This window comes from Kistimonas asteriae, assembly GCF_018263925.1.
GTDB lineage: Bacteria > Pseudomonadota > Gammaproteobacteria > Pseudomonadales > Endozoicomonadaceae > Kistimonas > Kistimonas asteriae.
On record NZ_JAEVHF010000004.1, the window covers coordinates 1 to 57,671 of the forward strand.

General features: G+C 52.3%; 41 protein-coding genes (1 of these 41 running past the window's edge). 27 read left to right on the forward strand and 14 right to left on the reverse strand.

What is annotated here, in order from left to right; all coding sequences use genetic code 11:
• The first annotated feature begins 410 nt into the window (after nucleotides 1–410).
• Nucleotides 411–1,394: an integron integrase gene (locus KHS78_RS05915; protein WP_211826102.1), complete on the forward strand. Its 984-nt coding sequence runs from the start codon at nucleotides 411–413 to the stop codon at nucleotides 1,392–1,394.
• Nucleotides 1,395–1,716: 322 nt separating this feature from the next.
• Here the strand turns inward: KHS78_RS05915 and KHS78_RS05920 are convergent, their stop codons facing one another.
• The gene (locus tag KHS78_RS05920) at nucleotides 1,717–2,355 is read right to left on the reverse strand and encodes a YqiA/YcfP family alpha/beta fold hydrolase (RefSeq protein WP_211826103.1); all 639 of its coding nucleotides are present in this window, start codon (nucleotides 2,353–2,355) and stop codon (nucleotides 1,717–1,719) included.
• Nucleotides 2,356–2,568: 213 nt separating this feature from the next.
• Here KHS78_RS05920 and KHS78_RS05925 point away from each other — a divergent pair, with 213 nt between their 5' ends.
• A complete protein-coding gene (locus tag KHS78_RS05925; protein WP_211826104.1) occupies nucleotides 2,569–2,976 on the forward strand; it encodes a hypothetical protein in 408 nt (135 codons plus the stop codon).
• Here the strand turns inward: KHS78_RS05925 and KHS78_RS05930 are convergent.
• Both KHS78_RS05930 and KHS78_RS05935 read right to left on the reverse strand, forming a co-directional pair.
• A complete protein-coding gene (locus tag KHS78_RS05930; RefSeq protein ID WP_211826105.1) occupies nucleotides 2,958–3,557 on the reverse strand; it encodes an LOG family protein in 600 nt (199 codons plus the stop codon). The genes KHS78_RS05925 and KHS78_RS05930 overlap by 19 nt on opposite strands.
• 115 nt (nucleotides 3,558–3,672) lie before the next feature.
• A complete protein-coding gene (locus KHS78_RS05935; RefSeq protein ID WP_211826106.1) occupies nucleotides 3,673–4,161 on the reverse strand; it encodes a DUF3592 domain-containing protein in 489 nt (162 codons plus the stop codon).
• 88 nt (nucleotides 4,162–4,249) lie between these two features.
• Between KHS78_RS05935 and KHS78_RS05940 the strand changes: the two genes are divergently transcribed.
• Nucleotides 4,250–4,681 (forward strand): hypothetical protein, encoded by a 432-nt coding sequence (locus KHS78_RS05940; RefSeq protein ID WP_211826108.1) that lies wholly within the window; start codon nucleotides 4,250–4,252, stop codon nucleotides 4,679–4,681.
• 273 nt (nucleotides 4,682–4,954) lie between these two features.
• On the opposite strand, the gene KHS78_RS05945 is transcribed toward KHS78_RS05940, so the two are convergent.
• The 3 genes from KHS78_RS05945 to gpmM form a co-directional block, all read right to left on the reverse strand.
• The gene (locus KHS78_RS05945) at nucleotides 4,955–6,421 is read right to left on the reverse strand and encodes a S41 family peptidase (protein WP_281417003.1); all 1,467 of its coding nucleotides are present in this window, start codon (nucleotides 6,419–6,421) and stop codon (nucleotides 4,955–4,957) included.
• Nucleotides 6,422–6,626: 205 nt separating this feature from the next.
• A complete protein-coding gene (locus KHS78_RS05950) occupies nucleotides 6,627–7,772 on the reverse strand; it encodes a murein hydrolase activator EnvC family protein (RefSeq protein WP_211826110.1) in 1,146 nt (381 codons plus the stop codon).
• Between the two features lie 121 nt (nucleotides 7,773–7,893).
• Nucleotides 7,894–9,441: a 2,3-bisphosphoglycerate-independent phosphoglycerate mutase gene (gene gpmM, locus KHS78_RS05955; protein WP_211826112.1), complete on the reverse strand. Its 1,548-nt coding sequence runs from the start codon at nucleotides 9,439–9,441 to the stop codon at nucleotides 7,894–7,896.
• 182 nt (nucleotides 9,442–9,623) lie between these two features.
• Here gpmM and KHS78_RS05960 point away from each other — a divergent pair, with 182 nt between their 5' ends.
• From KHS78_RS05960 to secB, 4 genes are all read left to right on the forward strand, one after another.
• A complete protein-coding gene (locus tag KHS78_RS05960; protein ID WP_211826114.1) occupies nucleotides 9,624–10,355 on the forward strand; it encodes a class I SAM-dependent methyltransferase in 732 nt (243 codons plus the stop codon).
• Between the two features lie 99 nt (nucleotides 10,356–10,454).
• Complete coding sequence (locus KHS78_RS05965) at nucleotides 10,455–10,871, forward strand: rhodanese-like domain-containing protein (protein ID WP_211826116.1); 417 nt, start codon at nucleotides 10,455–10,457, stop codon at nucleotides 10,869–10,871.
• Between the two features lie 26 nt (nucleotides 10,872–10,897).
• Nucleotides 10,898–11,152, forward strand: a complete 255-nt coding sequence (gene grxC / locus KHS78_RS05970; protein ID WP_211826118.1) for a glutaredoxin 3 — start codon at nucleotides 10,898–10,900, stop codon at nucleotides 11,150–11,152.
• Nucleotides 11,153–11,237: 85 nt separating this feature from the next.
• Nucleotides 11,238–11,732 (forward strand): protein-export chaperone SecB, encoded by a 495-nt coding sequence (secB, locus tag KHS78_RS05975; RefSeq protein WP_211826126.1) that lies wholly within the window; start codon nucleotides 11,238–11,240, stop codon nucleotides 11,730–11,732.
• A gap of 61 nt (nucleotides 11,733–11,793) precedes the next feature.
• On the opposite strand, the gene trmL is transcribed toward secB, so the two are convergent.
• Together trmL and KHS78_RS05985 are read right to left on the reverse strand one after the other, a co-directional pair.
• Nucleotides 11,794–12,258 (reverse strand): tRNA (uridine(34)/cytosine(34)/5-carboxymethylaminomethyluridine(34)-2'-O)-methyltransferase TrmL, encoded by a 465-nt coding sequence (trmL, locus tag KHS78_RS05980; RefSeq protein WP_211826142.1) that lies wholly within the window; start codon nucleotides 12,256–12,258, stop codon nucleotides 11,794–11,796.
• A gap of 209 nt (nucleotides 12,259–12,467) precedes the next feature.
• Nucleotides 12,468–13,418 carry a hypothetical protein gene (locus KHS78_RS05985; RefSeq protein ID WP_211826143.1) on the reverse strand — a complete coding sequence of 317 codons (951 nt, stop codon included), beginning with the start codon at nucleotides 13,416–13,418 and terminating at the stop codon, nucleotides 12,468–12,470.
• A 664-nt stretch (nucleotides 13,419–14,082) separates the two neighbouring features.
• Here KHS78_RS05985 and KHS78_RS05990 point away from each other — a divergent pair.
• The 11 genes from KHS78_RS05990 (at nucleotide 14,083) to KHS78_RS06040 (ending at nucleotide 38,860) form a co-directional block, all read left to right on the forward strand.
• On the forward strand, nucleotides 14,083–15,051 hold the full coding sequence (locus tag KHS78_RS05990) for a hypothetical protein (protein ID WP_211826144.1): 969 nt from the start codon (nucleotides 14,083–14,085) through the stop codon (nucleotides 15,049–15,051).
• A 324-nt stretch (nucleotides 15,052–15,375) separates the two neighbouring features.
• The gene (locus KHS78_RS05995) at nucleotides 15,376–15,939 is read left to right on the forward strand and encodes a hypothetical protein (RefSeq protein ID WP_211826145.1); all 564 of its coding nucleotides are present in this window, start codon (nucleotides 15,376–15,378) and stop codon (nucleotides 15,937–15,939) included.
• A gap of 251 nt (nucleotides 15,940–16,190) precedes the next feature.
• Nucleotides 16,191–18,611, forward strand: coding sequence for a TcfC E-set like domain-containing protein (locus KHS78_RS06000; RefSeq protein ID WP_211826146.1), 2,421 nt, complete (start codon nucleotides 16,191–16,193; stop codon nucleotides 18,609–18,611).
• A gap of 168 nt (nucleotides 18,612–18,779) precedes the next feature.
• Nucleotides 18,780–19,679: a hypothetical protein gene (locus KHS78_RS06005; protein ID WP_211826147.1), complete on the forward strand. Its 900-nt coding sequence runs from the start codon at nucleotides 18,780–18,782 to the stop codon at nucleotides 19,677–19,679.
• A 286-nt stretch (nucleotides 19,680–19,965) separates the two neighbouring features.
• Nucleotides 19,966–20,454: a DUF11 domain-containing protein gene (locus KHS78_RS06010; RefSeq protein WP_211826148.1), complete on the forward strand. Its 489-nt coding sequence runs from the start codon at nucleotides 19,966–19,968 to the stop codon at nucleotides 20,452–20,454.
• A 367-nt stretch (nucleotides 20,455–20,821) separates the two neighbouring features.
• Nucleotides 20,822–23,509, forward strand: coding sequence for a DUF11 domain-containing protein (locus KHS78_RS06015; protein WP_211826150.1), 2,688 nt, complete (start codon nucleotides 20,822–20,824; stop codon nucleotides 23,507–23,509).
• 144 nt (nucleotides 23,510–23,653) lie between these two features.
• Entirely contained in the window at nucleotides 23,654–29,743 is a 6,090-nt protein-coding gene (locus KHS78_RS06020) for an SdrD B-like domain-containing protein (protein WP_211826152.1), read from the forward strand.
• Nucleotides 29,740–30,264, forward strand: a complete 525-nt coding sequence (locus KHS78_RS06025; RefSeq protein WP_211826154.1) for an OmpA family protein — start codon at nucleotides 29,740–29,742, stop codon at nucleotides 30,262–30,264. Before KHS78_RS06020 ends, KHS78_RS06025 begins: the two co-directional genes overlap by 4 nt.
• Entirely contained in the window at nucleotides 30,261–32,855 is a 2,595-nt protein-coding gene (locus tag KHS78_RS06030) for a COG1470 family protein (RefSeq protein ID WP_211826155.1), read from the forward strand. Before KHS78_RS06025 ends, KHS78_RS06030 begins: the two co-directional genes overlap by 4 nt.
• A gap of 30 nt (nucleotides 32,856–32,885) precedes the next feature.
• Nucleotides 32,886–37,208 (forward strand): SdrD B-like domain-containing protein, encoded by a 4,323-nt coding sequence (locus tag KHS78_RS06035; protein WP_211826156.1) that lies wholly within the window; start codon nucleotides 32,886–32,888, stop codon nucleotides 37,206–37,208.
• A 146-nt stretch (nucleotides 37,209–37,354) separates the two neighbouring features.
• On the forward strand, nucleotides 37,355–38,860 hold the full coding sequence (locus KHS78_RS06040; protein WP_211826157.1) for a hypothetical protein: 1,506 nt from the start codon (nucleotides 37,355–37,357) through the stop codon (nucleotides 38,858–38,860).
• Between the two features lie 91 nt (nucleotides 38,861–38,951).
• On the opposite strand, the gene KHS78_RS06045 is transcribed toward KHS78_RS06040, so the two are convergent.
• Entirely contained in the window at nucleotides 38,952–39,164 is a 213-nt protein-coding gene (locus tag KHS78_RS06045) for a hypothetical protein (RefSeq protein ID WP_211826158.1), read from the reverse strand.
• A 219-nt stretch (nucleotides 39,165–39,383) separates the two neighbouring features.
• Between KHS78_RS06045 and KHS78_RS06050 the strand changes: the two genes are divergently transcribed.
• Nucleotides 39,384–42,317: a hypothetical protein gene (locus KHS78_RS06050; RefSeq protein WP_211826159.1), complete on the forward strand. Its 2,934-nt coding sequence runs from the start codon at nucleotides 39,384–39,386 to the stop codon at nucleotides 42,315–42,317.
• Nucleotides 42,318–42,353: 36 nt separating this feature from the next.
• On the opposite strand, the gene KHS78_RS06055 is transcribed toward KHS78_RS06050, so the two are convergent.
• Nucleotides 42,354–45,155, reverse strand: coding sequence for a M16 family metallopeptidase (locus KHS78_RS06055; RefSeq protein ID WP_211826160.1), 2,802 nt, complete (start codon nucleotides 45,153–45,155; stop codon nucleotides 42,354–42,356).
• Between the two features lie 378 nt (nucleotides 45,156–45,533).
• Between KHS78_RS06055 and KHS78_RS06060 the strand changes: the two genes are divergently transcribed.
• The 4 genes from KHS78_RS06060 (at nucleotide 45,534) to KHS78_RS06075 (ending at nucleotide 49,468) form a co-directional block, all read left to right on the forward strand.
• Complete coding sequence (locus KHS78_RS06060; RefSeq protein ID WP_211826161.1) at nucleotides 45,534–47,375, forward strand: hypothetical protein; 1,842 nt, start codon at nucleotides 45,534–45,536, stop codon at nucleotides 47,373–47,375.
• A gap of 169 nt (nucleotides 47,376–47,544) precedes the next feature.
• The gene (locus tag KHS78_RS06065) at nucleotides 47,545–48,393 is read left to right on the forward strand and encodes a CvfB family protein (RefSeq protein ID WP_211826163.1); all 849 of its coding nucleotides are present in this window, start codon (nucleotides 47,545–47,547) and stop codon (nucleotides 48,391–48,393) included.
• Between the two features lie 181 nt (nucleotides 48,394–48,574).
• Nucleotides 48,575–48,922, forward strand: coding sequence for a hypothetical protein (locus tag KHS78_RS06070; protein ID WP_211826165.1), 348 nt, complete (start codon nucleotides 48,575–48,577; stop codon nucleotides 48,920–48,922).
• 102 nt (nucleotides 48,923–49,024) lie between these two features.
• Nucleotides 49,025–49,468 (forward strand): arsenate-mycothiol transferase ArsC, encoded by a 444-nt coding sequence (locus tag KHS78_RS06075; RefSeq protein ID WP_211826167.1) that lies wholly within the window; start codon nucleotides 49,025–49,027, stop codon nucleotides 49,466–49,468.
• A gap of 207 nt (nucleotides 49,469–49,675) precedes the next feature.
• Here KHS78_RS06075 and KHS78_RS06080 read toward each other — a convergent pair whose 3' ends face one another.
• Nucleotides 49,676–51,163 carry a C69 family dipeptidase gene (locus tag KHS78_RS06080; RefSeq protein ID WP_211826172.1) on the reverse strand — a complete coding sequence of 496 codons (1,488 nt, stop codon included), beginning with the start codon at nucleotides 51,161–51,163 and terminating at the stop codon, nucleotides 49,676–49,678.
• A gap of 324 nt (nucleotides 51,164–51,487) precedes the next feature.
• Between KHS78_RS06080 and KHS78_RS06085 the strand changes: the two genes are divergently transcribed.
• A complete protein-coding gene (locus tag KHS78_RS06085) occupies nucleotides 51,488–52,255 on the forward strand; it encodes a thiopurine S-methyltransferase (RefSeq protein ID WP_211826174.1) in 768 nt (255 codons plus the stop codon).
• On the opposite strand, the gene KHS78_RS06090 is transcribed toward KHS78_RS06085, so the two are convergent.
• Complete coding sequence (locus KHS78_RS06090) at nucleotides 52,247–52,900, reverse strand: HAD family hydrolase (RefSeq protein WP_211826176.1); 654 nt, start codon at nucleotides 52,898–52,900, stop codon at nucleotides 52,247–52,249. The two genes, KHS78_RS06085 and KHS78_RS06090, sit on opposite strands and share 9 nt — an antisense overlap.
• A 79-nt stretch (nucleotides 52,901–52,979) precedes the next feature.
• Between KHS78_RS06090 and KHS78_RS06095 the strand changes: the two genes are divergently transcribed.
• Together KHS78_RS06095 and KHS78_RS06100 are read left to right on the forward strand one after the other, a co-directional pair.
• Complete coding sequence (locus KHS78_RS06095; RefSeq protein WP_211826178.1) at nucleotides 52,980–53,657, forward strand: GNAT family N-acetyltransferase; 678 nt, start codon at nucleotides 52,980–52,982, stop codon at nucleotides 53,655–53,657.
• A 95-nt stretch (nucleotides 53,658–53,752) separates the two neighbouring features.
• Nucleotides 53,753–54,073 carry a phasin family protein gene (locus KHS78_RS06100; protein ID WP_211826180.1) on the forward strand — a complete coding sequence of 107 codons (321 nt, stop codon included), beginning with the start codon at nucleotides 53,753–53,755 and terminating at the stop codon, nucleotides 54,071–54,073.
• Between the two features lie 75 nt (nucleotides 54,074–54,148).
• On the opposite strand, the gene KHS78_RS06105 is transcribed toward KHS78_RS06100, so the two are convergent.
• Together KHS78_RS06105 and KHS78_RS06110 are read right to left on the reverse strand one after the other, a co-directional pair.
• On the reverse strand, nucleotides 54,149–55,177 hold the full coding sequence (locus KHS78_RS06105; RefSeq protein WP_211826182.1) for a DUF2804 domain-containing protein: 1,029 nt from the start codon (nucleotides 55,175–55,177) through the stop codon (nucleotides 54,149–54,151).
• An 80-nt stretch (nucleotides 55,178–55,257) separates the two neighbouring features.
• A complete protein-coding gene (locus tag KHS78_RS06110) occupies nucleotides 55,258–56,280 on the reverse strand; it encodes a phospholipase C/P1 nuclease family protein (RefSeq protein WP_211826184.1) in 1,023 nt (340 codons plus the stop codon).
• Between the two features lie 339 nt (nucleotides 56,281–56,619).
• Here KHS78_RS06110 and KHS78_RS06115 point away from each other — a divergent pair, with 339 nt between their 5' ends.
• Nucleotides 56,620–57,671 carry the 5' portion of a wax ester/triacylglycerol synthase family O-acyltransferase gene (locus KHS78_RS06115; RefSeq protein ID WP_211826192.1) on the forward strand. Its footprint extends 649 nt past the window's final position, so the window shows 1,052 of its 1,701 coding nt (coding positions 1–1,052); it begins with the start codon at nucleotides 56,620–56,622; its stop codon lies off the right edge, out of view.

Consider the following 57,671-nt stretch of genomic DNA (forward strand, 5'->3'; position numbering starts at 1 on the left):
ATTACTGTAACTAATGAAGGAGTCTTCCAACCACTTGGGAAAGAAAACGTTAGTGATTGTGTCCTTTTTCAATATGGCATGATCCTAATTTTCACTTTTATCATTAGAGTTGCTTTGAGCATGTAACAGAGGTTTATACGAACCGAGTTCGCATAACATACTGTCTATTTATCATATGTCTTTTATAAAAAGGCTTAATTATCAATAAGTTGTGCTGGCTTCAGGCAAATGGTCAATTTATCAAACAGTTCGCCTTTTCTCATTATTTATCAAGTTCGCATAAGTCATAGCTTTTCCATAAAACTGGTTTTTAATAAATAAAATCAATGTGTTAGAAGAGTCTTGAAAATCATGCATAGGCGAACTAGTTTTTCTGTGCGTCATCAAATAAATACTCAAATGTGGATGTTATGCGGCTACAAGAGCAGTTCAGGCTTGCTATGCGAACCAAAAATTATTCCTTACAAACAGAGCGCGCCTATTGGAGTTGGGTTCGTCATTACATTCGTTTCAATGGGATGCGTCATCCTGCATCGATAGGTAGTGCGGAAATTTCACGTTTTTTAACGTATCTGGTAATGAAGCGGCATGTGGCTGTTAATACACAGCAACAGGCATTAAGCGCCCTGGTCTTTTTGTATAAGAAAGTCTTGAATCGTGAAGACCTTGTTATTGACGACTGGTTACCTGCCAAGCGTCGTAAGCGTTTACCGGTGGTTTTTTCCCGGCACGAAGCGGTCAGTGTCATTGCGCATCTGCAGGGAACGCCGTTGCTTGCTGCTCTTCTGATGTATGGAGCTGGCTTGCGATTGATTGAAACGCTGCGTCTGCGGGTTAAGGATGTCGATTTCGAACGCCATGAAATCACTGTCCGTGAAGGCAAGGGCGGAAAAGACCGAATCACCCTGTTGCCCCAAAAGTCGATTCCTCTGTTACAGGCGCATATTGAACGTTCACGTATTCTGCATGAGGAGGCTTTGGCGTCAGGTGTCGAGTTTGTCCATTTGCCGGGAGCCCTGGCGCGCAAATACCCGAATGCCGGAAAAACACTGGCATGGCAGTATCTATTTGCCAGTCACCAGTTGAGTGTTGATCCGTTGTCGGGGAATCGCGGTCGTCACCATATCCAGGCGCGGAGCATTCAGAAAGCCGTCAGGCAGGCGATTCAAAAGGCCGGCATTCATAAACACGCCAGTTGTCATACGTTCCGTCACAGTTTTGCCACCCATCTGCTGGAAGGCGGTTACGATATTCGCACCGTTCAGGAATTACTTGGCCACGCCAATGTGAATACAACGATGATTTACACACATGTCCTTAACAAGGGAGGGCGGGGCGTCCATAGTCCCGTAGATGCGTTTCAAACGCCAGGCACGCTACCGCCCGAAGGTTAACCCGGCACTAATACGCCGTGGGGGGGAGCAGGGGCCTCAATAGCTCTTTATTGTACTTATGTTCAGCTTTTGCCGGCCTATCTAAGCATATTTAAAAAAGTGGTTCTATGGTTCCGCTTAAATTAATGGATATATGTCGTGTATTGGCGCTTTTTCCAGTTTTTTTAACTGTTTGAAGCGTGGGCGTTCTGTTACTCAAATACTTTCAGGTAAGCGCAGGAACCGTCAGGGCGGCGCAGGGTATGACCCCTGTAAGATGATGGAATGCTACTGCACACTCCATCAATGACAGTTTGAACGAAAGGAAGTAGCTAAGCGCAGGCTATCCGGAAAGACTGACCGCTGCCACATAGTGTGCGCTGAGAAATTGCAGGATAACGGGAATGGTGCTTTCAAAACCGTCATAGGCGTGGCTACCGCCTTCATCGATCCGTGCCGGGCATTCGGCATAACGGGCGACGGCTTGCTCATAATCCAGCGTTTCATCGCCGGTCTGCACCAGCAGCAGGATGTTGTCGGGGCGGCTGAGTGTCTCGATCTCCAGGTGGCGCAGCTGCTCCACATGCTCCTGGGTCAGCTCATACTCGTCGTCGGAATAATAGTTTTTCTGGGGGCCAAGGTAATCTTCAAACAGGTCGTAGGGACGCACGGCCGGGTTGATCAACACCAGTTTCACCGGGCAGTCCGGGCAGTGGTCGAGAATGCTTTCCATCAGCCAGGTTCCGTAATAGCCCCCCAGTGAGCTGCCGATGATATGCACCGGCCGGCAAATACTGGCTTCGAGCGCCCGTTGCAGTAGCATCCGCGCAGCTTCCCCGGGCCAAACCGGCATCTCCGGAATCCAGAGTTCGCAGGGCAGATCATGGGTCTGGACATAGTTCAGGAAGGTCTGGGCCTTGTGCGAAGCCGGGGAGCTGTTAAAACCGTGGATGTAGATAATCAGGGGCTTTGCGGGTGCCATGCCGTTCCTGCCGTGGTCAAAACCCTGAGGCTATGCGATACCGCCACCAATAACAACCCGGCCTGTCAAAACCCCGTTATGTAACCGTGGATTGATATACCAAATGGTTCAAAAAAGCCGGCTTTGACGCAGCTAAACTTTTTTATGTTGAAGCGTGAGAAGTTGTCATCCTGAGGCCTCTCATACCAAAAATCGCTAAGCCGGGAGGCAGTTATGGCCAACAGTGTCATACACCGGCATGCGGTGATTTCCAGAATCTCCGATGCCAAGATTGTTGCAGAAATGGATATCGATTGCCGTGTCGTCAAAGGGGTAGGTGGCGACTATGTGTTTGTTGATGTCGAGGTGGATCATAAAAGTATTCACATGAACGGGGAAACCCACCACAAGCAGTTCTCCATGCGCAAGGATGTCTACTACAACCTCCCACAGCATATTCATACCATTCTCAAGGAAGAGGACCTGGATGATCCTGAATTCTCCAGCCCCATGGAAGACAGCGGCCATGCCTGTCCGATGGTATTCGACATGCTGACCGCTATCCGTGATGCCCTGGGGGATGGTTCGACACGGGTGGATCTTGATCGTTACCTGAACGAATCTCAGTTTGTCACGAAGTAAATGCTGTCATCGACAGGCTTATGGGCGCTATGCTCAAGCCTGTCGAGTAATTCTCCGGGTGTTTCCGCTACCTGCAGCAGGGTCAGATTTTGACTCGCCAAAAGCCCCTGTTGTTCCGCATGTTGCAGAAAGATGATCAGCTGGTCGTAGTAATGGTCCGTGTTCAATAAACCGCAGGGCGCCTGATAACGGCGAAGCTGTGCCAGTGTCAGCGCTTCAAACAGTTCGTCCAGCGTACCGAAGCCGCCCGGCAGCGCCACCACCGCAGATGACAGTTCCAGCATTTTGGCTTTCCGCTCATTCATGGTGTCGGCGACATGTAAAGTAGTCAGGCCTGTATGGGCGACTTCGTGATTCATCAGGTGTTGGGTCGTTACACCAATCACCTCACCGCCATTGGCCAATACCCGGTCCGCCAGCTTGCCCATCAGGCCCACTTTGCTGCCGCCGTAAACCAAGGTGATACCCCGTTCGACCATGCGGTCTGCCAGTTCCAGCGCCTGTTCGGTAAATAGTGGGTTGCGGCCGGGGTTGGCACCGCAATAAACGCATAAGGTCTTTAAAGGTGAAGGTGTTGTCATCGAAATAATCGTGCCTGTGCTTTGAGATTTTGAGGCAAGGGTATCAGATGCGATTGGTCGACTGCAGTGTTAAGGGGCGAAAGCTCATACGGGCTCCCGTTCATTGGTTGGTTGACTATCGTAAGCGCCAGGCAAAGAAGAAGCACAGGCCGGGAATTAGCAGAAATGTCAGGTCAATCCAGGGAAACTCTCCGGGTTTTAGTACGGATTGTTTGGGATGATCTGGATGATGGTAAACCGTGACCAGGGTGCCGAGTGGATAAGCCGCGCGTATAGCGTCAGCATCACTTCGGACGCCATTGTGGACTTTGTTGTAGCCGAACCGTATCCAGTGATTTTGGTATTGTGTGTTCTTCACAGTGTACTGGTAGGTGATTTTAGCGTAGGGAAATCCTTTCCGGTATCCGGTCGGAACCACTTCTTCGACATCGATCACCTGCCCTTGTGCGGTGGGCCATTTTGGACTGGTCATGGCGTTATATAAATCAGAAAAGAAAAGGGTATACGCTGTCACGACGCCGATGATGAAAAAGACAATCCCAGGCAGGCCTGCCAAAACTGATGCGAGTTTATCTATCGATTTTTCCTGTTCGTGTGAGTCCATTCTGTGTTCCTGTTCCTGTTCCTGTTCCTGTTCCTGTTCCTGTTCCTGAATGGCTATTGGGTTAATCCTCACCCATACGAGCACCGCAATGAGGGCACTGCGTAAGATCAAGGGGAATCCGCTGGTGATTACCGCCGCTGGATTCCATCGGCAGGTGCCGGCAGGCCGGGCAGCGCGCCCATTGGTGATAACCATACATCAGGCAGAAAACACCCATGAACAGAATGAAAAAGCCAACAGAGAAAAACGCAATCTTCGTGATGAAAAAGGCAGCGAACAGACCGCCTCCTACCAGAAAAACCAGGGCGCATACCTTAAAATGACGGTGTATCCGAACCATGTTCGCCTGATACACGTCGCTGACATCCTGGTCCTGATGGTGCAGGGGGTGATGCTCCGTGCCTGTCATGAAAGTCAGCAGGGCATGGAAGAAGATGATTCCCCCGATGGCAAAGGGAATACCGATGAGGTAACTGGCCATATCCGGCCGGCTCTCATTCCACAGGAAGGTTTCCAGTAACAGTTGGACTGCGAAACCGACTGCGATAATCAACCAGCCAGTGAAAGCTTGTTGTTGTACTTTTTTCCTGTTGTAGGGTTTGCCCATATTTCCCCCCGGTTGCCGCTTTTTTCAGTGTTTTTATAGAGGCCGCCTACGCCTTGTTATCACTCGCACATAGTCACAGCGTTTGGCGTGTTTGCTGAGGTGCTTCTTATGATTTGAAAGGCTGAAATAAAAACGACGGATAATAGTTGTTATCCGTCGTCAATCTATTCAATGAACACGCCTCCCTCAGGGCTGATGGGCTTGCGTTTGCTCCGTCGTATCTGCTGATGCCTGTGCTGAAGGGGTAATCAGTGTGGCGTCACTTTGATCGGCCTTCAGTCGGCTGATATGCATGCCCTTCAGAATATTGAGCGCCTGGCTGAGCTGGTAATCTCGCTCGTCGAGGGGCTTTTCTGATTTGGCGTCCGCCTTATTTCCCTTGGTCTGCTTGCCTTTCTTGTCGTTACCGTTTTCCAGGTGGCCCTGGAGATCGGCTTCGCGGTAGCCGGCATTATCGGAACGGTTGTGGGTCACCTGCGCCAGATCCACCTGGATATCCGGCTTGATGCCTTCCGCCTGGATGGAGCGACCACTGGGGGTGTAGTAGAGGGCGGTGGTCAGCTTCAGGCCGCGTTCCTCGTCCGTACTCAGTGGCAGCACGGTTTGCACGGAACCCTTGCCGAAGGAGCGGGTGCCCAGCAGCACGGCACGGTGATGATCCTGCAGGGCGCCGGCCACGATCTCTGAGGCCGAGGCGGAACCGCTGTTAATCAAAACGACCAGGGGGACGCCGTTGGAAGGATCGTCCGGGTTCGCGCTATAGCTCATGTCGGTATTGCCCATCCGACCCTGGGTGTAGACGATCAGCCCGTCAGACAGGAACGCGTCAGCGACTTCCACGGCGGCCTGCAGCACACCGCCAGGGTTGTTACGGAGGTCAAGCACCAGGCCTTTCAGCGGTTTGTCGTCCTGTTCGTCTTTCAGCTTGTCGATAGCCTTGAGCACTTCCTTGCCGCTGTCCATCTGGAACTGGCTGAGGCGAATGTAGCCATAGCCGGGCTCCAGCACGCGCTGGCGGACACTGAGCACCTTGATGATGTCGCGCACTACGGTCAGTTCCAGCGGCTTGTTGCCGCCTTCCCGGATAATGGTCAGCTTGATCGCTTCACCGGGCTTGCCACGCATCTGTTCGATCGCGTCTTTCAGGGACATGCCCTTAACGGCCTTGTCATCCAGTTTGATGATCAGGTCGCCGGCTTCAACACCGGCGCGCTCGGCGGGGGTGTCATCAATGGGGGTCACGACCCTGATCAGGCCGTCTTCGAGGCTGACTTCAATCCCGAGGCCGCCGAACTCGCCGGAGGTGCTTTCCTCAAGGTTCTTGAAATCACTGGGTTCCAGGTAGGTTGAGTGAGGATCCAGCCCTTCCAGCATGCCCTTGATGGCGTGATCCAGCAGGGTTTTGTCGTCAATGTCTTCGACATAGGCGGTCTTGATGCGGTGCATGACCTCGGTGAAGATACGCAGCTCATCCAGTGGCAGCCGGCCTTTGGTTTCCGGAGTCTGGTCCGTTTCAACCGCGGTAGCGGGTGCAGTGTCCTGGGCGGGTGGCGCCGGTTCGTCAGCCAGAAGATTGGCAGAGTGGGCGCTGACCATCAGGGCCAGCACAAGACTGCCTGTTCTCAGGGCGGGCATTAGGCGTCTGGCTGTCATCGAAAGCTCCTGCTTACTTTATTGTTACCCTGGAAGCGTGGTCGCCCGGGCTGGGTGGCATCTGTCATGGCCGATTCTCTGGGGTGAAACAGCGGTTTTCCGTCGTTTGTAACCGCTGTTTTCACGCTGCGAGCAATCGGCAATAAAAAAAGTATAGCGTTATCAGGAAACGGGACTAGTCCGTCGAAATAATCTGTCGTCTGGCTTAGCGAACCAGCCACTGTGATGGGTTGATGGGCTTGCCATTTTTGCGAAGCTCAAAATACAGGCCCATGTCGTTGTTACCGCCGGTGGCGCCGGTTTCCGCGATGTCGTCACCGGCAGATACCCAGTCGCCGACATTGCGCAATAATGCCTGGTTATGGGCGTACAGTGTCATGTAGTTATTGCCGTGGTTCAGGATCACCAGCAGGCCAAACCCCTTGAGCCAGTCGGCAAAGATTACCTGCCCGTGCCAGGGCGCCTTCACGGTGGTGGCCTGCGCGACTTCGATAAACAGCCCGTTCCAGGGGATGGTGCTGTCTGCCCGGTGCTGGCCAAACCGGTGTTTGACGCGCCCCTTGACTGGCCAGGGCAGCTTACCACGGGCCTCGGTGAAGGGGCGGTCGAAGCTGGCCGAGGCTTCCATGTCGAGAATGGCCGCGATCAGCTGTTCCAGTTCCTTTTGCTGTTGTGCCAGCTTGTTCAGTCGCTGGCCCTTGCCGCTCTCTTCCCGTTTCAGTTTGGCCAGTAACTGTTGGCGTTCCCGGTTGCTGCTGGTCAGGCGATCGCGACGGCTGGCCAGTTGGTTGTGGTTGTCTTCCAGTCGTTGATTCGCCGTGGCGAGTGAGTCTTCAGTCGTTGCCAGCCGGCCAATGGTGTTGCGCAGGTCATCAACTACTGCCTGCTGGGCGTCAGAATAGTAGCGCTGATACGTCAGAAGTCGGGTAACGGCGCTCGGGTCTTCCTGGTTCAGGAGCAGCTTGAGCGGCGAATCCTGTCCGGACACATAAGCAGAACGCAGTGAGACCGTCAGCGCCTGGAGCCCGGCCTCTTTTTCCTTCATTAACCCCTGGCGCTGGCTACTGAACTTTTTTAGTTCGGCGCGCCCCTCCCGGAGACGCTGTTCAAGGGCGCGGATCTCCCGGTGCAGGTTACCAATGGCTTTTTCATTGGTCTGCAGGGAACGTTCCAGCGATGAGCGTTCCTTCCGGATACCCTTGAGGGTTTTTTCCAGTTTCTTGATGTCGGCCTTCACCGCTTCCAGCTGCCGGGACTTGTCCTCGGCCGGTGCCTCAGCACGTGCTGGCAGGGTAATGGAGAGGCTGCATAGCGCCAGGGCCAGCATGACCGGGATTGTCAGTTTTTTCATGGATTCAACAGCGGCTGTAACAGAAGTCAATTATGCCTGATCAATCGACCGGCTCAAGGGACAGTCCCTGTAGAGTATCGAGAAGGAAGCAAATGGGGGCGGCGTAGCGCCCCCGGGGCTGTCAGGCAAGCTGGGCCAGGTTATGGCCGGTCATCTCTGCGGGTTGTTTATCGTCCATCAGGGCCAGCAGGGTGGGCGCCAGGTCGGACAGGACGCCGCCATCGGCCAGGGTCAGGTTGCGGGGGCCGACATAAATCAGCGGCACGCGCTCGCAGGTGTGGGCAGTATGGGCCTGGCCGGTAGAAGGATCGGCCATCTGCTCGGCATTGCCGTGATCGGCGGTGATCAGGCACTGACCGCCACAATGTTCCAGGGCTTCGACAACGCGCCCGACGCAGCTGTCCACACATTGAACCGCTTTGACGGCCGCATCAAAGATACCGGTATGGCCGACCATATCACCATTGGCGTAGTTGCAGATGATCAGGTCGTAGGCACCGCTGCTGATCGCGTCGACCAGCTTGTCAGTGACTTCCGGCGCACTCATTTCCGGTTTCAGGTCATAAGTGGCGACATTCGGTGACGGCACCAGTGTGCGGGTTTCACCCTCGTAGGGTTCTTCCCGTCCGCCGCTGAAGAAGAAAGTGACATGGGCATACTTTTCAGTCTCGGCGATTCGCAGTTGGGTTTTGCCCAGGCTGGCCATGTATTCCCCCAGGGTGTTCCTCAGGGTTTCCGGCGGGAAGGCGCAGGGCGTATTAATGCTCGCCGCGTACTGGGTCAGCATGATGAAGCCGGCCAGTGCCGGATGCTGTTCGCGCACAAAGCCGTCGAAGGATTCATCCACAAAGGCGCGGGTGATTTCCCGGGCACGGTCGGCGCGGAAGTTCATGAATACAACGGCGTCGCCATCCGAGATAACTGCAGGCTCTGCCCCTGCGGGAACAATGGCCGTTGCTTTGACGAACTCATCGTTCTCATCCCGCTCGTAGGCAGCCTGCAGGCCGGCGACCGCCGTATCTGCCGTATGTACGGCTTTGCCAGCGGTCAGCAGGTCATAGGCACAGAGGACGCGATCCCAGCGGTTGTCCCGATCCATGGCGTAGTAGCGGCCGATCAGGCTAGCGACACGGCCAACACCCAGGCGTTTCAGTTGTTCGTCCGCTTTAATCAGTGACGCCTCGGCGCTTCGGGGCGGCGTGTCACGGCCATCAAGGAAGGCATGCAGGTAGACCGCTTTCGCGCCGCGTTTGGCCGCCATGTCGACCATGGCGAAGATCTGATCTTCATGGGAGTGAACGCCGCCAGGGGACAGCAGGCCCATAATATGCACGGCCTTGTTATTGCTGACAGCGCGGTCAACAACGTCGGCCAATACTGGATTTTGGGCAAACTCACCGTCTTTGATGGCCTTGTCGATCCGGGTCAGGTCCTGGTAGACGACGCGACCGGCGCCCAGGTTCATGTGACCGACCTCGCTGTTGCCCATCTGCCCGTCCGGCAGGCCGACATCGCCGCCGGAGCCGGACACCAAAGTATGCGGGCAGGTCTGGCGCAGACGATCCAGCACCGGGGTGTGGGCGGCCAGGATGGCGTTGGATTCTGTGTCTTCCCGATGGCCCCAGCCGTCGAGGATGATCAGGGCAGTGGTCTTTCGCTTGGCGGTCATGTCAATAGGTATCCGGTAGAGCAAAATTGCGGGCGATTTTAACGGTTAATCGTGCAATTTGTCATGGCACATTCAGTCAGTGTGGCACGCCATAGCGTTGAGCCGACTGTTTTCAGTGTGAAAGGCCGGCGTTGACTATCCTTCTACGGTCGAATCCGTTGTATGTTCAGCAGGAGTGGTGATTGAACAGCGCAATCAGCCCGGAAGATGATCAGGCTATTCGTTTTTTCAGGACGTGCCAGGCGCTTTATGCGCTGCTGGTTCGCCAGAATATGATGTTCCATCAGGATTTCATTTCGCGGCTACGGCCGCTTCTGGCAGGCAGGCTTACGCATCATCCTTGTGATTTTCTGGACTTGGGGTGTGGTGATGCATCCATGGCGCTTCAGCTGGCGAAGGGACACAAGATTGGGGCGTATACTGGCGTTGACCTGTGTGAAGGCATGCTAAGCAGTGCACAGGATAATCTGAATGTAGAGGAGTGTACCGTTTCCTTGCAATGCATGGATTTGCTTCAGGGATTACAGCGATATGACGATCGTGCGGATATCATTCTGGCCAGTTTTTCGGTGCATCACCTGTCTGAACAGGACAAGCAGCGTTTCCTTATATTGGGTCGCCAACGTCTGGTTGATAACGGGTGCCTGGTGCTGGTGGATCACTTTTTGAAACCTGGTCAGGATCTGCAAGGCTTCATCCATGATGTAATGGTGCACTATTCAGGGTTCGAGGGTTTTACCCGGGAGATGGCCGATCTGGTGCACGAACATGTTTCTACATCCGACTTTCCTGTCACCATTGAACAGTACCGGATCTGGGGGAAGGCCACAGGCTGGAAAACGACAGTCGTGCACGATTGTGGCAATTGGGCGGCGTTATTGTTGGAGCCGGTCGAGGAGGCTCTGGCTGAGTAGGTAATACACCGAATATGGCAGGCCATCAGAGCAGATGAAAAAGTTTCTCTAGCCTGTATACTTGCGGCTTTCTTGATGAGTACGTGAATAAAAGTTTCCATGGAACAATTCATTGAATTTGCTGTTAACCACCCGGTGCTGGTAGGCCTGTTTGTCGTCCTGCTGGTGTTGCTGATGATTACTGAGATGCGCAAGGGCGGCCAGACCATCACCACCCAGGAACTGACCCAACTGATCAACCGGGACGATGCTCTGGTGCTGGATGTCCGTGAAAAGAAGGATTTCACCAAAGGGCATATCGTTGATGCCGTCAACATTCCTGCCGCCAAGCTGAAAGAGCGCCTGTCTGAACTGGACAAGTACAAGGAACGGCCGGTCGTGGTCGTCGATACCATGGGCCAGCATGCCGGTGCTGCAGGCAAGCAGCTGATGGATGCAGGCTTCACCAATGTCAAACGTCTTAAAGGCGGCCTGGGCACCTGGCAGGGCGAAAATCTGCCGCTGGTCAAGGCCTGATAACACGTTGGTCATAAAAGAAAACCATGCAAGACGTCATCATATACAGTTCTGATTACTGTCCATTCTGTCAGCGGGCGCTGGCGTTGCTGGACAGCAAAGGGTTGAGCTATCAGACGATCAGCGTGGATGGTCAGCTGGCAGTCAGGCAGGCAATGGCCGAACGGGCCGGGCGCACCTCGGTGCCGCAGATCTGGATCGGCGACACCCATGTGGGGGGCTGTGATGACCTGTATGCCCTCGACGCTGCCAGCAAGCTGGATGACCTGCTGGCCGCCTAGCTGCCACCAACGCAACGAGGTGGCCTGCCCAGACAGGCAAGCCCACGTTTAAACAGAGAACCGGTTTTACAAGAAGGAAACCATCATGGCCGACAATCAGCGAAGCCAGGAACAGCAGCAAAGCCAGGAACAGCAGCCGCAATTTGCCCTGCAGCGCATTTACATCAAGGACCTTTCCTTTGAGTCGCCCAAGTCACCGAAGATGTTCAAGTCTCAGTGGCAGCCGGAAGTGAAGCTGGATCTCAACACCACCAATACAGCGCTGGAAGAAGAAGGTCTGTATGAAGTTGTGCTGTCGCTGACCGTGACCGTCACCAACGGTGAAGAGACTGCCTTTATGGTGGAAGTGGAGCAGGCGGGTATCTTCCTGATCCGTAACCTGGATGCCGCGCAGCTGCATCACACCCTGGGTGCGTTCTGCCCGAACGTCCTGTTCCCCTATGCCCGTGAAACCGTGGACAACATGGTCAACCGTGGCAGCTTCCCGGCCCTGATGCTGGCGCCGGTCAACTTTGACGCGCTCTATGCTCAGGCCATGCAACAGGCCCAGCAGGAAGCAGCGGCTGAGTCCGTTCAGTAAGACGTATGAACACAGGCGGTACAGATGCCGCCTGTGTATTTCTCACCTATACCTTCCTTGATTACATCCCGCCTTTAAATCCCAGCTGTCGCCAGGATTCATACAATACGACCGCGACGGTATTGGACAGGTTCATGCTGCGGCTGTCAGCCTGCATCGGTAAACGCAAGACCTGCTCTTTGGGGAGTGATTCCCTGAGATCGACCGGTAATCCCCGGGTTTCCGGGCCAAACAGCAGGGCGTCGCCCGGCTGGAATTCCGGTGTTGTATAACCGGTGGTGCCCTTGGTGCTGAGGGCATAGACCTTGCCGGGTTTTACCGCTTCACAAAAATCCTCATAACTGTCGTGCAGTTGCAGGGCGGCAAACTCATGGTAATCCAGTCCCGCGCGGCGCATGCGCTTATCATCCAGTGCGAATCCCAAGGGGCGGATCAGGTGCAGGCTGAACCCGGTGTTGGCGCACAGCCGGATAATGTTGCCAGTATTGGGGGGGATTTCCGGCTGGTAGAGAACAACGTGGAGCATAGTGAAGTACTGTCACAAGTTAAAAGTTGGATAGTCCATAGTGTAATGGCATCACTGGCATGAGATGAATAACGTCTTCTGGAGATAATGCTGATGGGGGGAAGTAAGGCTGAATATGGATGGGTAATAATTGGGCTGCAGTAAATAAAGTGACACTATTTTGCATCTCGATGTACAACACAATCTGACGGCATTTGACAGAATATCAGTCAGTTTGGCATGACGATGAGGGTCATAGTGTCCGAGTAAATGCCGGCAGGGAGGCTGTTTGCCTGAGCTTGGTTCACCCGTATTTCCAGAAACATATTGGTATTCCCAGAAGGGTTATTGCTGGCAGGTGGGCAGTTCCCTCGCCAGTGTCCACGGGATTTGGTGTCTCCTTGTAAGTAGCTGACCGGTTGTCGGCCGATGCGGCCAACACGCATTTGGTATTCGACTGACTGTGATGTGCCGCTGAGCCTGAACGCACTGCCGGTGGAAACCCCTGTCCCTTCAGCCTGGATCTTGAATTTGCCATTGCCTGAGCGATACACGCAGAATTCATGGGTTGCCAGATAATTGCCACTGCTGACAGGGCTGTTTTGCGTCATCGTTATATCACTGAGACCACTGATTTGCAGCAGGTCAGGCACATTGAGCTGCATCGTTAAGCTTACATCACGCTCGTGGCCAGAATCACCACTGCCGGTGTTGGATGATTCGATAGCCTGATCAATCCGAAAGACCAGTGTGCCACTGTGCTGGCCGGATTGGGTCAGCGTACCACTGCTCAGCAGTGCGTCGAGGTCTGCACTGATAAGCAACTCAAAGTTAACGCAGGATTCGCAGTAATCCGGACTGAGGTTGGTTTGTCTGCCGGCGCCCTGAAAGGGGCAGCTGGCAGCACCGCTGCCACACGTGCGGTTGTCTGGGAAGGTCAGAGTGGTACCGGTATGAAGCTGGCGAACCTTTACGGTCAGTGGGATTTCTGATGTGCCGTTGGAGAGTGTCACGCTATTGCTGCGCAGGGTGAAACGCGTCGCCCGGTTGCAGTAATAATCACCGCAGGATCGAATCTGGAAGGGGATGGTGCCTGTTAGTTGACCATCACTGGGCCAGCTGGCGGTATAGGTTGATAAGTCGTTTCGTTTGGCGCTGTTTTCACAGACGGATAAGGCCATGTCGCGCGTGCGTGGCGAGGCCGCCGGTGAGGAGAGAGGATCACAGGTAAGGGCCGTGGCTTCTGTCGTAACGATTAGCAATAGAACTATGAACGACAAAAGACGTATTAGACTCGGTGTGTATGTTGCCATAAGTGGCGTTTTTGGCTCTTTAATAGGTTCGGATTGCCGGACACACAAGCAATACATGGCCATGAGCCTGCATGAGTGACGTATCACCGTCAAATATATACGGCTACTGTTCTATTTATGTCTCCAGAGAGGATTCAATCATCGCATTAAACGTGACGGGGATCGATCAAAGCTATCGATCACGCTTCGCTTGTAATACGAGTGGTTCGGCCATTAGGCAGAGTGCTGTCATAAAATGTGAAGTGGTTGACAATTTACTGGCAAAAAACTGACACTCAGGGTCATAGCGGGAAATGCTGTTTTGTGCTTTGGCTTGATGGGGGCCAGCATGAAAGTACCGGAATGGCAGCTATGAGCCCATGTGGCACGTGAATAAAAGGAGATTGGTGGCTAACTAACGACACTGGCTTAATATATGCTTTGTAGTACTACGACAACAATAAAAAACATTCAGCGAAAACACTTCGGTTGCGTGATGATCTGGTATCGGTTGACAGAGAAAAGGTGTCAGGCACTGGCAAGGCTGATGGTTATGTCTGTGAGTCTTGGTCTGTATTCAGGCTTTGCCTGTGCCGCCCTTGACTGTGACAGTATCAGCAATGGTTACCGCTGCACTGATGTTGTCGGCCTGGAAAATCAGGATATTGTGATTCAGAACGAGGATGTTGTCGGGACGGGAAGCGTCGTTTTTGGGGAACAGGAATACTGTATTTTGTCGTATACCACGTCATCACTTACGAGCAATCCCAGCGAATGGAGCCGCTTGATGTTTGATGTACAGGTGGATGGCGATAGCAGTAATGGCGAATTTGTTCTGCAAAATGGTGGTAGTGCACTGCCGGTCAATTTCCAGTGGCGCGGTGGTGCGCCGGTCAGTGGTGGGTCTGTCTGGGAATCACCGGGGCCGAATAACCTGACCTCTGATCAGCAGGGTGCGTTGTCTTGTAATGATGACCCTTATTCGCAGGCATGGTTGCGGTTTGAAGTGTCTTCGGATGATCTGCAAAGTGCGAATCCGGGGACGTATACCGGTTCATTCAATGTGGATATTGGGCAGGATTCAGCAGGCTATCATGGCAATGTAAATTTTACGGTGCGCTTGCCCCGCCTGATCAAAATCAGTGGCCTGGACGATATGGTGTTGACTGAGCGGAATGCCAACAATAACCGTTACCGTCAGGAGGAGCCTTTCTGTGTCTTTGTCACAGGTGGGGGAGATTACCGCATTCGCGCCAGTGGCGGACCGGGGCAAAACGATCCATTTCGACTGACGCAGCCCGGTGATGCCATTCAATACCGTGTTCGTTTATCCAGCAATGGAAACAATAACATCACCGTTGATCCAGGCGACTGGGTGAATGCGAATAATGGCAGTAGCAGTTTGAATTGTAACGGGGGCACGAATACCAAGGTTCGCATTGTCGTTTTGGATAGCTGGATCGCGAATAAGCCAGCTGGTGTGTATGTCGGCACGCTTTATCTCACTGTCGAGCCCGGATAAGCAGGGCTCACACTCTGCTGAGCGTATGAGCATGCTGCGTTTCTGTATCGGCTGATGAATGAGTGGCAGGCACATCATTTCCGCTGAGAAGATATATAGCGCATCGTACTTTAATTAGTACTGTTGTGCGTTGCACGCCAATAAAGACTACATTCAGTTGTACGGTAGCTCTAGTATGTCGCTTTTTGTGAAGTTCTGTGTCAATAAATGGTAATTTGAATATTGTGATGTGTATCACAAAATGGAAGAATGGGTTGTAAGGGAAAACACATAAGTTGATCGGGTCTGTCCGTATAAAAACCATTGAGTGAAGAGGGTGAAACAATGAGACAAGGGTTGAAGACGTTAGCTGTGGCGTTAGCGCTGGGTGCTGCATCAAGTGGTGCAATGGCTGCTGATGATGGTGACTTAGGGGCAACATCAACCGGCGATTTTGATATCAAACTGGTTCATGCCAGTGGTGTACGAATCTGGGGGTTAGAAGATTTTTTCTTTGATACCGATGGCGCTACGACACAGCAGCAGGCAGATATCAATCTGTGCATATTCACGAATGATGCAACATCATCAACCGATGGTCAGTATGACATTATTGCAACAGGCAGTGATACACAATTGACCAACGGTGCTAGTGACACTTTGGATTACACGGTTGAATTCAGTGATACGAAGGATAATACCGGAAACGACTATCAGACTCTGATCAGCGGTGGATCAATCAGTGCCCTAGCCGGCGGATTGAATGCTGGAACATTGGTGAGTCAGCCTGATCCCAGTAATACAGCTTGTATCGGTGAAAATGCAAATATCCGGGTAACGATTGATCCTACTGGTGCCCCTAGTGGTACTTACGTAGCGAATGTTAATTTGCTTGTCAGTCCAAACTAATAGTCTGTGAATTGTCATGTTCTTGAACAAGTGGTCGGTCAATGATCGACCACTTGATTCATTAAAAAATCAATAATGCGGATTTATTGATTCACAAAGAAGAAGTTACATTGTGGTAACGGGTATTTATTTTAATTATGAAAAATGTGCAGAGAACAAGGCTTGTTGATGGAGGTGTATACCTGCCATTATGCTTGCTGTCTGCTTTGTACATGTCCCCCGTTATTGCTAAACAACCTGTTTTCCTGGCCATGAATGAAGCTCCTGCCGGCTTCGAAGATCTGGCCAAGCCTCAGCGTTCATTGATCGATATTTACTACGGCAATCGCTATCTGACTTCCCAGATCGCGACGTTCAGCCCGCAGATGATACGCCTGTCTGATCCAACGGCAGTAGTGCGATTGATCGGCAATATCAATGATCCTTCGCTGATTGAAGCCACCCTGACTGGCGAGCTAGAAACCCACAGCGGCGACGTTTGTCCAACACGTGATGCCAAAAACTGCGGCTTGCTCGATCCCACCGTTGCAGGCGTTATCTTTGATGAAAACCGCTTCCGTCTGGATATATTCGTTAACCGTCGTTTCTTGCTGACACGGGATGCGGAGGTGCGTAAATATCTGCCGCCGTCTGATGCTGGTTTGTCTCTGCTGCAAAACGTCAGCGGTGCATGGTCCGGTTCCGATGCCGCAGACAGTGACGATGACTACACGCTCAGCGGCCTGAGCCAGTTCGCGTATCGTGAAAACAGCGTCTATTTCAACTGGGATTACACCAAAAACCAGGACTTTCAGGTCAATGACCTCTACGGACGCCGTAACTTTGAAGGGACTGAGTACAATGCCGGGATCGTTGGCAGCAGCGCCTTTGGTCTCAGTTTCACCTCTGACCGTACCTTGTTAGGTACGCGGATCGCTTCGTCAGATAACACCCGCGAAGATACGGATTACACCGGTGGCACACCGCTGGACGTGTTTCTGCCGACCCGGGGACGCGTCGAAATCCGCCGGGACGATCGCCTGATCACTTCCTATTTCTTTGAGGCCGGTAGCCAGCAGCTGGATACGTCGGCCTTTCCTTCCGGTGCCTACGATATCGAGATACGTATTCTGGATGAGGGCGGTAATGTGATCAGCCAGGAAACCCGTTTCTTTGCCAAGCAGTTCCAGCTCCCGCCGGAAGGGGAGTGGCAGTATTTTGCAGAAACCGGGCGCGTACTGGATCGTAGCAGTGGCAGTACGCTGCCGACCTCCACAGAGCAATGGTTAACCCGTGCCGGCGTCAGTCGTCGTCTTGCCGATACCCTGGCGGGTACTGTCGCCATGGCGGCGACCAATGATGACAGTCTGGTGGAACTGGGGCTTTTCAATCTCGGCTACCTGTACGAACTCTCGCCCTCCGTGATGCTGGCGAATAACGGCGATTATGGTTTTAACCTGATTACCCGGCTGCGTTATGGGCAGGTTTCCACCAATGCCAGTTATCGTCGTCTCTGGAAAGATGACGATACGGCGACAACCACTGACGATGAGACGGATCGTCCTTCCCTGCTGGGGAGTGGATTTGAACAGAGCAATGTCTCTGTCAGCTTCCCTTTTATCACCGGAACGATGAGCTACCGCTACAGCGACAGCCGGCAGGATGATGGCGACACCACGCGAACCCATGCCGTGGATTACCGGGTCAATATGTTCCGCACTTCGGATTACGATATTGATATGAGCATGGGGCTCAGCCGTTCCGGTGATACGGATGTTGCTCTGATGAGTTTTGAATTCCGTCTGCGTGATGACCGCTGGACTTGGCGTGCCACGCCGCGGGCGGAATACCGCGATACTGCCGGTGACCGTGATCGCACGGAAAACCTGCGCCTTGCGGCCAGCTGGGATGATCGGGAGCTGTTTGACAGCACGGTGCGTGCTGATGTCGGTGCAGAAGCCGGCTCCGGTGACGAACGTTATGACGCCCGTGTGCAGGTCGGCAACAGCTGGGGCCGCGGCGACCTGAACTTGAACCATGTCAGTGGCAAGACCGACTCTACCACCTCCTATTCCGCCAGCTTCAGCACCAGTTTCCTGACCGATGGTGATAATCTTGCCGTGGGCGGGGAGCGTCAGGCCGAGAGTGCGCTGGTTGTTAATGTAGACGGCAATGAAGGGGATATCTTCGATGTGAAGATAGACGGTCAGCGTCGCGGTTATGCTGTCGTTGGAAGACCTTCGGTGATTCCACTGTCGCCTTATCGGCAGTACCGGATCAGCTTAAGTCCGAGTGCGTCCACCCTGTACGATTTTGATGAGCGTGAGCGGACCGTAACTCTGTATCCGGGCAACGTTGTATCAATGGATTACGAAGCCATTGCCCTGAAACTGTTGTTTGGACGCCTGTTGTTTGGCGGTGAGCCTTTGACCGATGTCCGTATCAATGGTGGGCTGTATCCAGCCCAGTCCGATGACATGGGGCTGTTCCAGCTGGAAAGCCGGGCGGACACCGGCAACATCAATGTTGAGCTGGATAACGGCTGGCTTTGCAGCGTACCTGTTCCGACGCCTGACAGTGGTTATGTTCAACAAATGGGTTCCATTGATCTGGCGGATGCGGATTGTGCACCGGTGCTGGAAGGGCAGATGGCCATTAGCAAGAATGTGGTGGAGCCTGCAGTGGCGCAGTAGGTCTTGGCTGCGTGGTTTTATCTTTCCAGATTGCCAAATGATTTCCGTCAACGGCATGGTGTTTTGATGATTTGTCATGTATATGTCGCCGCCGCAAGTGAATAACACCAAGCACTGATTGTGTTGTTGATCACCCTTATCGTTCCTCTTGCATGATGTCAGAGTTGTATGCGTATCTTCCTGTGCCTGTTGCTGACGGTTTTCTCCCTACCGGGAATGGCCTGGTTTAATATCGGTGAGTCGGTCTACACCTTTGATCTGGGAACCTGGGATGAAGGTGATCTGGAGGGTGTGATTCCCTTCAGTCTCCAGTCTTGTTATGGCTGGGGATCCTGCTGGTGGCCGTACAGTGGTGAAGATTATTACCTGCGAGCCTCGGATTTTGGCTTTACCCGTGATACTGGCGATGTTAACCCGAATCTTAAACTGGTCAGTGTCCTGTTTTCTCAGGGCAGCAATAAGGTGGCAGACCTTGCTGATGGTAATGATCACGGGAGTTTTGATCCCGGCAGTCGATACCCGGTTGATGCCGAATTCCGGATTAAAGTGGATGCAATGGCGTTGGATAGTGCTTTGCCCGGTACCTACAGCGCAAAAATGAATTTGAGAGGGTGGGAATCCAATCTGATATCCAGTGAAGATACAGCCCGGTTTGATGTTGATCTGAAAATCCCGTCCAGGGTCAGGATCTCCGGCCTTGAGGATATTGCACTGTCCAGCGATGGAGGAAAGGATGTCGACAGTGGTTATCGCCCATTCTGTGTTTTCAGTCAGGGAGGAAGTATGTTCAGGCTTCGCGCCTGGGGAGAAGGGGGAAACTTTTCTCTCAGCGGTCCGGACACTGCATCCATCGCTTATGACGTCCATATACGTGCGACAAGTGCCCCGAAAAAAAAGCAAGTGATTGTCCCCAATCAGGCTTATGAAGTCTGGAATGGCGCGTTGAGTCGAACCTGTCTTGATGGCGATAACATGGAGGTGAAGGTTGTCGTTAAGAAACGTGAACAAACCGGCAAGCCGGCGGGTGTATATACCGATAAGGTGACCATCGAAATAGAGGCCATGTGAGTGAGTGTCATTCTGGAGCGTTGAGCCGCTCCCTTTTGGTTTCACTGCAAGCGTGCTGCGCAGGGGCGTCTTAGATGTAGACGGCTTCGTTTCTTTTTGTAGCACTTTCTGAACGAAAGTGGTCTGTTATTTGTGAAGGCTATCTTTTGTAAAGGCTCTCATTGTAATAATTCAACTTTTATTGAGGCTATTGCGGTTATTGACGATAGGCTCGCGGAATGTGGCGGGATAGGATGCTGCCTATTAATGTAAATAACCGTCAATAAAGAGTAAGTGGGGCAGAGTGATGACTAAGATAACTGAGAGGATAAAAGCTGTTCTTCTGACAGCGCTCTTAACGGCTGCAGCCACGGCCAATGCAGATGCACTGGAAAGCCACATGAGTGCGTGGCTGGTCAAGCAGCAAGAGAATAATGAAGTCCTCAAGCCAGCGGGTGAAGCCGGGCCGGGGGATGTTATTGAATACCGGATGACCTACAAAAATACACAGGCGTCCCCACTATCCGCTTTAACCATCTCTGTCCCGGTGCCGGATAATACGGCCTATGTCGCTGCGTCTGCAGCAACACCGGTAAAAAGCCAGTTTGAAGCCAGCATTGATGGCGGCAAAACCTGGGAGCATGAACCCATCAAGCGGTTAAGAAAAACCGCAGAGGGCAAGCTGTGGATGACGGATATTCCGGTCTCGGAATACACAAACATCCGCTGGCTGGCAGAGAACCCCATCCAGCCTGCAGAGCAACAGGCATTCACGTACCGGGTTCAGGTGAAATAACCCATTTTTACACCCTGAATCTGAGTGAATCAGCCTCTCTGTTAAGGAACCATTCAGCTTACATCGATTTAATGACGGCGTAGACGACCGGTTTGCGCCTGGTGGGGCTGTTTGCCTGATACATGATGAATGTTTTTCTGTACCTGCCTTTTTAAAGTGCGGGTGGCTGCTTATACGCTGAAAGACCGCCGGTGGATTGCCGTCATGACAGGTCAGTCGTTACATACTGCGCCTTGCGTGGGATGACATGTCGTAGAAACGATCAGCGTAATGACATTTTTATAAACAACCGATGATCTGATCTTTCGAGAGGATAGAAAACCTGATGTACCACTCTCTTCAACGACGATGGCTCCAGTTTTGGGCCATGGCTCTGCTGTTACTGGGGGCAGCGGCTGCCCAGGCAGCGATAACACCGGCCGGTACGGTGATTAAAAACCTGGCAACGGTCACCTATACCGATAGTCTGGGAAATGCCTATTCGGCGCAGTCCAATGAGTCAGTGGTAACAGTGGCTGAAGTTTATGATCCCGTGCTTGAAAAAGACCAGTCTAAAGAAGCTGCGCCAGGGCAGACGGTTTACTTTCCTCACCAGCTGATTAACAAGGGTAATACCAGAGAAACGTTTACTGCGCTGAGGGCAGTGCTTTCTGGCAATACTGCGAAAACCTTTAAGGTTTATCATGATATCAATGGTAATGGCCAGCCGGATGCTGGGGAGCCTGAGATTACTGAACTCATCGTGGAGGCTGGATCTGTTGGCAATATTGTTGTTGCTGTACAGGTCTCTGCAAGTACGCAAACAGGTACATCCTTCACCGTTGATGTTACTGCTCAACCTACAAAGGGGAATGCCTTGAGTAATAGGGATACTGTGACAGTATCCAACGGCCCTGTTCTTGTTGCGACGAAAAGTGAAATAAAGCATACACCAGCGAAAATCGACGACAAAGGCGCTAAAGTCGATGGTACGGTTGAGTATTCCGTTACTGTAAAAAACAATGGTACAACAGCAAAGAACGCAGAAATTTATGACTTTCTGCCAACATTGCTGGATTCTAGTTCTGTTCAGCAGATGGGCAGTGATTCACGTTTGACCGATTTTGACGGTGACAAAGTTGCTGATGAAGCAAGCCTTCCTGCCTCTGTGAGTCTGCCAGATTATGTTGCAAAGGATAAAGCAGTATTTGCCAAAATTCCTACGTTGAAAGCCGGTGAAACCGTTACCCTGAAATTCCGTGCAACCTATAAGTACGATGATGCAGACCCTTTCTCTGCCGATGATGTGCTACGTAACAAGGCTTACGTGTTTTATGGAAAAGACGGCGATCTGGGTAAGACCCCTACGCCAAAAGATCCGAATAATGTTCTTGTAGAAACTAACGAAGTCACCACAAAACTGCCGGCTTTCTTTGATTTTGAAGCTCATGGTAGAGACAGCAATTGGGCAGCAAAAACCGATACGGTTAGCGAAGCCATATCCGGTAGTGTGGCAGTATTTAAGGTAAAAATTACGAACAAAGGGAATGGTGAAGACGCATTCACCCTTGACGTGCCTGATACTGGTAGCTTCCCTGCCAAAACGACCTTCTCGTTCTGGGATCAGACCGGGACGATATCTTTGAACAAGGTGACCCCGACGATCGCTAAAGGTGGTGAATACATCGTCACCATTAAAGCGAACCTGCCTGAAGGCGGCAAAGCCGATAAATCAGAAGCCAAGCTGAAGCTGACCTCAAAGGGTGACAATAAAAAAACCGATGAAGTGGCACTGATCCTTACCAAGATCAAAGATTCTACTGGCTCGGTTGATTTGGCCTACAGAAATACGCAGGATCAAGGTCCCGACCGGGATGCTTATACCTCTGCCGTTGTTGTGGAACCTGCGCCGAGTAAAAACTATCAGAAGGTGAAGCCTGACAGCACGGTTGAGTATGAGTTCACGTTGTATAACGAGTCACCTGAGTTTCGTTCTTATAATCTGAAAGCTCTGGGTAGCGTAACCGGATCACATGGTAGCTACGGCGAAGGTTCATCGTTGCCAAAAGGTTGGACTGTCGTTTTTGCTGATGAAAACGGAACGACGCTTTCATCAACTCAGCCTGTACCTGCCGGCAGTTCTATCAATTTGACTGCCCGGTTGACTGTAGCAGCTGATGCCCCAGCTGTGGTTAAGCAACCATTTGCCGTTTTGGCGGAAGGACAGAAAGGTGGTAACGATGCCCTGAAGTTCTTTGCCACGGTCGAACGGATCGGTGAACTGACTCTGACCCCGAACGGAGCCAACCAGATTGAACCCGGTGGTGCTGTTTTTTATAGCCATGAGTTGCGTAACCTGAGCAATGATCCGATCCAAGGTGACATTACCCTGACAGGTGAAGGGCTGGATGCTGGTTGGAGTTATCAGTTCTTCGTAGCTGACGAGAAGGGACAGATACAAGGTTCAGGCCTGCAGACAATGACGATTGACGGTTCATTGTTGACCCAAAAAGATGCTGTATATCGAATTAAGGTCAAAGTCATGGCGCCCGCGAATGCCAGACCTGGAGTGACCAAAGTTCTTACGTTGAACGCCGAATATCAGCTTGGAACTGAGTCGGTTAAGCGTACTGCCACAGCAACAGATTCTACGACTGTCATTAAAGGTCAGATCCGTCTGTACAAGAAAGTGAAGGTTCTTTCTGGCAAAAACAAAACGGAAGAAGCCATTAAGCAGGAGGCTGAGGGTCTGAGTGCCAATGTATTTGCGACGAATAGCACTGAGAAAGTGATTCCCAATCAAGATTATGTTGTCTGGCAGATTATTGCCCGCAACGAAGGTGATGCGGATGCAAATCAGGTGACTATCCGTGATGCGGCTCCAGAGTTCACAACACTTGTTGCTGGGTCAGCGGAAGTTGTGACTGATCAAATGGGTGTCGTTGCTGAAGAGAATACAACGTCTGGAGATGTTGTGTTCAACATCGGAGAAGGTGCGACCCAGGGTAAGGATAGTAATGGCATCCTGAAACCCGGTGAGTTCGTCGAGGTGCGTTTCACCGTCAAAGTGAACTGATTTCCAGTTTATAAACCCCGTCTTCCGCTGCTCTTCGGAGCAGCGGCAGGCTCTCTCTGTCCTTTGAAAACCGTCACAAGACGGCAGAGGCCAGAGAAAGCCTGAAAGAACCTTGTGTATTAACGCTGTTGCACCGGAAACCTGATGCTGTTGAAGCCGTACAGAATCACCCTTTTGCTGATGATGGCCATGCTCTGTCTAGTGACAGCGCGTGCCGCCTGCGCGCTGGCGCCAGCAGGAGCGGTGATTCTCAATCAGGCCGAAGCTGCTTATTTTGATACCGAGTTGGGCCAACCGGTTAAAGTGCTCTCTAACCAGTCGTCTGTCCGGGTCGCTGCTGTTTACGTCCCGGTGTTGTCCCAGGATCAGCAGGTACAAACAGCCCCGGGTGCGACTGTGTCGTTTATTCACCATGTGTTTAACCGGGGAAATATTGCCGATAGTTATCGCCTGGGCGTGACAGCCTGTGTGACAGGCAGCGCATCCTGTGATGTTGCGGGGCGGATCACCATCCTGGGAGTATTTCCCTATGACGAACGTCTCCCGACACCCGAGGAAAGCCCTATTCACACGACCGGCATGATGAAGCCGGGCGAAAGCCGGGCTCTGATTGTTATGGCCAGGGTATCGGCCACGGTCGCAGCTAACGACAGTTTTACACTGTCAGTATCTGCCCAGTCTGAAGGCAGTGAGCATAAGGTCAGTACCAATAATGACCGGATTACCGCTGGTCGGCAGTCTGTCCTGATTCGAAAGAACAGCCTATTGTCTATTACCGATCCCCGTTATACCGATATTGGTGATATTCACTATGACCTCTCCCTGACCAATAACGGCGATATCGCGTTACCCGAGCGCACGCTGGTGGTGGATGGTCAGGAGCAGCAGGGAATCCTGCTGGAAGACCGCATCCCGGCCAATACCCGTTTGTCGCGGGTGGACGATGATTATGCACCGCGTCAGGCGCATCCGGTTGTTCGACTGCCGAACGGGCGCTGGGTCCGTTACGATAGCCCGGATTATGATCCGGCAGACATCACACGTGTTGGACTCTTACTGCCTGCCAGTGACTTTCAGCCCGGTATGTCTGCCAGGCTGGGTTTCAATGTCATTATCAATAAGATAAAAGTGGCGACCGTCATTCGTAACCGGGCCGGTATTGATATGGAGGGTGATGGACGATATGACTTTGAGAGTAATGAAACCGCTGACAAGGTCCGTCCTGGCTACCATGTGAATGGGGGAGATCCACGTGTGACGTTCATGGAGCCCCGTGACCGTCATGTAGACCCAACCTTCGATAGCCCCCTCAAGTCGTCAACACACTATTTATTACCGGATCATATCGAAGGTGGGGCACATGTTCATGAAGATGTTTTTGTCACTATTGATGCACCGCATCTGAATACCACGACAGAAGAGGCCGAAACGGTGGAAGTGCTGGTGGCTTCCGGTAAAACCGGTGACCGGGTTCGGGTCATGCTGCGTGAAACGGGGATGAATAGCGGTGAGTTTCGCAGTGTCTCCCCCCTGAGGCTTAGCACGAATGAATCCGGCAGTAACCAGCTGTGTACCACGCCAGGTAACCTGCCGGACTATTCCCAGCCTGCTACGGTCTGTCGTTTGAAATCTATCTCAGGGGATCGCATCAAGGTTTCCTATCTCGATGCCGAACACCATAAAACCTATAGCAGTGAGGCGAATGTCAGTACCATTGGCCTGGTGTTTGACAGTGGTACGTTGTTTCCTGTCGCGGGTGCCAAAGTCTCTTTCTACGATATTCATGATAAGCCCGCAGTGGATCCGGTCAGCGATACCCCTTTTCCTGCCAAAGTGACGGATGATGAAGGGCATTATCTCTACCCGCGCATGCAGGAAGGTCAGTATTACATTCGTGTTGAGCCGCCGCAGGGGTACCATTTTCCGTCCCACAGCCGTCCGGAAGATTATACCGGGTTGCGTGTCATGCAGGCGTCGTATGGCAAATATGGCTGGTCGGGCGTTAATCGAGCCAAGAAAGAAACTCTGCGAAGGTATTCAACGTTTGCGCCTGAGGAGCAGATGGAGGGTACGTTTGCTTATAGCAGCCAGAGTCCATTGGTCAGTTTTGATGTACCGCTGGATCTGATGCAGCCGGAGACGGTTGGCAGGGATCTGATTCTGGAAAAGGCCGCCCTGCAGAATACGGTCGCTCCGGGCGAGATGGTCGGCTACAAGCTGACGATTACCAACAACTCAAAACAATCACTGTATAACCTGCGTATTCATGACCGGCTTCCCTACGGCTTCAAGTATGCCCGTGGCAGTGTCCGTATCAACGGGCAACAGGCGGCGGAACCGGAAGGCGCACCAGGTCCCGAGCTGACGTTTATTTTAAACCAGAGCAAGCTCAGGGAGTTGGCACAACAGCAGAAATGGGAGATTACCTACGTCCTTAAGGCTGGCGCAGGTGCCATTGATGGCGATGGTATCAATACCGCCTGGAGTGAAGGTCGCAATATGGCCGGGTTGCCGGTCAAGTCCAATGACGCCCGCGCGCAAGTCACGGTGCAGATGGATGGCGTGCTGTCTGACAAGGCGATCCTGTTCGGTAAGCTGTATGTGGATGGCAACGGCAATGGCATCCAGGATGAGGGTGAGTGGCCCATCGGCGGTGTCAGGTTGTACATGGAAGATGGCACCTGGGTGATCACGGATGAAAACGGCCAATATAGCCTGATGGGGCTGAAGCCGGGTACCCATGTCCTCAAGGTAGATCCCGTGACTCTGCCGGACGGACTGGTGCTCAAACCACTAGATAACCGTAACGGTGCAGACGGCAATAGCCGTTTTGTGGATCTTGCACCGGGCGATTTCCACCGTGCAGATTTTGCCGCCCAGTGCCCTGAAAAGGATGCCGAAGCGATTTTTGCCCAGATCAAGGCCCGCAACGCCTCCATCAATGGAGACTGGCTGCTGGACGAAGCGGCGCAATATAGCCGCAGCAGCCACAACGCCGAGCAGGCGGACAACATCGGCGATTTGTCGAACGGTGTCGTCAGGGGACCTCAGAAGACCGACAGTGAGAATAATCCTTCAGCCACTGCCCAATCGGTATCTACTGCCGGAAAGGCGCCTGATGCTGTAGAGCCATTGGCGAAAATGCCACTGGCGAAAGAGGTCGTCTCGTCCATTACCCGTCAGCAGGCGGTGGATGGCACGTGGCTCTGGCCAGAGAGTGCACAGGCAGATGGTCGTTTCATGGTGGTGGTCCGTGCGGGTGTCACGCCAACGTTGTACGTCAATGATCAACCTGTCGCTACGGATCGCCTGGGCGAGCAGCTGATGAATAACCGTGAACAGGCCCAGCTGTTGGCCTGGTACGGCGTGCCCATGAAAGAAGGGGAGAATCATCTGGAAGTCCGTGCAACGGATTTCTTTGGCAATGAGCGGGTACTGGCGAAAGGCACCTTCAACAATGCCGGTCTGGCTGAGCGCCTGGTGCTGGAGCCGGCGCGGGATACACTGCCGGCGGATGAGGGTAGAAGCCTGTTGCCGGTCAAGGTGCGGCTGCTGGACCGCAACGGTTTGCCAGCCCGTGGGGTCTATTTCGTGACCCTGGACAGTAGCGCTGGCCAATGGCAGGAAGCCGATGTTCAGGATCAGGAACCTGGTCACCAGATCCGCATTGAACAGGGCGAGGCACTGGTACATCTGCGTTCCGGTTCGACAGCCGGCCCCGTCAAATTGCGTGCAACAACCAATGACTTGAAAGCAGAAGCAGAATTTACCCAGATCGCCGCGCCGCGTCCGCTGGTCGCCGTTGGTCTGGTGGATATCTCCGCCAGTAAGGGGAAAGTCGATAGCAAAGGGCGTACGCCTTCAGAGATTGATGGCATCACGGATGGCTTTGATACCGGCAAGCGCACGGCATTTTTTGTCAAAGGTGAAGTGGCAAAGGAAACTCAGCTGACCTTGTCGTACGACAGTGATAAAGACAAGGACCAGGAACTGTTCCGTGATGTGGATCCGGACGATTACTATCCCATCACCGGTGATGCCAGCCAGAAAGGCTATGAGGCCCAGAGCCGCAGCAAGCTGTATGCGAAGCTGGAAAAGGGCCGCAGCAGTATCATGTGGGGCGACTACCAGACGGACAGCAATGCCCCGGAGCAGGACCTTGCCCGTATCCAGCGCACCCTGACCGGCATTAACGCCATTTATGATGATGGCATCACCCGCCTGCAGGGCTTCGGTGCTCGCCCTGAGGATATGCACCGCAGTGAGATCATCATGCCGGATGGTACGGCCATGAACTACCGCCTGCAGGGTGCGCCGATTGTGCGTAACAGTGACGTGGTGGTGCTGGAAGTCTGGGGCCGTGATAACCCGGGCCTGATGCTCAGCACTGAAACCCTGGGCCGGGGACGGGACTATACCCTGGATGAGTTCAGCGGCTACCTGAAGTTCAGTGAGCCCATGCACAGTCAGGATGATCAGGGGAATCCTCAGCGTATCCGTGTCAGCTATGACGTTGAGGGTGACGGTACCGCCTACACGGTAGCCGGTGTTCGTGCCGAGCAGAAGCTGAATGATCAGGTGCGTGTGGGTGTCAGCCATACCCGTGATGAACACAAGACAGAAGGCAAAAACATCAGTGGCGCCTGGGTGGAGTATAAACCTACCGAAAAAACGACGGTGACTGTCTCCGGTGCAACCCTGGACAAGACAGGAAAGCCTGAAACCACGGGCACAACGGATCAGACGACTACGCCAGATCATGGCAATGCCTACCGGGTCAAAGTTAACCAGCAGTGGACGTCTAATGGTGAGACAGAACTGACCTGGGCGAGGGCAGATGCTGGCTATGACAATTCTGCCGGTGGTGTTTCCAGTGGTCGTGAGGAAAGTCGGCTTGAACACAAGCAGCGGTTAAACGAGACCTTGGATCTAAGAGCGGAAGCGGAAAACAGTCGCAGCCTCGACAGCAATGCGAATAGCAGTGGCAGTGGTGAAGGGAACAGTGTCGGTATCAGTCTCGACAAACGCCTGCCGGGTGCCTGGACCCTGACCGGCGGCAGCCGTTATATCAGCCAGAAAGGGGATGAAGACGAACGGTATGCCACTGGCTTGGTCGGTGTCGGCAAACAATATCAGCTGTTGGGCAAGAATGCCTCCACCAAGCTGGAATATGAGCACGCCCTGACCAATTCACGTTGGCGCACGGTCATGGAAAGTGACTGGCAGGTACACGAGAAAGTCAGCCTGTATGGACGTTATGAACGGGATGAAAACCTGAGCCCCGTCAGCAATGGTGAAGACCGCAACAGCTTTGCCCTGGGGGTGAAGAGTGACTGGCTGCCCAATACCCGCACCTATTCAGAATACCGTATGCGTGGTGCAACGGACGGCGGCAACCTGGAATGGGTCAATGGCGCTGATACCCGTCTGGAAGTGGAAAAAGGGCTTTCGCTGACGCCCAGTGTTGAGTGGATCCAGACCGTTCACGAGAAGAACAAGGATAACCGTAATGACGGCCTGGCGCTCTCTCTGGGAATACAAGACAAGCGACGCAAGAATCAGCGGGCCACCGGCCGGGTGGAATACCGCCATGGTGAGCAGCAGAACTATTATGGTCTGGATGCTGCCGTTGCCCGCCGCCTTGATCTGGACTGGAGCGGTCTGGTGCGGGAAGAGTTTCGTCTGGAACTGCCCCGTGACGGCGGCAGCCGTACCCTCCGGCATGCCATGACCCTGGGCCTGGCCCGTCGTCCCCGACAGGATAATCGTCAGCATGGCCTTTACCTCTACCAGTGGAAAGAAGAGCGCGGTGAAAACCCGGCGGATGACCGGACGGTACACCTGATTTCCACGCACCAGAACCGTCAGATTAATCGTGATCTGGTCTGGTCTGGCCGGATCGGCAGCAAGTGGGTGAAAACGTCGCTGGATGACTACCAGTACAGCAGTCAGACCTGGGTCGCGGATACACGCCTGACCTGGGATATTGACCGCCGCTGGGATATGGATCTCCGTGCCGGTGTGCTTGCGGTGGACGGTATGACCAGCAGGCGCTGGTCAGCAGGTATCGGTGTGCACTACCTGGTTGTCCGTAACCTGCGCGTGGGTGCTTACTACAACGTTGTCGGCTTTACCGATGATGATCTCGACAGCGAAAAATATAATGCCAAAGGGCTTCACCTGAGCCTGCAGTTCAAGTTCGATGAATCCCTGTTTGACTGGTTTGCCTCATGAAACATGCCCTGAACATCCTTACTGCGATTGCTGTCAGCCTGATTGTTTCAGGTTGTGTCACCACCGATGAACTCTATGCCCGCTATGACTCGCATCTTTGTGCGGTCACAACGCAGCAAGCACCGGGCATGCAGTGGTACCCGGTGGTTCAGTTTGCCTTTGACAGCATTGAGCTGGATGTCGGTGAAAGGGAGCGGCTGATGTCGAATACCGCGTTGCTCAGGCAGCACCCGGATTATCGGGTTGTGGTGCGCGGCTTTACCGATGCGAAGGGCGCCAGCCGTTATAACCTGAAACTGTCTAAACGGCGGGTCATGGCTGTGGCAGAAGTGCTTCAAAAGCAGGGGGTTTCTTCCACACGAATAAAGGCAGACTGGGCAGGCGAAACCTTACCCTTATCACGGGGTAATGGGACAGATCGAGCGCTTGATCGGCGGGTAGAACTTCTGCTGGTGGACGAAACGGGCAAACCCGTGAGTCAGCGCATTGTGATGAATGCCCCGGCAGGAGATGCCGTATGAGGCAACGAGTGCGCAAAGGGTTTGGCCGAACGGGGCTGGTGGCCATGCTCCTGTGGGTAGCTGTCGCTGCCTTCATCCTGTCACTGGCCATGGTCGCAGAAGCCGCGACGCCAGCTGGCACATTGCTCCGAAGTCAGGCCAGTGCATCATTTCTGGATGAAAACGGCAGTCGCTATCAAGTGTCGTCTAATGAAGTCACGACGCTGATAAAACCCGTCACCGGCGTTACCCTGGATCCCGGTGATCAGAAGCGGTATGCCGCAGGTGGCAAGGATGTGGTCTTTCCCCATGTGCTCACCAATACCGGCAATGTTTCGGTGCCGGTCCGTCTGACAGCAAGTGGCGCGCTGGCGAATTTACGGGTTATCAGGGATCAGAACCACAGTGGTCAACCAAAGGGGCAGCCTGAAGTCACTGCGCCTGTTTTCCTTAAGCCGGGAGAGTCCATTGACTTGCTGCTGGTGGGGGGCACATATGGGCGGCAGGGTAATAAGGCCCGTTTTGCGGCCAATCTTCTGGCAGTTGCTGATGAGCAACAGTGTCGCTTACAGCCTGACGATCGGAGACGCTGCTGGGACAGGAATACCGACACGGTTGAGTATGACAAGCAAAAAGCCTATGAAGTCACTAAAACCATGTCAGAGAAAAGCGTCAATGTGGGCGAAACATTCAAAGTTCAGTTGCATTTCGAACGCATGAGTGATCATGGAACCAGCGTCCTCATATTAAAAGATCGATTGCCGTTGGGCATTGATTACCGAGGCGGCAGCAAACTGTGCAATGAGGATGGCGACAGATGCTGGCCATGGGAGCCTGACAACGTCAAGACAGACAATGGACAAACGGAAGTTACCTTTGTGACCCCCAAGCATAAGGATGACGATGAGGGGTATGTTGAATTTCTGGTGGAGGCGAATGCATCTGCGGTAGGAGAGACGGTATTTAATACCGCTGGATTTCGAGCCTGCAATGGTAATGGCAGACAGTGCACTGATTGGCAATCGACTAACCGGGTGCCCGTCACCGTTGCAGGTCCCGGGGTGAGTATCAATGGCAGCCAATACCATTCAGCCAAAGACCTGGGCGAACCGGTCACCATAGCTTCTGCATCAGCAGGTGATACTGTTGAATTTCTTGATTATCTCTGGAATACGGGGACAGTGCGGCAGAGCTATACCGTGACGCCGGTGGCATCCGGCAATACGTTCCCGGCAGGTAGTACCTATTGCCTGAGCACAACAGAAGAGTGTTCGCGATTCTCCAGCAGCCCGACACTGGATGTGAAGGATTTGGAGCCTGGAGCATTCCGTGAAATCAGGTTCAAAGTGAAGTTGCCCAATGCGGTGACAGTGCAAAAAGATGGCTACTTTATCTCGCTGACAGCCAGTCTCCGTTCCAGCCAGCTTGGCCGGGAGGTTGCTGATACCGTGCTGAACTGGCTGACGCAGATAACAGAGTCAGCGTCGTCTGTTGATCTGACTTATGAACGACCGGTTCAGGGAGACTCCAGTGTTCCCGGCAAGGGGCCGGGGCCTGAAAGTGAGCCGGTGAAAACCCTCACGGGGCAACCAGGGAAAAGCGTCACATTCGATGCACTCTTTGTGAATAACACCGGTGGCGCGTTAGACACCTATAATCTGCAACTGGTCTCTGCCGGTGGTTCCAGCCTGCCGGAAGGTTTTACGGCTCAGTTCGTTAATATGGGCAACCTCCCTACTGCGAATACCGGGTCTGTCAAAGCGGGGGAACATGTGCCGTTAAAGCTGGTAGTCAGTTTGCCTGCCGCTGCGACGGATGGGAGTCATGATTTTCATGTGGTGGCAGTTTCTCCCGTAACCGGTGTGAAGGATCACCTTGCTGTGCGTATCACAATCAGTGATGACGCGGGGCTGGTGCTTGAACCCAACGGCGAGGGGCAGGTCTCGCCCGGCAGCTTTATCACGTTTGCACACCGTTTGACGAATAACAGCAACAGCGCGGTGGATAACCTGTCGCTGGCGTTGTCTGATTTACTGAAAAGTCAGGGCTGGCAGTCAGTCTTATATCGTGATCTGGATGGCGACGGTGCACTGTCTGGCAGTGATACAATGATCAATAGCCCGGTCTCTCTGGCAGGGAATGAGACATTGCATCTGCTGGTGAAAGTGTTTGCACCGGCGAATGCATCCATGGGGATTCGCAATGTGACCACGTTGACCGTCATCGGTGATGATGGTCAGCAGTTGTCAGTGACGGATACCTCGATCGTCAACACTACAAATGTTGTCATTATCAAAGAACAGGCGTCGTGGGATTGTCAGGCGGCAGTGCCTGCTCAGTTCAGTAAAAATGCCTTTCCGGCGCGTCCCGGCACCTGCGTAGTGTATCGCCTAACAGCCAGTAATGAGGGCGTGGAAGCGGTACAGAATGTAGTGATCCATGATGCGGCGCCCAACTTCACCGAATTCTATCCGCATGGTGGTTTGCCGAAGACGACCGGTCGGCAGGTGGTGCAACCCAATGTCAGTGGCACATTAATCAATGCGCACTGGCCTGACGGTTTGCAGCCTGGTGAATCCGTTTCCCTGATTTTCGCGATCCAGATCCAGTAACCGGCTGTGCCAAGGCAGTGTAAGGCAGTCATGACCGATTTTTTGCAGCGCTTGTTCAAACAAACAGGAACCGCATTTTCCACGTTGATGGTGCTGGTTGCCTGCTTGTATTCCGGGTTGGCCTGGTCCGAAACCAGTGGTGACTGGTTCATCCATGAATCCTTCAGTGAAGGCCGGTTGCCTAGTGACTGGAATTATCGTGGCAATCCAAGGCCACAAACCCGAAACGGTTGGCTGCAATTGACGAAGCCCCGTGCTAACCAAAGCGGTTATACCTGGTTCAAGCAGGATTTTCCTTCGTCGGATGGTTTGGTTATCACCTTCGATTTCTCTGCGAGTGAAGGAGGCAGTGGTCATCAAGATCAAAGGCCCGCAGATGGCTTCAGCGTGTTCCTGCTACAAAGTATCAATGACTGGCAGTTCCGTATTGGCAAGTCCGGTGGTGGGTTGGGATATACCGGATTGAAGGCTGCTTACCTGGGCGTTGGGTTTGACAGTTTTGGTAATTTCAGTAGCTCAATTGGTGGAGAAGGGGGTATCAGACCCCAGAGTAATTCAGTTGTCGTTCGAGCAGGCGAAACGAAAAAATATCGGTACCTGAAAGGTCAACAATTATCTTACCCTTTGGCTACCAACAACCGGAGTCGCCTGCTTCGCACGGCACGAATTACCGTATTGCCCGATGCTTATGGTTATAGCATCTCGGTCAGTCTTGATCGGCATGATGGCAGCGGCTTCCACTCTGTTCTGACCAATGTACAGGTAGATGCGCCACCCCATCGGTTGAAGCTGGGGTTTGCTGCGTCAACGGGCGCCAACTGGGCACGTCATGAAATCCGCAATGTTCGTGTCAGCCGTCCTGTGAATCTTTCACTTCAGCAAGTTGGGAAAACCGAGTTCGATCGTGATGGCAAAGTGCGTTACACGTTGCAAGCCAGCAACGAAGGGAATACGGACGCCAATGACGTGTCGCTGCAGGTGATTTCTCCCGGCTTTTTTCAGCCGGACAGCAATGGTGTTCACTGTAAGGACGAGATGAATGGTGCGCAGTGCCATAGCCGTTCCGGGGATGTCAGCATGGATCTGCCGAAGGGAAGCAGCATCCAGGTGACCCTGACAGGAACGGTCAAGGCGGGCGCTGTCGATGGCGGTAGCCTGATTGCTGCAGTGACACCGGCGCCCGGGTATCAGAACCAGAATTCAAACAATGAGGTGGAGATTCAAACCGCCCTGTTGAGTGGCCGGGTCTTTGAAGAGCAAGCAGGGCCTTCTTCAGGAAGTGCTCGCCGGCTGGGCATTCAAGGGGCAGCGGTCGTCTTGGCACGCCTGGAAAAAGGATTCAATCCGAATCGCCCGGATGTGAATAACTGGACACCAGCCATCCTGACCCATACCGATGCTAACGGGAATTATGTGTTTCCGGTACCGGCAGAGGCGCACGATTACCGGATTGTCGCTCTGTCCCGCTCTCTGTCCCGTGATCACGGGCGCTGGGCTGAGCAGACCTGGGGTGGGCCCTTTCGCCGTTGTACTGTTCAGCAGCAGGGTCAGCTGCGCGAAGACCAGGTGCTGGATACTGCCGGCCCCTGCTACGGCGGCCGGTACGCTGGGACTAATGATATTGAGCATGACCTGGATGCACTGTGGCAAACCCGCCGCTTCGGGTGTACGAGCGACTTTTGTCCGATGCTGCCTGCCATACCGTTGGGCAGCCATGAAATCTGGCTGGGGGAACATACCCTCCAGTTGCCGAAAAACCTGCTGGCTAGCCATCCGGACGGTGTGAAGAACCTGGATTTTGGCTTCAGTTATGACGTGGTCACCCATGTTAACGACAGTGGTCAGGGCAGCCTGAGACAGTTCATCGAAAACGCCAACCAGAATGCCGGGACGAAGCGGATGCGATTTGTGCCAGCGGTAGTCCGTAATCATGACTGGGGTTGGCAAATAAACCTCATGCAGTCACTGCCGGTACTCAATGAGGACAGTATTGTTCTGGATGGTACGGCCTTTCAATTTGACCAGCCGGCAGCGAAGGCGCTTTCATCCCAGTTTGTCCGGAGTGGTATAAGGGTAGGGCGGAACCAGGAGACCCTGGAAGCCTTTGAACTGCCGGATCTTGAACTGGTATCTCCCAGCCGGGGAACGAACCCCATTGTCAGCATGAATGGTAGCCGGCAGACGGTCACCCGCCTGTTTCTAGCATCGCCCGGTGGTGTCGGCGATATTGTCGGTGTGTATGTCGGTAGGGGATGCCAAGATTGTCAGATCAGTCACTCCTTTATTGGGGCGGATAAATCCGGGCAAGGGCTGTCAGGACGGTCGTTGTTGGATGGTATCAAGTCCATATCGGGCAGTTACGTGACCGTGGATCACAATCTGATTGCAGGTACACGGCGAACGGGAATGGATTTCAGTGGTTCGGGCGTGATCCGCCGCAATGTGTTGATCGACAATACCAGTAGCTCGACGGATGACGCGATTTCGCTGCAAGGCGATGCCAGTGATACGTCCCGGGAGCTGACCATTGACCGGAATTATATCGATGGCGCGCAGGGGGTTGTCCTGGAAGGTTGGCGCCTGATATCACCTGAAAAGCTCACAATTACCAACAACACATTGCGCCGCGGCGGGCAAGGCGGGAGAGAGGGTGCCGGTTTACGGCTGCAGGCAATAGACGGCACCGGTAAGAAAATACAGGTTGAAAACAACCTCCTGGAAGAAAACCAGGGGCCAGGGGTTGTGGTTGTGAGCATGGATCGGAACTATGTTGCGAAAGGCAATCGCATTACCCGGAACCTGTACAGGGGTAACAGAGAGAATATGGGCATTGATCTTGTGATGAATGCTCAGAAACCATCGGGTGATGGACGCACACCCAATACCGGTAATTATGATGACAGGGCGCCGAACCGGGGTATTGATGCTCCCGTCATCTCCAGTGCTCTGATTGATAATGGGCAGCTGGTTGTCGAAGGCTATGCCTTACCTGGCGTGACAGTCGAGTTTTACCGTAAAGATGGCAATGGTTTTAGCTACTTGCTACAGCAGGTGGAAGGCAGTGGTCAGGACTTGGCGTCAGGCACGGGTTCCTATGTGGATCCGGTTAGCAAACAGGTGATTCAGAAGCAGAGTCTTTTTCGATTTGACCTGAGTGGGGCCCAGATCAGTGAGGGCGGAACCCTCACCGCCATTGCCATCGATTCAGAAGGCAACACGTCCGAGTTTGGAGAAAACATCAACGTCGTCAGAGCGGGCGCCATTACGGCCTTGATCTGGAAAGACCTCAATAATGATGGTGAGAAAGCCGCGACTGAGCCGGCGTTGAATCCGGTGAAGGCACAATTGTCCAGATGGGATGCAGTGTTACAGCAATGGATTGTTGTCAGCGTGCAGACGACGGACGCTAAGGGTGAGGTTAATTTCCCCAGCCTGGTACCGGGAAGGTATACCGTTGAAATTCTGCCGGATCAGGCGTCACTCACCGGCCTGATGCCTGGTGCTCACACGACCAATCCTGTTGAGATAACGGTTGAGTCAGGGACAGTGAACAGTCTGCGCTTTGGTTATATCGACGGAACCCCCGCTTTAACATTAACGCCGAATCATAACCGGACGGTGAAACCGGGCATGTTTGTTCATTTGCCCCACCAGTTGGAGAGTAACTCTGCCAGTAACGTGGATCTACAGGCACAGCTGGTCAATGCCAACGATGGCTCAGCCGTTTCCTGGCCGGTGACACTGCAGAAGACACTGTGTGGAAATGGCAATAAGGAAGGGCAGCCTGCCACCAATAGCATGGTGATTGGCAGTACAGGATCAGCGGCCACCTGCTTCGAGGCGGGTGTGTTTGTGCCTGCCAATGCCCCTGAAGGCCTGAAGCTCTCTCTGACGCTTGCGGCCACTATTGGTAATGGCTCCGGAAATATGTCCAGTACGAGTCAACCAATGCGTGACACAGCAACTGCCTCGGCAACCGTGGTGGATACCATAACTGTGACAGACCAGGAGGGTGGCAAGCTGGTGCTGACCAAGTGGGTGGAGAATATCACCCGCGGAGACATGAAAGGAGTATCGAACCAGGCAGAGCCAGGTGATATTTTGCAATACACCATCCATTTCACCAATGCGGGTACAACCCCCATTTCACAGGTGGAAATCAGCGACGATATGCCTGCTTTCACCACACTGTCAGAGACGATCCGCTGTCCGTCCGTACTGCCGAAGGGGATGCGCTGTAGCCCTGTCAGGGGCTATGACAAAGGTTATGTCGGAAAGGTTGCCTGGCAGTTTGGCGGTGAATTGAGGCCCGGCGAGGAGGGGGACGTCAGTTATCGAATTAAAATTGAATAACCAGAATATTTTAATGCCTAAATAAAATTAGAATGCGGTATTTACTGTCTGTTTTATTCCAAAAAAACAGATCGCAGGTGCCTGTTTGTCCTTGTAATCATTAATACTTAATAGATAGCAGTGGTTTAAACAGGGAACTGATCGTAATGACGTCACCGATACACGGAAGTCAGGGTGCAGGCGGTCTACCTTTTGGCGGAGTGAGCCATGAGGGGGATTCGGTTGTAACGCACCAACATAGAACCATCAAGGTGACAGACCCTGTCTTGAAAGCCAAGCTGATAGCGATGGCGGACATGCAGGATCAACCCTCACCTAATGTCTCTCAAAAATCCCATGACGACAGGGTGATTACCGCAACAGATACCACCTATTCGCTGAAAGCTGAATCAGACAGCACACGTCGAGCATCCGCAGGGGAGGATAGGGATATTGCACCGGATGAAGGTTTGATCGAGGGCTTTAACAGTGATACGCAGTCAGTCCCCGGTGATTTTGAGGATGATACGGCATCAGTTATTGATCATAGGGAGTTGGATACAGCGTCAGTCTTCGCTGAAATGGATATAGACGATGACGACGTTGACATTGAGGGAGTAAGCACTGAGCTGGAAAGCATCGAGGATGGTGAAGAGGTTACGGAACACGTCTCTCTAAAGGAGCGTTTGGCCAATGCATCGGCGAATGTATCACAGAAAGCCAAAACACTCGGAAAGAGTATTAAAGACTGGGTGATTAGCCTGCCCAACCGGGTGATGAACAAAATGCCGCGCAAAGTGGCCGATGCTTTTGTTCTGCATGCACCCTCGCCCAAGGCGTTGAAAGCGCGGGTAATCGGAAAGATAGCAAACCCATCAAGTCATATACAGGATCTGAAGCGTGAATCCAGTGAGCGCTTACATAATCTGAGCAAACCCGGTGGACCGTCCGCCCATGCCGACGATGATCAACTAGCTGCGGTGGAAAAGAATATAGAGAATACGGAAACTGAACTGCAAACGTGCAAGCAGGAGCTTGAAGATCTCCTGGAACATTTTGATAGCGAAGATGCACTGCAGCGCAGGGATGAGCTAAATCAAAGGATATCTACGCTCACTTCGGATCTTAAAAGTTATCAGTTGGCTGAAAAAATGCTTCTGAAAATGATCAAGCCTGTGGCTGATAAGGTGCAAAAAGACCTACAAGCTGAGGAGCGCACCGACTATGACGCTAAGGCGGATACCTTCAAACAGCAAAGCAAGGTGCTTGACACTGAGTTGGCGTTGTTAGAGAAAGATTATGCAGACCTGAAATCGTCACTTAAGAAAAAGATACAGACATTGAAGAAAGATATTGAGGCGAAGGAAGCTGAAATAAAGACGCTGCAAAATAAAATGGAAAAGATAGATAGCGAAGAGGAAGAAGTTGAAAACCCATTTGTCTATTTGGGTGGTGTTGCTGTTCATTATGATGAAGCTGAAAGAATGCTTGAAGATAAAAAGGACTCGCTTCAGGTACAGAGAGATCAGCTTGACAACATACAGCGCAATATTTCCGCCAAGAAAAAAGAGGTGCAAGATGTTAAAGGCGAGCAGGCTACCCTGAGAAAAGAAATGCGAAAAGATAAAAGTGCCTTTGAACGAAGTGTTAATTCGTTGAAAGGAGGCGGTTAAATAAGTTTTGTTTTTGAGTTGTTAACGTTGTTTGTATGATTTGGATTCTTACTCTGTTGATTGTGGTCGCAGTATCGTAATATGTCATTTTTTAAGGTTGATTTTCCCATAGCTCTGGCATTTCAGTTTTGATGTAGCGTAATAAATCTTCAAGATCGAAAAGGCCTGTCTCGCCATTTTTTTGCTGTGTTTTTAAGACATAGCGGGGTTCGCCATCTTTATCTAATGACATGGTCAGTGCGACGGGGGATGTGCCGTTGTATGAACGAACGGGAAGCTCAATGATTGGAGGTTCTTTATCCATGTTTTATCTCTTTGCTATGACCGTTTACTAACAGTCTAGATGCTAAATAGTATGATTTTGATGATTTAATGAATGACTTTATTAATGCAGGGTGCATTTTGGTGTTTTAGAAAGCTATATTTTTATTTGTGTGTCCAGAAAAGTATTTCTTAGGCAGGATGTATTATGGGAGATATTTCAGGAACGGGTGGTATTTCTACTGGTTCTATCAGAGATTTGGTGTCAACAAACCCCCTTCTCGAAGAAGGGAAAACCTCTGATTCAAGAAGCGTAAAACCGGCATATGATATAGAGCCACAGGTTGTTAAAGACCTGTCGTTAAGTCTGACTGATGATAATAAAGTAGCGGTTGCTGAACGAGACATCAGCCAAGTCGAAACTGAATCAACCCTGCCAACACTCTCTGCGAATGACACTGAAACAGAAGCCCTCTATGTACAAATCAACGATGAAACGGGGGAGGTCAGATTATTTGATTCTGATCCGGATAACGTTGAGCTGTTATCAGAGCGCCAGGTTTCGGAAACGGGCACTCAGTATGATGCGGGTCTCAAGTCAATCCAGAGCCATGAAGAAAAAGCACGTGTAGGCAGTGAGGAAATCCTGAAGAATACCGATGCGTCAAAACGGAGCCTGGCGCAAACACGCGCTCATGAAGAACGGGCCCAGACTAGTAGTTCTGAAGCACAGAAACATGAAGATGCGTCGAGTCAGAGTCGTGCCGCCACGCAGGCTAACGAGCAGCGGTCGCAGGTCAGTAGCACGGTAGCTCAGGAGAATGCGGAGAAGTCTGGGCAAAGTCTTGAGCAAACCCGACTGCATGAAGAGCAGGCGCAGACCAGCAGTACCGCGTCCCAGAAATATGCCGATGCGTCCAAGCGTAGTCTGGATCAGACTCAGGGCTATGAAGAGCAGGCGTTGAGCAGTCGTAACGAGACACAGAACCATGCGGATGCCGCTGATCGCAGTCTGACAAAAACCAAAGCCTATGAGGCGCAGGCGCTCACCAGCAGTCAGGAGACTCAGAATAACGCAGAAGATTCCAGGCAGAGTCTGGCGAACACGCAGGCCAATGAACAGCAATCTCAGGTTAGCCTTACAAAAACCCAGGAGAATGCCGACGCTTCGGCGCGTAGTCTGACGCAAACTCAGGCTTATGAGGAACGAGCGCAGGTCAGTAGCGCCGACATTGAAAAGAACAACGATGAATCAAAGCGCAGTCTGGCCTCAACGCAGGCGAATGAGCAACGCGCCCAGGTCAGCCGTACTGAAACGCAAAAGAATGAAGATGCTTCTACTCGCAGTCTTGTCGCAACCCAGGCGAATGAGCAGCAGGCCCAGGTGAGTCGTCAGGAGGCACAAGCGAATGCTGAGGCCGCCGGTCGTAGTCTGGATCAGACCAGGGCGCATGAGACACAGGCACAGGCCAGCAGTACTCAGGCCAGTCAACATGCCGAAACATCTGCCCGCAGTCTGGCCGCAACCCAGGCTAATGAGCAACGTTCACAGGTCAGCCTGACAGAAGCGCAAAAGAATGCTGAAGCCACCAGTCGTAGTCTGGAGCAAACCAGGGCGTACGAAGAGAGGGCATTAACCAGTAGTACTGAGGCAGAAAAGCATGCGGATGAGGCTGGCCGTAGCTTGACGCAAACGCAGGCGTATGAAGACCGTGCACTGGTGAGCAGTAATGAAAGCCGTCAGCATGCAGATGATGCCAGCCAGAGCCTTGAGGAGACCCGTGGGTACGAACAGAGCGCACGAACCAGTAGTGATGAGGCAAAAGAGAGTGCTGAGGCGGCCAACCGGAGTTTGACGGAAACCCAATCCCATGAAGAGCGTGCCCGTATCAGCAGTTATGAGGCACAAAAGAATGAGGATTCATCGGCACGTAGTCTTCAACAGACTCAGCAGCATGAAGAACGGGCACTGACCAGCCGCCAGGCTGCGAAAGACAGTGAGGAGGCGACTGCGCGTAGCCTGGAGGAAACCAGGATGCATGAAACGCAGGCGAAGACGAGCGCCAACGAAACCCGGCAGCATGAAGAAACGGCCGGTCGTAGTCTGGAGCAGACGAAAGCGCTGGAAACCCAGGCACAGAGCAGTAGTACGGAAGCTCAGAAACATGCAGAAGCATCTGGTCGTAGTTTTGATCAGGCCAGGACGTTCGAAGACAGAACGCGTACCAGTAGCAACGAAGCCCAGAAAGAAGCTGACGCGGCGGCGCGAAACCAACAACAGGCGCAGTTCTTTGAGCAGAGTACGAGAAATAGCAGTACAGAAGCGAAGAAGCATGAGGAAGCCAGTCATCAAAGCCGTCTTGAAAGCCAGACGAATGAGGAAAGCACTGCAGCCAGCAAGGAGCAGGCGCAGGCTAGCGCAGAAGCCGCTGAGCTGAGTAAAAATCAGACGAAGACGTATGAAAATGAAGCGCGTATCAGTCGTGACAAAGTGGATGAAAATCTTGTCGCGTCAGAAGGCAGCCTGCAGCAAACGCGGGCTAACGAAGAGAGTTCCACTGCCAGTAAGTTTCGGGCAGAAGAGTATACCAGTGCGATTGATCGCATGATGCAACAGACCAAACTCAATGAAACCGCCAGCAGTGAGAGCCTGGGACGGGTCAAGACCAACGAAGAGACTGTAGCGCACACCCGGCAGAGCGTTGATCAGGTGTCGCAGGAAATCAGTCAACTGGCAGAACAGGCAAAAGGTGATGCTGACAGGGTGAGTCAGCTTGAAGAGCGAACACGGACGGTCAGTGAATCCACCGAGCAACTCAAAAGCGGTGTTGAGGGGAGCGCTGAACAGGTCAAGCGCCTCGCGTCAGATGCTAAGACTGACGCAGAAAAAGTGTCTGGTCATGAGCGCCAGGCCAAGCTGGCCGGTGATCGCATTACGAGTCAGGAAAAGAAAATTAACCAGACTCAGGATCGTGTCGTAGAGCACGAGAAAAAGGCGAAGACAGCATCATCTAATGCCAAGACGCAGGAAGGCAAGGCGAAGTCCTCAGCTTCTGAAGCAGAGAAAAGTCAGAAGAAAGCAGCTGATGCGCTCAAGCGGATTGAAGAGCGCGAGAAGCGTGCGAATGAGATGATCCGTAAGCTTGAACAGCTGCTGGCCAAGGCTGAGGCCTCGAAAGGCGCGCCGGCCGCCTGATAGCGACCGGCGATGACGATCAGATACTGACTATCGCTACTGTGCGACGGGATTCCCATCCCTGTCTAACACAACCACCTGACCAATATTCAGTTTGTCGATATCAGCTTTGATCTTGCTGAGATCACCGATGACCAGCCAGGTGAAACGGTCCGGATGCAGCGCGGTTTTGGCTGTTTTCCGAATGACCTCTTTCCCGGTACTTTCGACACGGTTGGCATAGTCGTACATATGGCTGTCGGGCAGGTCATATTCCACCAGAGTGCTGACTGAACCCAGCAGGGCGCCATTGGTTTCATAAGTGCCAGGCAGCTTGTTGATGCGGTTGGTCTTGACCAGGGTCAGTTCTTCGTTGGTGGCCGGCTTCTTGCCTACATAGGCCTGAAACTCCTTCAGCATTTCCGCCATGGCTTCGTCAGTCTTGTCGATCTGGACCGAGGCGGTTGCCATGTACGGACGCTGGCCACGGGCGTTGCGGGTATAGCTGTAGGAACCATAGGCCCAGTGCTTGTCTTCACGGAGGTTCATGTTGAGCCGTGAGGTGAACTGACCACCGATAACGTCGTTCATCAGGCTGAATGCCAGCGAATTATCATCATCAATGGGCATGACCAGTTGCGAGGCAATGATGGTGGACTGGCTGGTTCCCGGGTAATCGATCAGGTAAACCGTGGCTTTGCCTGGCTCAGGCATACTGCTGATGGTTTTCCCGGGAAGGGGGGTAGAGGGCGCCTGCCAGTGGGACAGTGCCTGCTCCAGCTTGGGCAGCAGTTCTTCCATGGAGGTGTCGCCGGTGACAATCAGAGTCCCGTTATCAGGGCGCATCCAGGTTTTCCAGTATTCCACCAGGTCATCCCGGGAGAGGGAGGTGACGGTGCTCAGGTTGCCGCTGCCACTCCAAGGGGTGTTGTAGGCGTGGCCCGGGCCGTAAAGGAGCTCCGGCAGGATGCGACCAGCGATGCTGCGGGGGCTGGCTTTTTCCTGGCGGATACCATCCAGCATGTTGCTGCGCAGGCGTTCCAGATCCGTTTCCCGGAAGGCCGGCTGGGTCAGGACATCGGCCATGACGGCCAGGGATTGATCCAGTGTGACCTTGAGGCTGTCCAGGTAAATGCTGGAGGTGTCGAAATCATTACCGGTACTGAGTGATGTGCCGATGGTTTCCAGCTCTTCAGCCAGCTCCAGTGAGGTTTTGCTGGCAGTGCCTTCATCCATCATCGCCATGGTCAGGCCAGGCAGGCCGGGTTTGCCCAGGCGTCCTGAGAGGCCGCCATCAAACTGCAGTTCCATGCTAACGACCGGTGTCTGGTGACGAGGTGCCAGCACGACCTTAAGGCCATTGCTCAGGGTTGCGCGCTCAAGAGCGGGCAGGGAGAGTGAGACTTTGCCATCGGTTGACGGCAGTTTATTACGGTCAGCGCCCTCAGCTGCGTGCTCATAATTCGGGAAGGGCGTGATATCCAGCACATAGGCACCACTGCTCAGCCATTTATCCGCTGCTTTTCGGATCATGGCCGGTGTGGCATTTTGCATGGCATCAAAGCTTTTCAGGTAGTGGCCGGGATCACCAAAATAGACCTCGCCATGGGCCAGAATGTCGGACTTGCCGCCAAAGCCGCCCACCCGCTCGGTGCCCCGTACAAACGCTGCCGCTTGACTGAACTTGATCCGCTGAAGTTCTTTTTCCGTAGGCCCTTTCTTCAGGAACTTCTCCAGCTCCTCATCAATAATGGCTTCGATATGGGACAGGCTGACCCCATCCTTGGCATCGGCAACGATCATGAACTGGCCGGCCAGCATGCGGTCATAGACAAATGCATTGACGGATGTGGCAAGCTGCTCATCGTGCACGAGGCGCTTGTACAGACGGGAATTTTTGCCGCCAGCCAGCACATCGGAGGCAAGCGACAGGTATTCAGAATCCGTACTGCCAGCGGGCGCAGTGTTCCAGACCTTCATGACCCGTGCCTGGGGAACGCGATCCTGCATGGAATCCCGTTTTTCTTCCGTGCGCTTGGCGATCCAGCTATCCATCTTTGCCAGCGGTGGGCCTGCAGGAATGTCGCCAAAATAGAGGTTGGCCTTTTCTCGGGCGGTGGCAACGTCAATGTCACCGGCCATGACCAGTACGGCATTGGACGGACCGTAGTAGGTTTTGAACCAGTTTTTCACCAGCTCAAGGTCGGCATCATCCAGGTCTTCCATATAGCCGATGGTAGGCCAGGAGTAAGGATGGCCTTCCGGGAAGGTCTGTTCCGCCAGCCGGTTCCAGACCTTGCCGTAAGGCTGGTTTTCACCCTGACGTTTTTCGTTCTTTACCACGCCCCGTTGTTGATCCAGTTTTTCCTGGGTAATGGCTCCGAGGAAATGGCCCATGCGATCTGATTCCATCCATAGCGCCATATCCAGTGCCGGGGTGGGGACGGTCTCAAAGTAGTTGGTACGGTCGGTATTGGTGGTGCCATTCTGCCCGGTAGCGCCTGCTTCTTCAAAAGGACGGAAGAATTCATCGTCGTAGTTTTCAGAGCCCTGGAACATCAGGTGTTCGAACAGGTGGGCAAACCCTCGCTTGCCGACGCTTTCATCCTTGGAGCCGACTTTGTACCAGAGGTTGACGGCAACAACCGGCGCCTTGCGATCCTCGTGGACGATGACGGTGAGCCCGTTGTCCAACGTGAACTTTTCATAAGCAATGGCGGTTTTGGGCAGCTGCTGGATGGCGGCGGTTGAGGCGTCGGTCGATAACAGGCTGGATGACAGCGAGTTACAGCCTGCCAGCAGTGTTGAGCCAAGCGCCAGTATAAGCAGGGTCTGTTTGAGTTTTGGTTTGTGCATCATGGTGTGGTGCTGCTGGTTACCTTAACGGGTATGAAGATGGAAGGATCACTGACGATCATAGACAGCAAATCAGTCAGTAAGTTCCTTGGAAATTGTGTTTGTCGTACTAGTAAAAGCTGAGTGGGAGGGCAGGTCAAGGGAAGGTTGGCTTTATGGGGGAGGTAATAGCCTGCATTCTGAAGGACTTTCATGGTTTCCGTTCGTGGATGACCCGTCGTTAGGGAAATTCGTCAGACAACGTTGAAACTATGTTAGTGAAAGCTTACGGATAAGGTGTGTAAATAAGCGATTTTCGTACATCACAAGCAAATATTCACCGTTGTGTTAAGCGGTAGAGTGTGAAGGGATGATTTATATGGCACGCAGGAGACTGTAGAAATGAATGGGTATGAGGTTATTTACTCTTCACCGGATTTTTTTAAGGGGGACTCTGGGTTCTTCCATAAAGCGGTTGATACCTTATGGCGCGCTTGTCCGGATAAGGGCTCTGATACACACTCGACGACAGAAGTAACCGCGAAAGAGTCACATCTGGGACGATTCCATGTCAAAGTACCGCATGACTGTTTTGCTATATTGGTGCAGCTTGGGAATAAGCTGTCGGTCAAAACGATCAACGCAGCGGGATGCCTGTTTATCAACATGAGCGCGCTCGAACAGTACGAGGATCAGTATGCCTATTCCTGGCAGGAATTTTTCCAGGCATATCGCGTTTTTTTTGTATCGAAAATAACAGGCGCTGCAATAGCAAAGGTTAGTTTGGGAGAGTCGCCAGAGAGTGGTGAAGTACATCAATTTCAGGTAGTACTCCCACCGATGTCCGCCCGTTTTGGGTATTGTTCATTTAGGCAAAGAGGTGTTGGTGTTATTCCATCATTTCTATGGGAGCAAATGGTTTTTGTTCCCACACTGCAAGCGATCGAATTCTTAAAGGATATCCCTAAAGTATTTAAAGTACTGGAGTTCACGTCGATGTGCGAACATAACAGGGATTATTTTTCAAGTAATGCGAAGTTTGAGAAAATACAGTTTCGTCGCAAGGCTGCTGATATTGTCTCTGAATTCAATGATTTTTTGACACATGATTTGAGGCCCAAAATCAACGCGCGCATCGCCAAACAGCGGCCTCATGGAGGGGCTGGCCCATCATCTGAAAAAACGGATGTTGTTCCGGAAGCTGATTCAAAAGTAACGCTTGGGTTTAGCGCTTGTTTGAGTGAGAAAGAAAGTGCGGCTCGTTTTCCTGAATGGTCCCTTTTTAGTAATGAAACGCTGTTCCTGAACTCTGTGGATGAGTTCGAGAAAGTGATAGCTCAATACGTAGATGAATTTCAGTATTTAATATATAAGGCAATTTATATTCAGGTCCTCAAAAAAACAGGGGGGCGATTTGCACAGCATGGGGATAACATTGCCTATCAAGTCCGTTGCGATCTGGAAAATGATGGCATTGAAGCAGCATTTGATCACGCGATAAAAGAGTTCGATCAGCGCTTCAAGGCGACTGTTATGGTGACAGAGTATGGGGAAACACCACCAACGCTTGGATCGAGATTTGGTTGTTTAACGCATCATTTGCTTCGCTATGTTAATTATTTAGTTAAAATTGGGCAGGGTGATTTAGCAGAACATTTTAATAGACTACTCATGTGTTTTAGCGCTATTGATCAACAGAATGTCGGCCATTTTATGGGAGAAGCAGTCACAGCTTACCTTGATGGAGGGGAAGACTGTCTATGTTGGAATAGGCCTGCTCTGGATATTGAGGATTTTAAAAGGGAGGTCGATGAAGACGGTGCTGATTATGATACGGTATTGGTGGAAGGAATCACGGGGAAATTTAGCAATGTACAAAGTATTTGTCGTTTTTTTTCGAGTGCCAGTCATGAAAAAAGCGTTTTTTTGTCGAACCTACGCTTATATTCGCAAGAGTTTAGTGAAAATTTGAGTCGAGTGACCATATCGAATTTTATGCGTGATGTTGTGAAAAAAGAGCACGGTTGTAATAGGTTGTCTGATCCAGATGGTATCTGTGCTGAATCGTGGGGCACATCATGTCAAAAAAAGTTGTTTTTCTCAGGTCTTATTCGGGCAATAAGGCTTAGTATTGAAGCAAATGAACCTGTTCAGGAATTCTTTCTACTGATGTTGTCTCATGGCTATGATGAATTCTTAGATATGATTTCTGGGTTTTTTGAGTTTTGTGAGAGGCAGGGATAATCGTCTTTAGATAAAGAAAATAATTATTTTCACATATGTGATTATGAACCCTGTTCGTCTAGTCATAAAATTGGGGGCTGTGCGGATTGTACCTAAATCAGGTTTGGGTCACAGCATTTATCAGAATGGTATACTGAGCTTATGCATTCATAATGGGATATATCCAGACATGCCCGGAAAAGTTGTAAAGGTTGGCCGCCGTAATCGGTTGACAGTCGTAAAGCAGGTGCCTTTTGGTGTTTACCTGGAAGGCCAGTTCGCAGAAATTCTACTGCCCAAACGGTATGTCCCGGAAGGTACGCAGATCGGTGATGAGCTTGAGGTATTCGTTTATCTGGATTCAGACGACATCCAGATAGCGACGACGGAAACGCCCTTGGCACAAGTGGGCGAACTGGCCTGCCTGAAAGCGGTTGAGGTCAATGCCACCGGCGCCTTTCTGGATTGGGGGTTACCCAAAGATTTGCTGGTGCCTTTCAGTGAGCAGAAACAACGGATGGTCAAAGGGCATTCCTATATTGTTGCTCTGTATTTGGATGATCGAACCCGTCGGATTGTTGCGTCTTCCAAGGTGGATAAATTCCTGAATGATATGCCTGCCCGTTACCAGGATGGACAGCCGGTATCGCTGTTGATTGCGGATCGTACCGATATCGGTTACACCGCCATTATCGAAGACTGCCACTGGGGGGTTATCTTCCATAATGATATCCATCAGCCGATCCGCTATGGTGAGCGTGTTCAGGGTTTTATCAAGCAGGTACGTCCTGATGGAAAAATCGACCTTTGTCTGTCCAGACCGGGTTTTGACAAGGGGGCTATGGCCGACCTGAGTCAACAGGTGCTGGCGGCTGTCAAAGAGTATCACGGCTTTTTGCCACTGAATGACAAAAGTGACCCTGTGCTTATTCAGAAACAGTTTGCCGTCAGCAAGCGGTCGTTCAAAATGGCGATTGGGGCGCTTTACAAACAGCGGCTGATTACCATTGAGAAGGATGGCATTCGCCTGGTGTCGTAATTCTATCTTCTCATAAGGCAGTCACTTTTAGTCACTGCCTTATGAGAGCTGGCAATAGATTTCTATGACGTTTTTTTCTTCTGATATAATCACTCTATTTTCTGTGGGAACTTATTGTTTGAGTTTTTGTCCGAATAGTTAAGACTTCCGTTGTTAGAGAAAGAATATGGAAAATTGACTCTTGTCAGCCTTGTGGAGTGAAATAGCGTGGATTGGTTTAGCACCTCTTATTTGGCTGGATGAGCACATTACTGTCGGTTTTCCTTTATCCTTAGTGGTTGTTTGTCTCTTGTTCCTGGTTGCAGTGGTTGGGCTGCTTAGACAGAAAAAATCCTGTATTGCTGGTTTCTTGTCTGCCTGGCTTGCGCTGCTTGCATTGACAGGTGCTGTACATGCGTGGGGAGAGTCGAGTGATTTATATTTTACAGGTTTCTATCTCAGCGTATGTGTGCTTTCAGTTGTGTCTTCTGTTCGTCAGTTTTCTGTATGTTGGGTTGTTCGCTGGTTAAAAAATAGAATTGAAAAATAAAGGCGAAATTTTTCTAATACTCTGCGCTTGTGAGTTGCTCTGTTTTTTTCTGACAAGTTTTAATTTTCAGCGTATTTGTTGAGAAAATGAGATGTATTAATAATGAAAAAAGTTTTATTTTTATGTACGGGTAACTATTACCGAAGCCGCTTTTCAGAGGAATATTTTAACCATTATGCCCAGTTGGCAGCGCTGCCCTATGAGGCAGCTTCCCGCGCCTTGCTTCAGGATCTCAGTGTAACCGGGAATGTGGGGAATATGGCAGAAGTCGCGGTAAGCACTCTGCAAGCATTAGGTATTCCTGTCAAAGGCCTGAAACGGCATCCACAGAGCCTGATAGAGCAAGATATAGTAGATGCAGACATCATCATTGCAATGGACAAAACAGAGCATCAACCTATGCTGGAACAACGTTTTCCCTCATATTCTCAGACTGTTCATTATTATGCCGTTAAGGATGTTGATCAGGTGCCTGCCTCAGAAGCTTTAAAGGCATTAAGTCAGATGTTGGATGAGTTACTCTCTGAATTAGCCAAAAATAAATAATCTATCCATTGTTACAGTGACACACTTCAGCGCTGATGCTTTACGCCTGAATAGCGATCTATCGATACCAGTTATTGGTAGGCTCTACTCTTGAGAACTATGTGTTCAGATTGTGAATCATCCTATTTCACGTCATGTGATGAGTTCTCACAGTCATTCCCGATAACGCCGGTCATGACTGTGAGTGTTAACATATTTCGCAGAACGTTAGAGATTCTTGATCTTCTCAAACTCCTCCGGGCTGTACTTCTTCTCCGTACTGCGGGTGAGGTCAGTCATCAGCTGGGATTTCAGTGCCCGGGCTTTGTCCAGCGTGCGGCTTAGCAGACCATTGGAGTAGTCATTGGCAAACTGGATCGCCATGTCCGGATCCTGCTTGTACATGGTCTTCAGCATGCTGTTGATGTAGGGCTGGGAATTGACATACTGTCCTTCAACGTTATCCCACACTGAACGCACGACCGGTGCATACTTCCCATCCATCACGTGCTTGTTGGTCAGGGTGCCCAGGCTGCGGTAGGTCCACCAAGCGGACTGGTCATCGTATTGATCTGTACCCACCGTGTAAGCAGGAGGGATTTCATCCATGGCGTTAAAGATGGGTACAAACGCCGTGTCTTCAACGGTACCCACGGTTTGCCAGATTACTGCTGACAGCTCTTTCGGCATATCAGGGTACATTTCGATGATATGACTTTCTGCCTGGCGGTCGATGCCGATGGGGCGCTCAGACTTGCCTTCCAGTGCGGTGCCCTTGTAATCCGCCCGAAGGACGTTAGCCACATCCAACACACTGATCTTTTCATCTGGCTTCATGAACAGCGGATATTGTGCCTGGCGGGGCTTCTGCTTGACCGAAGGGGTCAACAGTTGCTGGCCTAACCATTCCCGGTCAATGTTGTAAGGATCGTTGATGACACCGAACGCCTTGGCGAAGTTAAAGGATTTTCGATCCGGATTTTTCAGCAGGTTGTGTTTCTTAACAAAGTCATAGACGCCACGGGAGGCCATGACATTCTTTTTGTCATTCAGGTCGACGCCATGAATACGCAGGCCATTCGCCATGATCAGGTACTGATCGTCCGGCACACGCACCGCCATCCAGTGGTGACCGGAACCAATTTCCATGTACCAGATTTCATCTTTGTCCGAGAATTGGATGCCATTGCCTTCCCCGGCGCCGTATTGCTCAACATAGTGCCCCAGCAGTTGTACCGCTTCACGGGCACTCTTGGCCTGGGGCAGGATCAGGGTAGGCATGACTTCTTCAATGATGCCGGTGTCCACCAGGGGATCAACCGCCTTTACCTTGTCGTTGACTTCGGCACTGGTGGTGGAGGACATGGCGACGTTGTATTCATTGACGCCCCGTTCCTCGAACACCTTACCATCATTGGAGTGCTGGTAGGCATCCCAGTCTGCGATGCTGGTGTAGCGATAGGAGACGTTGGGTGCAGGCACCTTCAGGCCATTGGACAGGGTCCATACAGTGCCGTCTTCGATGGTCTGGCGCGGGTGCACGACCATGTGCTTGGCCCAGTTATTGATAGAGAAATCTTCGTTGCGGGCAATGATCAGGGCACCACTGGCCGAGGCATTCTTGCCGACGGCAACGGCAGTACAGGCCTGGGCGGTCGGCACCATGATGGCGCTGGTGATGGCAACGGCGAGGATTTTCTTACTGAATGTAGTCATGGAGATTGCAGCCTCCAGGTGGCGTTGTGATGAATGAGGAGTTTGACGGGCAGGGGTGGGTAAATCACCAGGGTGGTCGACAGGCGACCGGTGATCCGTCTGTTATCATCGGCTGTCGTCAGGGTAGACCCTGAGCTTAAGGTGTGGACAGCCATCCCTGTCCCGGATGGGGGCAATCTACGCGGTCTGGGAGAGGATGTTGTTGATTTGTATCAACGGATGTCCGGACAGCAGTGAGAGGCTGGGACTGACTGGCATTTGCACTGATTGGGTATAGGCTGAGAGGCATATCAATAATACTCGCCACCAAAATCAGAGCCATCTATGAGCACCGTGCTGTTACGCTATCGTTACGCTTGGTTGTTATTTTTTGTCGTTATTACCACTAAAGAGGGACGAGCATTGGAAACCAAAGACTGGGGACAGGCTTGGTCGGAGGGGCAGATCGGGTTTCATCGTGATGATGTGAATCCGTTGCTGATCAATTACTGGCCCACGCTGGCGGCGGATGAGGATGAGTCTGTACTGGTGCCACTTTCCGGGAAAACGGTTGATATGATCTGGTTGGCCCGGCAGCACCGCAACGTGTACGGGTCAGAGCTGGTGGAGCAGGCGGTAGCGTCGTTTTTCGCAGACAATACCTTGCAACCCGTGCCGACTCAAACCGAGACCCATGTCTGGTGGAAAGCTGAGAATATCACGATTATCCAGGGGGATTTTTTCATAATACCCGCTGGGAGTCTGGTGGATGTCACGGCATTCTATGACCGGGCTGCGCTGGTGGCTTTGCCTTCCGAACAGCAGCCGGCCTATGTGGCAGCGATGATGGCCATGGCGCCGGAGCTGAAGCATGGTCTGCTGATCACGTTGGACTATGCGCCTGTACTGGCAGGTGGGCCGCCCTACGCTGTCAGCCCGGATACGGTCGATTTGCTCTATGGGCAATGGTTTGATATCAAGTTACTGGGTTCTGCACCGCCTGAGAGAATACCCTCACGCATGGCGGGTGCTGATGTCTCTTCTCTGGTCGAGCACGCGTTTTGGCTTACCCGAAAGCCTGCGCCTGCTGAGCGAATGAACCGCTCAGTTTGACAGGTAGTCAATCACACTGAAGAGGTCTGGCAGTATTTTGCTGGCCTTTTCCCGTACATCACTGTCCGGTGTGTTCAGGTCTGGGATCATGATGCTGTGGCAGCCTGCTGTCAGTGCCGAACGCATGCCGGTGTTGGAATCTTCCAGCGCCAGGCATGCTGAGGGCGTTATCCCCAGCTGCTTTGCAGCCAGCTGGTAGGCGTCAGGTGCCGGTTTGGGGCGGGTGATCATTTCTCCTGAAACTATGCCCTGGAAATAATCAGACCACGGGTAATGTGCCATTACCCGGTCAATTTTGGCCTGGTGGGCCGAGGTGACCAGCGCCATGGGAATCTGACGTTCATGCAGGAAATGCAGGAGTTCCCGGCTGCCCGGTTTACAGTCAATGCCAGTGTTCCATCCCTCTGTTTCGCGGGCAGCCAGATGTTCCTTGAATACGGCTAAATCAAAGCCGTTGCCGCCCAGTGTCTTGATCAGCTGAAAGCAGTCCGTCAGGCGGATACCGATGAATTGCTGGTAGACCGCATCGTTAAGGTCAATCTGGAAATCCGCGGCCGTTGCCTGCCAGATACGCTGGTAGAAACGTTCGGTATCAATCAGTGTGCCATCCAGGTCCAAAAGCACGGCGGCGGGTGTAAAAGGCATGGCACGGTGTTCCCGGTTATTCTGTAGCGGGGATTATCGGTTTTGAGGGCGGGTAGACTCAAGACTTTGACGGGATTTTGTGATTTACGGTAACGACACCTCTCTTGACTATGGCATGATCAAAGGTACGAATAACAGTAATAACAATGATGCCGAGATGATCGCCCATACCGCCGGAACCCGCTTTCCGCTGTTTGATGATTATTCTTTTGGAATTCTGGATGACCAGGCATTCCTCCCGCTGCTGGAGCAGTATCGTGCCCAGGTTTTTGCTAACACCTTGACGTTTTCTGCCTGGGAAGCCTTGAATGCGAGTGAACAAAAAGCGCTGGAAAGCTGGCAGCAGCATGCCGACAGCCTGGTACGATTGAATCTCGTGCTCTACCAGGGCGATGCCTTTATCGGCTGGAGCTGGGGGCGGCAGCTAGACCAAGAGACCTTTTATATGGCCAGCAGTGCACTGCTGGAACCCTGGCGCCGGAAAGGCATCTATTCCGAGCTATTACGTTGGCTGCTGGCGCATTTGCAGACACAGGGCGTACAGATTGTTCGCAGTCGTCATCTGGCGACCGACAATGCCATCATCATCCCCAAGCTGAAAGCTGGCTTTGTGATGACCGGGATGGAACTCTCTGATGTGGCCGGAACCCTGGTGCAACTCAGTTATTTTTTTAATGAACGACGGCGTCAGATGCTCGATTTCAGGGCCGGTTTCCGGCTGGAAGACCGGGGGCTTCTGGAGCATTTGTCTTTGTAATCCTTGTCTCATGTCAACTCAGGGTGTTTTTTCAGGGGGATATAATCATCTTGTCAGGTGGTTTACCTGGAATCACAACAAGAGAGGAGCAGGTTATGTACGAGAAAATCTGGTTGGCAGGTCTGGGCGCCTATGCCCGTTCCGAGAAAAAAGGTCAGGAAGGCAAGGCTTTCTTTGACGAACTGGTGGTTGATGGCGAGAAAGTGCGTGATCGCGCCAGCGACAAGATCGATGAACTCAAAGGCAAGGCCAAAGACAGTATTGGCGAAGTTGTTGAGAAAGTGCGAGATATCCTGAAGCTCGAAAAGGACAAGGACACTGAAGAGCTGTCCCATCAGGTCGAAGCGCTGAGCAAAGCTGTCAGCGAACTGGCTGCGGTTGAAAAGAAAGCCGCACCTGCGAAGAAGTCCGCCTGATCATTCAGGGTTGAACGACTTCCAATAACAAAAAAAGGCTGCCTGAAAAGGCGGCCTTTTTTACGTCCGTTGTTTTTACCACTTGGCGTAGTGTTCTTCGGTAAAACCGTACTGATCACGGATAGTGATCACTTCGCCATCCGTGGTGGTCAGCGTCCCATTATAACGGCCAAACATCTGACTGAAATTACTGGCCATGATCAGGAAATTGTTTTTTTCCGCCTGGCAGCCTTCTGGCGTGAACTGCAGATCCACTTTGCCGTCACCGGAAGTCACACGCCAAGTGTCGTGCAGATTGGCCGGGTCATAATCAAATATCAGGCTGTCGACTTTATTCAGTGAGCCATCGACCCAGAAACAGTTTTCGGTATAGCTGGTCTCATTGACACCGCAGGCGCCGTTGAGACCGATGACACGTCCATCGTCCAGTACGCCGGAGAAGCAGGACCAGTTCCAGAAGCAGCGACGGCGCAGGTAACCAGCGGTCCAGTCCAGGGTGGCGCAGGCGTTGATAGTCTCAAGATCAAAGTTACCCTGCGAACTGCGGACTTCACCCCGGCAGCGCACACCGGCGACTTTCTGGGTAAACGCAAAGCCTGTCAGGTCTGCCGGCGTACAGATGCGCATGGGCGAGAAATCCTGCTCGGAATAGGCCATATCGATGGCCGTGCCATCTTTAAGGCGAACGGTCAGTTCCCGCAACCCAGTCTCTGGGTTGATTGCCATGTGAATTTCATTGGCGCCGGAGCGGAACAGCCAGGCGCCGTTATCCGGGCTCAGGCTGGTCTTGTGAAAACCGCCGAATCCCGGTGCCTTGAACTGGTAGTTTTTGAAGGCGCGTGTTTTGGGGTTATACAGGTAGAGAAAGGCGACAACCGCCAGACGGGTGTCCACAATGGCACAGCCGGCAATGATGTCCGGACTGATGATGGACATAAACTGGAACTGGTTGAAGCCAAACCAGCGGCGCAGTTTACCGGCTTTGTCCCCCATCGGAGTTTTCAGGTTGAAATCCCGGTAATTAACCGTGCCTACCGGTTGCTTGAATATCCCCGTTCTGACCCTGCCGCGGTCATCAATCAGATCCATTACTGCGTCGTTCATTATCTGTCTTGTCTGTTGCGAGAGAACCCGGACGTGTTGTCCGGGCTTAATGATTGTTATCGTCGGTTTGCCCGACAGCCTCAGAACCGCTCAGCGGCATGGTTGAGAATATGCACAACCATGGCGATGGCATGGGGGATCACCTGCCTGGCGACACGCACCCGGTCATTGTGATCCTGGCTGCTCAGTACGATACCACCATTGGCATAAGAATAGGCACCACCCTGGGTTAATAACGGACGTATTTCCGGATTGCCGGGTACCGGTGGCGTGAGCGTCATTAGCGCCTGCTCAACCTGTGTCGTGTCATTGAGGTTTTCCTGGTCGTAATAATCCTCTACCCAGCCTTCCCAACCCGAATGGTTGTGGTCGGATGTCGTCCAGGTGTGGTGGGGTTGCAGCAGGTCAGTGGTGTGCAGGGTGAAGCCGAGGGTTTGAATCGTCGGCTGTCGCCAGAATTCGTTGTACCAGTATTGTCCCAGGTTATCGATGGGCTGGAACGGGATTTTCTCAAAATCCTTGTACATGGATTTACTGGAATAACTGCCCTGGCGATAGTTGGTTTCAGTAATACCATAACTGTTGTATTCCGAGCCCTCGCTGCCAAACCAGCCTGCCATGCCGCCGCGGCCGTCATCAAGGTGGTCGCCGACCAGCCAGGTGGCGGCCATGTTGTCGATGGCGCCTGCCACTGTCAGCTGGTTGTAGTTGTAACCGCCAATATCATTGCCGTGGTTGTCTGGTCCCCGGGTATGGTTCTGGAAGTGCCAGTAAGAGGTGTAGGAGACGATCGAAGCGCCCAGTCCCCAGACCGGCGCCCTGACGCAATCGCCGGTGATGGCGCCACACATATAGGTGTCTTCGAAATCATCGACATCAAAGGCCCCCTGGCCCAGATAGTCGGCTAGCTGGTCAATGGTGATGCCCGCTGCCTGTGCCACTGATTGAAGTCGGGCGTAAGCTGTTGTATCCGGATTGGCGGCCATGTAGTTGACGGCATCAATGACGATCCGTTTATGGGTGGGTTGGGTAAAGGCATTAACGTCGGCTGTGGTGCAAAGCAGCAACCCGGTCAGCGAGGCGGAGGTGAATAGGCGGCGCATGGAATGTCCTGTCTGATTTTTTATTGTGTTTTATTATTTTTATGGGCTGACGGTTACGGTTGTATTAACCATTCATGACAGCTGAGCACCATATATCACACTATATTGATGCCCTTGAATGCCTAGTGTACCGATGTTTGTCAGCGGTGTGTATGGAATCTGTTTGTCGAGTCTGTTTTCCGTTAATCCATGCATCTCAGTGTTTATTCTGTGACAAGTGTCGCGGTTTCGGTTGACGCCTGTTTTTTTTGACACGAAAATTGCTAACCAATTTTTCACCCGTCAATAAACACGCGACAGGTAGCAGGAAGTCACCAGCGTCGCACAAGGCAGGAGCCTATGGAGCAGCTATCCGCACTTGATACCGCATTCCTCAACCTGGAAACAGGCAGTACACCGATGCATGTCGGTTCACTGGGAATTTATGATCAGTCCACCGTTCCGGGCGAAAAACTCGGTTTCAAGGATATCATCCGCTATTTCGAAAGCCGTCTGCCGAAAGTGCCTGCACTGCGTTCGCGCATGGTTGATGTACCGATGGGGCTGGATTATCCGTACTGGATCTCTGATCCGGATTTCGACATTGAATTCCACCTGCGTCATATCGCCCTGCCGCAGCCCGGTGACTGGCGTCAGCTGTGCATTCAGGTTGCGCGCCTGCATGCTCGTCCGCTGGATATGGGGCGTCCGCCGTGGGAAATCTACGTGATTGAAGGGCTGGACAAGATTCCTGGCCTGCCGGAAGGTAGTTTTGCGATTGTCAGCAAGGTGCATCATGCGCTGGTCGATGGCGTTTTTGGTGCACAGTTGATGGCGGCGATGCATGATCTTGGCCCTAACAGCAAGATCAACCTGCCTGATAAACCCTGGATTGTGGATCGCGTACCGACAGGCGTTGAATTGTTGAGCCGTGCGGCTTTCAACAGTGTTCGCAACGTGATGAACAAGGGCAAGGTGCTGGGGCGCTATGCATTGCCAGCCGCGACCAACGTTGTCAAAAAGAAACTGACCGGTCAGAGCTGCAACCTGTTCAGTGCGCCCAAGACCCGGTTTAACGATCGTGTCAGTTCGCACCGTGTGTTCGAGGCGGTGTCGTTTGATCTGTCCGAGATCAAAAAGGTCAAAAACGCACTGCCGGATATCACCCTGAATGATGTGATGGTGAATATTGTGGCGGGCGCCCTGCGTCGTTACCTCAAGAGCAAGGGGGAGCTGCCGGAAGAGTCCATGACCGGCATGCTGCCGATCTCGGTACGCCCAGACGCCAAGCAGAACCAGCAGGGTAACCAGATCTCGTTCATGTTCCCGAAGATCTATACCGACATTGACGATACTGTGGAGCGGTTGAAGGCTATCCACAAGGCGACAGCTGCCGGTAAGGATACCAATGA

Excerpts from the sequence above, each read along its gene's own strand:
- KHS78_RS05915 (WP_211826102.1), top strand. The coding sequence starts at position 411 with ATGCGGCTACAAGAGCAGTTCAGGCTTGCTATGCGAACCAAAAATTAT.
- KHS78_RS05920 (WP_211826103.1), bottom strand. The coding sequence starts at position 2,355 with ATGGCACCCGCAAAGCCCCTGATTATCTACATCCACGGTTTTAACAGC.
- KHS78_RS05925 (WP_211826104.1), top strand. The coding sequence starts at position 2,569 with ATGGCCAACAGTGTCATACACCGGCATGCGGTGATTTCCAGAATCTCC.
- KHS78_RS05930 (WP_211826105.1), bottom strand. The coding sequence starts at position 3,557 with ATGACAACACCTTCACCTTTAAAGACCTTATGCGTTTATTGCGGTGCC.
- KHS78_RS05935 (WP_211826106.1), bottom strand. The coding sequence starts at position 4,161 with ATGGACTCACACGAACAGGAAAAATCGATAGATAAACTCGCATCAGTT.
- KHS78_RS05940 (WP_211826108.1), top strand. The coding sequence starts at position 4,250 with ATGAGGGCACTGCGTAAGATCAAGGGGAATCCGCTGGTGATTACCGCC.
- KHS78_RS05945 (WP_281417003.1), bottom strand. The coding sequence starts at position 6,421 with ATGACAGCCAGACGCCTAATGCCCGCCCTGAGAACAGGCAGTCTTGTG.
- KHS78_RS05950 (WP_211826110.1), bottom strand. The coding sequence starts at position 7,772 with ATGAAAAAACTGACAATCCCGGTCATGCTGGCCCTGGCGCTATGCAGC.
- gpmM (WP_211826112.1), bottom strand. The coding sequence starts at position 9,441 with ATGACCGCCAAGCGAAAGACCACTGCCCTGATCATCCTCGACGGCTGG.
- KHS78_RS05965 (WP_211826116.1), top strand. The coding sequence starts at position 10,455 with ATGGAACAATTCATTGAATTTGCTGTTAACCACCCGGTGCTGGTAGGC.
- grxC (WP_211826118.1), top strand. The coding sequence starts at position 10,898 with ATGCAAGACGTCATCATATACAGTTCTGATTACTGTCCATTCTGTCAG.
- secB (WP_211826126.1), top strand. The coding sequence starts at position 11,238 with ATGGCCGACAATCAGCGAAGCCAGGAACAGCAGCAAAGCCAGGAACAG.
- trmL (WP_211826142.1), bottom strand. The coding sequence starts at position 12,258 with ATGCTCCACGTTGTTCTCTACCAGCCGGAAATCCCCCCCAATACTGGC.
- KHS78_RS05985 (WP_211826143.1), bottom strand. The coding sequence starts at position 13,418 with ATGGCCTTATCCGTCTGTGAAAACAGCGCCAAACGAAACGACTTATCA.
- KHS78_RS05990 (WP_211826144.1), top strand. The coding sequence starts at position 14,083 with ATGTCTGTGAGTCTTGGTCTGTATTCAGGCTTTGCCTGTGCCGCCCTT.
- KHS78_RS05995 (WP_211826145.1), top strand. The coding sequence starts at position 15,376 with ATGAGACAAGGGTTGAAGACGTTAGCTGTGGCGTTAGCGCTGGGTGCT.
- KHS78_RS06000 (WP_211826146.1), top strand. The coding sequence starts at position 16,191 with ATGAATGAAGCTCCTGCCGGCTTCGAAGATCTGGCCAAGCCTCAGCGT.
- KHS78_RS06005 (WP_211826147.1), top strand. The coding sequence starts at position 18,780 with ATGCGTATCTTCCTGTGCCTGTTGCTGACGGTTTTCTCCCTACCGGGA.
- KHS78_RS06010 (WP_211826148.1), top strand. The coding sequence starts at position 19,966 with ATGACTAAGATAACTGAGAGGATAAAAGCTGTTCTTCTGACAGCGCTC.
- KHS78_RS06015 (WP_211826150.1), top strand. The coding sequence starts at position 20,822 with ATGGCTCTGCTGTTACTGGGGGCAGCGGCTGCCCAGGCAGCGATAACA.
- KHS78_RS06020 (WP_211826152.1), top strand. The coding sequence starts at position 23,654 with ATGCTGTTGAAGCCGTACAGAATCACCCTTTTGCTGATGATGGCCATG.
- KHS78_RS06025 (WP_211826154.1), top strand. The coding sequence starts at position 29,740 with ATGAAACATGCCCTGAACATCCTTACTGCGATTGCTGTCAGCCTGATT.
- KHS78_RS06030 (WP_211826155.1), top strand. The coding sequence starts at position 30,261 with ATGAGGCAACGAGTGCGCAAAGGGTTTGGCCGAACGGGGCTGGTGGCC.
- KHS78_RS06035 (WP_211826156.1), top strand. The coding sequence starts at position 32,886 with ATGACCGATTTTTTGCAGCGCTTGTTCAAACAAACAGGAACCGCATTT.
- KHS78_RS06040 (WP_211826157.1), top strand. The coding sequence starts at position 37,355 with ATGACGTCACCGATACACGGAAGTCAGGGTGCAGGCGGTCTACCTTTT.
- KHS78_RS06045 (WP_211826158.1), bottom strand. The coding sequence starts at position 39,164 with ATGGATAAAGAACCTCCAATCATTGAGCTTCCCGTTCGTTCATACAAC.
- KHS78_RS06055 (WP_211826160.1), bottom strand. The coding sequence starts at position 45,155 with ATGATGCACAAACCAAAACTCAAACAGACCCTGCTTATACTGGCGCTT.
- KHS78_RS06060 (WP_211826161.1), top strand. The coding sequence starts at position 45,534 with ATGAATGGGTATGAGGTTATTTACTCTTCACCGGATTTTTTTAAGGGG.
- KHS78_RS06065 (WP_211826163.1), top strand. The coding sequence starts at position 47,545 with ATGCCCGGAAAAGTTGTAAAGGTTGGCCGCCGTAATCGGTTGACAGTC.
- KHS78_RS06075 (WP_211826167.1), top strand. The coding sequence starts at position 49,025 with ATGAAAAAAGTTTTATTTTTATGTACGGGTAACTATTACCGAAGCCGC.
- KHS78_RS06080 (WP_211826172.1), bottom strand. The coding sequence starts at position 51,163 with ATGACTACATTCAGTAAGAAAATCCTCGCCGTTGCCATCACCAGCGCC.
- KHS78_RS06085 (WP_211826174.1), top strand. The coding sequence starts at position 51,488 with ATGAGCACCGTGCTGTTACGCTATCGTTACGCTTGGTTGTTATTTTTT.
- KHS78_RS06090 (WP_211826176.1), bottom strand. The coding sequence starts at position 52,900 with ATGCCTTTTACACCCGCCGCCGTGCTTTTGGACCTGGATGGCACACTG.
- KHS78_RS06100 (WP_211826180.1), top strand. The coding sequence starts at position 53,753 with ATGTACGAGAAAATCTGGTTGGCAGGTCTGGGCGCCTATGCCCGTTCC.
- KHS78_RS06105 (WP_211826182.1), bottom strand. The coding sequence starts at position 55,177 with ATGAACGACGCAGTAATGGATCTGATTGATGACCGCGGCAGGGTCAGA.
- KHS78_RS06110 (WP_211826184.1), bottom strand. The coding sequence starts at position 56,280 with ATGCGCCGCCTATTCACCTCCGCCTCGCTGACCGGGTTGCTGCTTTGC.